The 57,671-nt window shown below is 70.9% G+C and carries 46 protein-coding genes and 1 tRNA gene (1 of these 47 cut by a window edge); 7 read left to right on the forward strand and 40 right to left on the reverse strand.

Going from position 1 to position 57,671, the window contains the following annotated elements; genetic code table 11:
• The 17 genes from ACQPZA_RS32975 to ACQPZA_RS33055 form a co-directional block, all read right to left on the reverse strand.
• Positions 1-465, reverse strand: partial view of a type III PLP-dependent enzyme gene (locus tag ACQPZA_RS32975; protein ID WP_433275992.1) — the 5' portion only. It extends 855 nt beyond the left edge of the window; 465 of the gene's 1,320 nt are visible here — the first part of the coding sequence; the start codon lies at positions 463-465; its stop codon lies off the left edge, out of view.
• Complete coding sequence (locus ACQPZA_RS32980) at positions 462-1,856, reverse strand: ATP-grasp domain-containing protein (protein WP_433275994.1); 1,395 nt, start codon at positions 1,854-1,856, stop codon at positions 462-464. Before ACQPZA_RS32980 ends, ACQPZA_RS32975 begins: the two co-directional genes overlap by 4 nt.
• Before the next feature lie 23 nt (positions 1,857-1,879).
• Positions 1,880-2,815: a 3-oxoacyl-[acyl-carrier-protein] synthase III C-terminal domain-containing protein gene (locus tag ACQPZA_RS32985; RefSeq protein ID WP_433275996.1), complete on the reverse strand. Its 936-nt coding sequence runs from the start codon at positions 2,813-2,815 to the stop codon at positions 1,880-1,882.
• Between the two features lie 81 nt (positions 2,816-2,896).
• The gene (locus ACQPZA_RS32990; RefSeq protein WP_433275998.1) at positions 2,897-3,979 is read right to left on the reverse strand and encodes an alcohol dehydrogenase catalytic domain-containing protein; all 1,083 of its coding nucleotides are present in this window, start codon (positions 3,977-3,979) and stop codon (positions 2,897-2,899) included.
• Positions 3,976-5,808: a beta-galactosidase trimerization domain-containing protein gene (locus tag ACQPZA_RS32995; RefSeq protein WP_433275999.1), complete on the reverse strand. Its 1,833-nt coding sequence runs from the start codon at positions 5,806-5,808 to the stop codon at positions 3,976-3,978. Before ACQPZA_RS32995 ends, ACQPZA_RS32990 begins: the two co-directional genes overlap by 4 nt.
• Entirely contained in the window at positions 5,805-6,986 is a 1,182-nt protein-coding gene (locus tag ACQPZA_RS33000) for a DegT/DnrJ/EryC1/StrS family aminotransferase (RefSeq protein WP_433276001.1), read from the reverse strand. Before ACQPZA_RS33000 ends, ACQPZA_RS32995 begins: the two co-directional genes overlap by 4 nt.
• Before the next feature lie 13 nt (positions 6,987-6,999).
• On the reverse strand, positions 7,000-8,025 hold the full coding sequence (locus tag ACQPZA_RS33005) for a glycosyltransferase family 4 protein (RefSeq protein WP_433276003.1): 1,026 nt from the start codon (positions 8,023-8,025) through the stop codon (positions 7,000-7,002).
• Positions 8,022-9,008 (reverse strand): NAD-dependent epimerase/dehydratase family protein, encoded by a 987-nt coding sequence (locus ACQPZA_RS33010; RefSeq protein WP_433276005.1) that lies wholly within the window; start codon positions 9,006-9,008, stop codon positions 8,022-8,024. Before ACQPZA_RS33010 ends, ACQPZA_RS33005 begins: the two co-directional genes overlap by 4 nt.
• Positions 9,001-10,308, reverse strand: coding sequence for a nucleotide sugar dehydrogenase (locus ACQPZA_RS33015; RefSeq protein ID WP_433276007.1), 1,308 nt, complete (start codon positions 10,306-10,308; stop codon positions 9,001-9,003). The genes ACQPZA_RS33010 and ACQPZA_RS33015 overlap by 8 nt, the downstream gene beginning before the upstream one ends.
• A gap of 1 nt (position 10,309) precedes the next feature.
• Positions 10,310-11,749, reverse strand: coding sequence for a class I adenylate-forming enzyme family protein (locus ACQPZA_RS33020; protein WP_433276009.1), 1,440 nt, complete (start codon positions 11,747-11,749; stop codon positions 10,310-10,312).
• A 1-nt stretch (position 11,750) separates the two neighbouring features.
• Positions 11,751-12,017, reverse strand: a complete 267-nt coding sequence (locus ACQPZA_RS33025; protein ID WP_169394254.1) for an acyl carrier protein — start codon at positions 12,015-12,017, stop codon at positions 11,751-11,753.
• A complete protein-coding gene (locus tag ACQPZA_RS33030; protein ID WP_433276011.1) occupies positions 12,014-12,823 on the reverse strand; it encodes a sugar phosphate nucleotidyltransferase in 810 nt (269 codons plus the stop codon). The genes ACQPZA_RS33025 and ACQPZA_RS33030 overlap by 4 nt, the downstream gene beginning before the upstream one ends.
• A gap of 170 nt (positions 12,824-12,993) precedes the next feature.
• Positions 12,994-15,771 (reverse strand): excinuclease ABC subunit UvrA, encoded by a 2,778-nt coding sequence (uvrA, locus tag ACQPZA_RS33035; protein ID WP_433276013.1) that lies wholly within the window; start codon positions 15,769-15,771, stop codon positions 12,994-12,996.
• Positions 15,768-19,142: a condensation domain-containing protein gene (locus ACQPZA_RS33040; protein WP_433276015.1), complete on the reverse strand. Its 3,375-nt coding sequence runs from the start codon at positions 19,140-19,142 to the stop codon at positions 15,768-15,770. Before ACQPZA_RS33040 ends, uvrA begins: the two co-directional genes overlap by 4 nt.
• Positions 19,143-19,408: 266 nt before the next feature.
• Positions 19,409-20,020 carry a response regulator transcription factor gene (locus ACQPZA_RS33045; protein ID WP_169394257.1) on the reverse strand — a complete coding sequence of 204 codons (612 nt, stop codon included), beginning with the start codon at positions 20,018-20,020 and terminating at the stop codon, positions 19,409-19,411.
• 790 nt (positions 20,021-20,810) lie between these two features.
• Positions 20,811-24,725, reverse strand: coding sequence for a DNA-directed RNA polymerase subunit beta' (locus tag ACQPZA_RS33050; RefSeq protein ID WP_433276017.1), 3,915 nt, complete (start codon positions 24,723-24,725; stop codon positions 20,811-20,813).
• Between the two features lie 37 nt (positions 24,726-24,762).
• Positions 24,763-28,290, reverse strand: a complete 3,528-nt coding sequence (locus tag ACQPZA_RS33055; RefSeq protein WP_211173732.1) for a DNA-directed RNA polymerase subunit beta — start codon at positions 28,288-28,290, stop codon at positions 24,763-24,765.
• A gap of 607 nt (positions 28,291-28,897) precedes the next feature.
• On the opposite strand from ACQPZA_RS33055, the gene ACQPZA_RS33060 reads away from it, so the two are divergent.
• The 3 genes from ACQPZA_RS33060 (at position 28,898) to ACQPZA_RS33070 (ending at position 32,532) form a co-directional block, all read left to right on the forward strand.
• Positions 28,898-29,866, forward strand: coding sequence for a cyclase family protein (locus ACQPZA_RS33060; protein ID WP_433276019.1), 969 nt, complete (start codon positions 28,898-28,900; stop codon positions 29,864-29,866).
• Position 29,867: 1 nt separating this feature from the next.
• Positions 29,868-31,532: a long-chain-fatty-acid--CoA ligase gene (locus tag ACQPZA_RS33065; RefSeq protein WP_433276021.1), complete on the forward strand. Its 1,665-nt coding sequence runs from the start codon at positions 29,868-29,870 to the stop codon at positions 31,530-31,532.
• 340 nt (positions 31,533-31,872) lie between these two features.
• On the forward strand, positions 31,873-32,532 hold the full coding sequence (locus ACQPZA_RS33070; RefSeq protein WP_433276023.1) for a phosphoribosyltransferase: 660 nt from the start codon (positions 31,873-31,875) through the stop codon (positions 32,530-32,532).
• A gap of 72 nt (positions 32,533-32,604) precedes the next feature.
• On the opposite strand, the gene rplL is transcribed toward ACQPZA_RS33070, so the two are convergent.
• From rplL to ACQPZA_RS33155, 17 genes are all read right to left on the reverse strand, one after another.
• Complete coding sequence (gene rplL, locus ACQPZA_RS33075) at positions 32,605-32,991, reverse strand: 50S ribosomal protein L7/L12 (RefSeq protein ID WP_169399981.1); 387 nt, start codon at positions 32,989-32,991, stop codon at positions 32,605-32,607.
• A gap of 47 nt (positions 32,992-33,038) precedes the next feature.
• Positions 33,039-33,635, reverse strand: coding sequence for a 50S ribosomal protein L10 (rplJ, locus tag ACQPZA_RS33080; RefSeq protein ID WP_169399980.1), 597 nt, complete (start codon positions 33,633-33,635; stop codon positions 33,039-33,041).
• Between the two features lie 479 nt (positions 33,636-34,114).
• Positions 34,115-35,137, reverse strand: coding sequence for a hypothetical protein (locus tag ACQPZA_RS33085; protein ID WP_433276026.1), 1,023 nt, complete (start codon positions 35,135-35,137; stop codon positions 34,115-34,117).
• Positions 35,138-35,187: 50 nt separating this feature from the next.
• Positions 35,188-35,742 (reverse strand): hypothetical protein, encoded by a 555-nt coding sequence (locus ACQPZA_RS33090; protein ID WP_433276028.1) that lies wholly within the window; start codon positions 35,740-35,742, stop codon positions 35,188-35,190.
• Between the two features lie 26 nt (positions 35,743-35,768).
• Entirely contained in the window at positions 35,769-36,992 is a 1,224-nt protein-coding gene (locus ACQPZA_RS33095) for an MCE family protein (protein WP_433276029.1), read from the reverse strand.
• A complete protein-coding gene (locus tag ACQPZA_RS33100; protein WP_433276031.1) occupies positions 36,989-38,269 on the reverse strand; it encodes an MCE family protein in 1,281 nt (426 codons plus the stop codon). Before ACQPZA_RS33100 ends, ACQPZA_RS33095 begins: the two co-directional genes overlap by 4 nt.
• The gene (locus tag ACQPZA_RS33105) at positions 38,269-39,468 is read right to left on the reverse strand and encodes an MCE family protein (protein WP_433276033.1); all 1,200 of its coding nucleotides are present in this window, start codon (positions 39,466-39,468) and stop codon (positions 38,269-38,271) included. Before ACQPZA_RS33105 ends, ACQPZA_RS33100 begins: the two co-directional genes overlap by 1 nt.
• Before the next feature lie 2 nt (positions 39,469-39,470).
• Positions 39,471-40,436 carry an MCE family protein gene (locus ACQPZA_RS33110; RefSeq protein ID WP_433276035.1) on the reverse strand — a complete coding sequence of 322 codons (966 nt, stop codon included), beginning with the start codon at positions 40,434-40,436 and terminating at the stop codon, positions 39,471-39,473.
• Entirely contained in the window at positions 40,436-41,584 is a 1,149-nt protein-coding gene (locus tag ACQPZA_RS33115) for an MCE family protein (RefSeq protein ID WP_169399973.1), read from the reverse strand. Before ACQPZA_RS33115 ends, ACQPZA_RS33110 begins: the two co-directional genes overlap by 1 nt.
• Positions 41,581-42,900 carry an MCE family protein gene (locus ACQPZA_RS33120; RefSeq protein WP_433276037.1) on the reverse strand — a complete coding sequence of 440 codons (1,320 nt, stop codon included), beginning with the start codon at positions 42,898-42,900 and terminating at the stop codon, positions 41,581-41,583. The genes ACQPZA_RS33115 and ACQPZA_RS33120 overlap by 4 nt, the downstream gene beginning before the upstream one ends.
• A 16-nt stretch (positions 42,901-42,916) precedes the next feature.
• Positions 42,917-43,756: an MlaE family ABC transporter permease gene (locus tag ACQPZA_RS33125; protein ID WP_169399972.1), complete on the reverse strand. Its 840-nt coding sequence runs from the start codon at positions 43,754-43,756 to the stop codon at positions 42,917-42,919.
• Position 43,757: 1 nt separating this feature from the next.
• A complete protein-coding gene (locus tag ACQPZA_RS33130; RefSeq protein WP_169399971.1) occupies positions 43,758-44,537 on the reverse strand; it encodes an MlaE family ABC transporter permease in 780 nt (259 codons plus the stop codon).
• Between the two features lie 10 nt (positions 44,538-44,547).
• Positions 44,548-45,747, reverse strand: coding sequence for an ABC transporter ATP-binding protein (locus ACQPZA_RS33135; RefSeq protein ID WP_433276039.1), 1,200 nt, complete (start codon positions 45,745-45,747; stop codon positions 44,548-44,550).
• Between the two features lie 243 nt (positions 45,748-45,990).
• Positions 45,991-46,965, reverse strand: a complete 975-nt coding sequence (locus ACQPZA_RS33140; protein WP_433276041.1) for a R2-like ligand-binding oxidase — start codon at positions 46,963-46,965, stop codon at positions 45,991-45,993.
• Between the two features lie 32 nt (positions 46,966-46,997).
• The gene (locus ACQPZA_RS33145; protein ID WP_433276043.1) at positions 46,998-48,107 is read right to left on the reverse strand and encodes an NDMA-dependent alcohol dehydrogenase; all 1,110 of its coding nucleotides are present in this window, start codon (positions 48,105-48,107) and stop codon (positions 46,998-47,000) included.
• Positions 48,108-48,201: 94 nt separating this feature from the next.
• Positions 48,202-49,500 carry an ATP-binding protein gene (locus ACQPZA_RS33150; RefSeq protein WP_433276045.1) on the reverse strand — a complete coding sequence of 433 codons (1,299 nt, stop codon included), beginning with the start codon at positions 49,498-49,500 and terminating at the stop codon, positions 48,202-48,204.
• Between the two features lie 50 nt (positions 49,501-49,550).
• Positions 49,551-50,240 (reverse strand): peroxiredoxin-like family protein, encoded by a 690-nt coding sequence (locus tag ACQPZA_RS33155; RefSeq protein ID WP_433276047.1) that lies wholly within the window; start codon positions 50,238-50,240, stop codon positions 49,551-49,553.
• A 156-nt stretch (positions 50,241-50,396) separates the two neighbouring features.
• On the opposite strand from ACQPZA_RS33155, the gene ACQPZA_RS33160 reads away from it, so the two are divergent.
• Positions 50,397-51,062, forward strand: coding sequence for a response regulator transcription factor (locus tag ACQPZA_RS33160; RefSeq protein WP_169394352.1), 666 nt, complete (start codon positions 50,397-50,399; stop codon positions 51,060-51,062).
• Positions 51,063-51,176: 114 nt separating this feature from the next.
• The gene (locus ACQPZA_RS33165; RefSeq protein ID WP_169394351.1) at positions 51,177-51,587 is read left to right on the forward strand and encodes a sterol carrier protein; all 411 of its coding nucleotides are present in this window, start codon (positions 51,177-51,179) and stop codon (positions 51,585-51,587) included.
• A 16-nt stretch (positions 51,588-51,603) separates the two neighbouring features.
• On the opposite strand, the gene ACQPZA_RS33170 is transcribed toward ACQPZA_RS33165, so the two are convergent.
• Positions 51,604-51,801 carry a hypothetical protein gene (locus tag ACQPZA_RS33170; protein WP_433276050.1) on the reverse strand — a complete coding sequence of 66 codons (198 nt, stop codon included), beginning with the start codon at positions 51,799-51,801 and terminating at the stop codon, positions 51,604-51,606.
• A 61-nt stretch (positions 51,802-51,862) separates the two neighbouring features.
• On the opposite strand from ACQPZA_RS33170, the gene ACQPZA_RS33175 reads away from it, so the two are divergent.
• Both ACQPZA_RS33175 and ACQPZA_RS33180 read left to right on the forward strand, forming a co-directional pair.
• Positions 51,863-53,344, forward strand: coding sequence for a PLP-dependent aminotransferase family protein (locus ACQPZA_RS33175; protein ID WP_433276052.1), 1,482 nt, complete (start codon positions 51,863-51,865; stop codon positions 53,342-53,344).
• A 67-nt stretch (positions 53,345-53,411) separates the two neighbouring features.
• The gene (locus tag ACQPZA_RS33180; protein WP_433276054.1) at positions 53,412-54,536 is read left to right on the forward strand and encodes a CaiB/BaiF CoA transferase family protein; all 1,125 of its coding nucleotides are present in this window, start codon (positions 53,412-53,414) and stop codon (positions 54,534-54,536) included.
• 137 nt (positions 54,537-54,673) lie between these two features.
• Here the strand turns inward: ACQPZA_RS33180 and rplA are convergent, their stop codons facing one another.
• The 5 genes from rplA to ACQPZA_RS33205 form a co-directional block, all read right to left on the reverse strand.
• Entirely contained in the window at positions 54,674-55,396 is a 723-nt protein-coding gene (gene rplA, locus ACQPZA_RS33185) for a 50S ribosomal protein L1 (protein ID WP_169394347.1), read from the reverse strand.
• Between the two features lie 109 nt (positions 55,397-55,505).
• Positions 55,506-55,940: a 50S ribosomal protein L11 gene (gene rplK, locus ACQPZA_RS33190; protein WP_169394346.1), complete on the reverse strand. Its 435-nt coding sequence runs from the start codon at positions 55,938-55,940 to the stop codon at positions 55,506-55,508.
• 57 nt (positions 55,941-55,997) lie between these two features.
• The gene (gene nusG / locus ACQPZA_RS33195) at positions 55,998-56,888 is read right to left on the reverse strand and encodes a transcription termination/antitermination protein NusG (protein ID WP_433276056.1); all 891 of its coding nucleotides are present in this window, start codon (positions 56,886-56,888) and stop codon (positions 55,998-56,000) included.
• A 124-nt stretch (positions 56,889-57,012) separates the two neighbouring features.
• A complete protein-coding gene (gene secE / locus ACQPZA_RS33200; RefSeq protein ID WP_407692182.1) occupies positions 57,013-57,348 on the reverse strand; it encodes a preprotein translocase subunit SecE in 336 nt (111 codons plus the stop codon).
• Between the two features lie 96 nt (positions 57,349-57,444).
• Positions 57,445-57,520, reverse strand: a tRNA-Trp gene (locus tag ACQPZA_RS33205).
• Positions 57,521-57,671: the final 151 nt, after the last annotated feature.

The following is a 57,671-nucleotide window of genomic DNA, read 5'->3' on the forward strand; positions in this document are numbered from 1 at the left end:
CATGGTCAGGCCGGAGCCCTTGACGGCGAACGCAGGGTTGATCCGCAGCGCCACGCGCGCGACCGTGCCGCGCAGGCGCGCGAGCTGGTCGATCAGCTCCAGTTCGCCCGGCGACTCGCAGACGATGGCGAAGATGTCCTCGTCCAGGCAGGCGGCCAGCTCGTCGGCGCTCTTGCCCGGGCCGACGAAGACGATGTCCCGCGGCAGAACTCCGGCGCGGATCGCGGTGACGAGCTCCGCCGCGGACGACACCTCCGCCCGCGCGCCCCTGGACCGCAGCAGCGCACACACGGAGACGTTCGGGTTGGCCTTGAGCGAGAAGAAGATCTCCAGCTTCGGATGCAGGAGCCGGCGCAGCCCGTCGTACTGGCCGGCGAGAACATCGCCGTCGTAGACGAACAGGGGTGTGCCGTAGTCCCGCGCCAGCTCCGAGACGGGTATGCCCTGTATCTCGAGCTCGGTCATCCGCCACCGCCTCCCTGCACGGCCGCGAGGCGGGCCGTGATCTCGTCGTCCAGGGCCGTCAGCTCGGCGGCCGACCGGGCCACGACCATTCCGTACAGCCGCCCGTCGAACGACCGCTCGGTCGCGGCGCCCCGCACCGCACCGGCCGCGTTGACCGTGGCGAAGTTGTTGACCAGCAGGCCGTGTCCGGTGTCGCGGTCGAGCAGCACGCCGTCCAGCAGCCTGCGCAGCTCGTCGAAGGCCAGTTCGGTCCGCAGCCGGAGCACGTAGTGCCTGGCGAGCGCGACCTTTCCGGCGCCGGCGAAGGTCGCCTGGACCAGTGCCTGGTAGGTGGACATGTTGTTGCGCGCGTTGATCTCGACCAGCGGGAACAGGCCGCCGTCCGGATCGACCATCGCGTCCACCCCGACCACGCCGAAGTAGCCGTCGTCCGCGAGCCGCTTCCCGATCCGCTCCGCGGCCTCGTGCAGTTCGTCCAGCTGTGCCGGGGTGAGCGAGACCGGAAACCGGTGCCCCTTGTGCACTCCGCCGTCGGTCAACGCCTGCTTGACGAAGTCGAGGTGGACCGCGCCGTCGCGGCCCACCGTGAACTGGTAGTTGAGGTCGGCGTCCTTGGCGACCCACTCCTCCACCACCAGGCCGACCCGCTGCTGTTCGGCGCCGCCCGCCCTGCGGGCGACCATCCGGTGCAGCCGAGCGAGGCGGTCCTCGGTCTCGATCACGGCGATGCCCTTGCCCGAGACCCCGAACGCGTCCTTGACCACGACCTTCCGCTCCCCGGCGAGCAGGGCGCGGGCACCCGTGACGGCCTCGTCCAGCTCTGCCAGGGTGTCGCAGGCCCATCCCGGTGCCTGGCGCAGACCGAGCTCATCGGCCAGGTGCCTGCTGTAGACCTTGCTGTTGACCGCCTTGCAGATCGCCGCGCCGGGTGCGGCCAGCCGCAGGCCGGATCGCTGCGCGAGCTCCTCCTCCAAGGTCGACACCCCGTGCGGGGACAACCAGCAGCCCTCGTCCGCCAGCTGGGCCAGGCGGGCGACCGTCGCGGGATCGGCCAGGGCGTCCTCGGTGACCACGCGGTGCGGGTCCTGGCCGCCGGGGGTGATGATCCGCGGCAGTTCCAGCCCGAGGTCGGCCAGGTAGGCCAGGTAGCCGGCGTCGGGTTCCTGCTTGAGGACCACGTGGTCGGCCTCGGTGGCGAGCAGCAGGGCGAACTCGTCCATCCGGTTGACCACGGCCCGGCCGGACTCGAAGGCGACGCCGCGCAGCCCGAGCTCGCCGATCGCCCACCGGCCCTCGACCTCGAAGTTCCCCAGAAACACCAGGCTCGCGTCCACCGTACCCACCACGGCCGACTTCAGTCTGGCGTTGAAGTTGTCAGGCAGTACCCGCATGGCCCTCCCTCCCAGAATTCTCGTCAGTGCCGGAAGACCATCGCGGAGAATGTCGCACCGAGGCCGACCGACACCATCATGTAGTAGTCACCGCGGCGCAGGCGGCCGGTTCCGGACACGGTGCGGTAGTTGATGAAAGGATCTGCACAGAAGCAGTGCCCGACTTCCGGGAGGTTTTCGAGGAAGATCCGGCTCATCGGAAATCCGATACGCTTCGACAGCCGCTTCCACGAATTGTGGTTGACGTGATGCGGAAGTACGAACGTGATGTCGTCCAAGGTGAGGTCCGCTTGCTCCACCGCGGCCAGCATCACCTCGGCGAGGGCTTCGGGATACAGCTGGTCGAACTCCCTGGCCTGTTCGTGGGTCAGCCACGGTGCCTGGTTGAACTGCCCGTGCGTGCGGGTCACGTAGGAGATCACCTCGTCGCGGTCACCGCCCTGGCGAACCAGGATCGCGGCCATCCCCTCGCCCATCACGGCGGTGTCGATGATGAACTGCTGCGAGTAGGCGGTGTAGGCCTTCTCCCCGGTGAAGATCAGCGCCAGGGCGTTCGGGTCGCCGTCGGCGGCGAGGAGCTTGCCGCACACGTCGACGGCGAGCAGGCCGGTCGCACAGGCATGCTGGGTCAGGCAGAACGTGACGGCGTGGTCGAGCCCGAGCGCCCTGCGCACGTCGTGCACCGGATTGCTCGGATAGGGCGCGGAGACGGGCAGGGTGAGTGCCTGCACGACATAGCGCACATCCTTTTCCCGCCCACGCAGCGCCGTGAGTCCCGCGGCGGTCGACAGCATCTGGTCGGCCAGCCGGGCGGTCGGCTCCCGCCGGATGCGGGAGAACCCGTAGAAGCGCTGGAAGAGCCGGATCTGCGATTCGCTGATGTCCAGGCCCGCAAGGGCCTTGTCGATGGGCACGCTCTCCGGCGGCAGATACGTTGCCACGGCCTCCAGGTACGTCATCGCGCGCGCCACCTCTCCATTGTTTCCGCTGACTGGAATATCGCCGAACCCGACGCATTCGGTAAGGATCTAACGATCGCGCTATCGGCCCGATCGAACGGCCATACCTGGACGATCCGCGGCACCGTCGGCCGTCAGGACGACCTTGAACGCCTCCCGGCGGTCGAACAGCTCGTAACCTCGCCGCGCGTCGGAGAGCGGCAACCGGTGCGAGATGAGCCGGGCGGGGTCGACGAGGCCGGACCGGACCAACCGCAGGGCCTCGGCGCGATGCCGGATCGGGTCGCCGACGATGAACCGGACGGTGAGCTCGCGGGTGAAGGCGAGGCCGCTCGGAAAGGGCATGGCCTCCGCGCTGTGCGCACCCACCGCGACAACCGTGGCCCGCGGCCCGGCGCTGCGCAGAGCGGACGCCAGCGCGGCGTCGGTGCCGACGGCCTCGAGCACCACGCCGGCGCCCCACCCGTCGGACGCCTTGTCCAAGCTGTCGCGCAGCTCGCCGGGGGGCACCGCATGCATCCCCAGCGACGCTGCCTGGGCCCGTCTGACCGGATCCGGGTCGGACACGATCACCTCGGCAGCCCCGAGCGCCGATGCGCACATGGCTCCGAGCAACCCGACCGGCCCGGCACCGACCACCCCGACCACATCGCCGGAGCCGATGTCCGCGTCGACCACCGCGGCGTACGCGGTGGTGAGAACATCGCCGGCGAACAGCACCTGCTCGTCGGTCAGGTCGTCCGGCGAACGCGCCAGAACGACATCGGCGAACGGGACGCGGACGTACTCCGCCTGGCCACCGGCGACCGGCGGCCCGACCACGGTGGAGTAGCCGAAGATGCTGGCGTACTCACAGTGGTAGTGCCAGCCGCGCGCGCACCTCGCGCACCGCCCGCACGCCACCAGGTACGAGGCGAACACCCGGTCCTCCACGGCGAACGGGACATCCGCGCCGGACTCCACGACGACGCCCGCGAACTCGTGCCCGAGCACGGTCCCCGGCGCGAAGCCGGGCATCTCCCCCCGGTAGGGGTGGAGGTCCGATCCGCAGATCGCCGTCCGGGTGACCCGGACCACGGCGTCGCGGGGATGCAGTACCCGCGGCACCGGGAGCTCCGCCTCGACCGTCACCCGGCGCGGGCCCTGGAAGACGACGCCCTTCATCGGTCCTCCCGATCCGGAGGCACGTGCACGATCGTCCAGTCCTTGGCCGCCAGTTCGACCCGGACGGTCCCGCCGGACCAGCTGATCTCCGTATCGCTCGGCGTCGCGGCGTGGTTGACGACCACGAAGCGCCGGTCGTCGGCACCGTCGGCTGGCAGGATCTCCACGTCCGGATCAGGACAGTCCGCGACCTGCCCGATCCCCGCGACACCGGCGATGCGCCGGTAGAAGCGCTCCCAGGGCGCGGCGGTCAGCCGTTCCGGCCGATCGAGCTGTGCCTCGAACGGCACATTGGTGAACAGGAACCGGCCGTCGCCCACCCGGTTCTGCAGCAGGCACGGCGAACCGTCCGGGTAGCGGCCGATCACCTCCGCGGTGGTGGGTCGCAGCGTGGTGGTCCGCGTCCGCGTCGCCGCCCAGTCGACCGCCCACTCGTCGGAGTCCCAGCGGAATGCCGACTTACCGTCGCTCGGGGGCGAGTGGTCCACGATCTCCGCGCCCACCAGCGGCTCGCCGGGGAACCCGTGGAGATGGTCGCCCAGCGAGAAGTAGACGGTGGCCCCCCGATCGCACACGGCACGCAGCTTCCGCAGATCGGGGAGCGTGACGTGGGCGACCGACGGACAGACCACGAGGTCGTAGCCGGCCAGGTCGTCGGCGACGATGTCGAAGTCGAGGTGCGCGCGCTTGAGAAGCAGGTAGGAGAAGAACGTCGCCACCGTCGCGACGCCGTTGTCCAGGTAGGACCGGCCCGCGGCGCGAACCCGCTGCGGCAGGTACACCGCAACGGACGGCCGCGGCCGCCGCACCGCGAGCTCGGGTGCGGCACCGACGACTCTGCGGTAGTCCCGCATCGCCGGCTTGGCCGAACCGTCGAGCCGATGCAGCCCCGCGAACCGTTCCATCGGGCGATCCGTATAGGGCTCGGCCTCCGAGGCGATGTCCTGCCAGCACCAGACGAGGATCCCGGACGCGCCGTTGCCGATGGCCGAGGCGGCGGACGCCCGCAGGTACGCGGCCGCGGTCGCGTCGTCGACCCCGTAGCTGCCGAGCTCGTCCACGAAGGGGACGCCGTATGCGCAGGCGTACCGCACCAGGAACGCTGTCAGGTTGGTCGCCTTGAACGAGAGCGTCGACTCGATCGACCCCGGCGCCCACACCGGGAACCCGTGGACGCCGATCAGGTCGAGTGCCGCACTGTTGTCGGCGCCGAAGGGGGACGGCCCGAGCACACCCGAGGCGTCGTTCGCCTGCATCACGAGAACATCCGGCGCCTCGAGCCGCAGTACGGCGGCCAGCCGGGTCTGCCAGCCGGCGACCTCCGCCAGGGTCGACGCCGCCGCCTCGCCCGGGTCCACGCAGCCGATCTCGTCGCCCAGATCGAAGGCCAGCAGGTTGTCGCACCCGCCCACCTCGCGGGCCACCGCCGTGGCGAACTCCTCCTCCAGGTCCAGCATGTCGCCGTCGCGCCACAGGCTTCTGCCCTGCCGCCAGGCAGGATCGATCAGCTGCCCGTTCATCCAGATGGTGAACACCGAGACGACGCAGGCGAGATCCGCTGCGGCGGCGGTGTCGACGACGTGGCGCAGGCGCCCGAGCATCTCCTTGTCGATACGTCCGGGCTCGGGCTCGAAGTCGCGCCAGAACACGAAGAACCGCACCGTGTTCAGGCCCGCTCCGGCCATCCCGGCGAAGTCCCGAGCGATCGCTTCGGGGTCCCACTCGGTCCAGATCCGGCAGCCCGCTCCGGACGGGTGGTAGTCGACCCCCTGTGCGAGAAAGGGCTGACCGTCCCGGAACAGCCGGCCGCCACGGACGGTGAAGCTCACGACGGCGACCTCTCCGAGGACCGGCTGATGCTCTCGGAGAGGCCGTCCACGACCAGTGCCACGTCGTCGTCGGTCATCAGGGCGTGCAGGGGAAGCGACAACAGCCGGGGCGCGACCGCTTCGGTGACCGGCAACAGGTGTCGCCCCGGGCCGAACCTCTCGCGGTAGAACGTGAAGTGATGGGTGGGCCGGTAGTGCACCGACGTCTGGATGCCTCGTTCCCGCAGCTCCGACCGCACGTCGGTGCGATCGACCCCGTCCGGGACCAGCACCGCCATGAGATGCCGTGCGGAGTCACCCTCGTAGTGCGCGAAGGGGGCGACGACGCCGGGGACGGCGGCGAGGCGCTCCCGATAAGCGGCAGTGAGCGCCCCGCGACGCTCGCGATCGCGAGCGAGCTTCCCGAGCTGGACCCGGCCGATGGCCGACGCGATCTCGGTGGGCCGGTAGTTGAGACCGATGTCCGAGACGTCGTAGTCGGCGTCGCCGCTGCGCAGCCGGTCCCACGTGGAGGAGGAGAGGCAGTGCGACCGGGCGGAGCGGATCCGGTCCAGCAGCGCCGGGTCGCGCGCCACCACCATGCCGCCCTCCCCGGTGGTGAGGTTCTTGGTGGCGAAGAAGCTGAAGCAGCCGAGGTCCCCGACCGTGCCGAGCACGGCGCCGGCGGCCCGCACGACCGGTGCGTGGGCGGCGTCTTCGATCAACGCGATGCCGTACTCGTCGGCGAGAGCGGCGAGCGCCGCCAGATCGGCCGGATACCCGCCGTAGTGCATGGCGACGATGGCCTTCGTCCGCTCGGTGATCAGGCTGCGCACATCGGCGGGATCGATCGTCGGATCGGTTTCCGACCGGATGTCGGCGAACACCGGCGTACCGCCCTGCAGAGCCACCATCGCGGCCGAGGCCACGAAACTGAGCGACGGCACGATCACCTCGTCGCCGGGCCCGATGCCGAGGGCGAGGACCGCCAGATGCAGGGCTGCGGTCCCGCTGCTCACGGCCACCGCGGCCGGACATCCGAGCGCGTCGGCGAACTCGCTCTCGAACGCGCGGGTCTGCGGTCCCGGCGACAACCACCCCGAGCGCAGAACGTCCGACACCGCCTGGATCTCGTCGTCGTCGATGGTGTTGTCCGCGAGGTTGACCCGCCACTCGGGAACCGTCGTCGTCTGTGACATCGAGGTCTTCATGTCAGTAACCGGCCTCCACGCTCTCGGCCACGCGGTCCCAGGTGAAGTTCTGCCGGACGCGGGCCTGCCCGGCCCGCCCCATCGCGGACCGGACCTCGTCGTCGGACAACAGGCGGACGAGTGCCTCGGCGATCTCCGCGGGCCGGGGCGCGACGATCAGGCCGTCGACGCCGTGCTCGACGACGCTGTCCGCTCCCACGAAGTCCCCGCTCACGACCGGTTTCCCGCACGCCCACGCCTCGAGGAAGACCAGCGGGAACACGTCGGCGCTGCTCGGCAGGCACAACACGTCGGCGGCCGCGATCGCGTCGTGCTTGGTCTGCTCGTCCACCGCGCCGAGGTCGACGATCCGGGGGTCCGCGTGGGCGCGGAACGTCTCCGCCGCCGCCGGGTCGGTGTTCGGCCCGAGGAACACGAGGTGCGTGGCCGGCAGCGTGCGCCAGACCAGCGGCGCGGCCCGGAGCAGCTCGGCGTATCCCTTCGAGGGGATCCGCCGGCCGGCGAACACGACCATGGGCCCGCGCAACCCCAGCCGACGGCGGAGTCCGGCCGGATCCGGGCAGCCGTGCAGGTCGGGAGCGTGCGGAATCGGGCGGATCCGATCCGGGGCCGCGCCGAGTCCGGACAGCACCCGCGCCTCCGCCGAGGTCAGCACGTAGATGACCCGGGCCTGGCGGCACGCGATGCGCCCCAGCTCCGCGTCCGGCCACAGTTCCGGCGCGGTCGCGGGGGTCAGCGCCAACGGGGCGCCGCCGCGCCGGGCGACATCGAGCGCCATCGCCACGTACTCCGGCTTGGCGAGGTCGTAGGCGTGGACGACATCGGGCTGCCAGTCCCGCGCGAGGTCCCGATCGGACCGGAGGGACCGCATCACCTCACCGTCCAGATCGGCCGGTGGCCGCGAGTCGGTGAGCGCGGTGACCGAGTGGCCGCGCCGGGCGAGGGACTCGCCCGTCCGCCACGCCATCCGCTCGGCGCCTGCCGGTGCGGACGGATAGCCGCCGAAGGTGATCAGAACCTCGCTCATCGACCGTCCCGATCGGCATCCGTCCGCCGGTGGCGCGAGTACCAGTCGAAGGTCGCGCGCAGGCCGGTATCCAGATCGACCTTCGGCTCGTACCCGATGCGCCGCCTGAGCTCCGACAGCTCCGGCAGCCGGCGGTCGGGTGAGCCGGCGGGCGGGTCGTACACGGCGATCTCGGGCCGTGCCTTCGCCAGGGCCAGTACCCGGTCGGCGAGGTCCCGGATCTTGATCTCCTCCCGGTCGTTCCCGATGTTCGCGACGACCGGATCGGGGGTGTCCAGGCGAACGAGGCCGATCGTCGCGTCGACCGCATCGTCGATGTAGCAGAACGCCCTGGTCTGCGCGTCGCCGTGGATGGCGAACGGGTCGGCGCCGGACAGCGCGCGCTCGATGAACTCGGGGATCACGTGCGAGTAGCCCATCTGCGGGCCGTAGATGTTGTGGTACCGGCCGATCCGGACCCGGAACCGGGAGTCGCACTGTAGGAAGAGGGTCTCCGACACGATCTTGCCGAGTGCGTAGGAGCCCCGCGGCGCGCGCGGCTCGGCAAGGACGAACGGCAGGTCCTCCGGGGACGGGAACGGAGCCAGGCCCATCCGCATGGCGCCGTCGGCGACCTCGCTCGTGGAACTGAGGAACAACGTCGCGGGCGAGGTGAGCCGGCACCAGTCGAGGAGATTCAGGGTGGCCAGCACGTTCGTGCGCAGCACATGGCTCGGATTCTCGTTCGCCCGGCGTACGCCCACGACGGCCGCCAGGTGGTAGACGGTGTCGAAGTCGCCGTGCAGCAGCCCGGGCGGGATCGGCCTGGTCAGGTCGTGCTCGACCACGTCGGCCCGGCGCTGCCCCTCGTCGGGCCCGGCATCGGCGCGACCGCGGGAGAAGTCGTCCAGGACGACGACCTCGGCACCGTCGTCCAGCAGGCGGCGGGCCAGGTGCCGGCCGACGAACCCGGCGCCGCCGGTGATCAGAACGCGCTCAGCCACGGCCCAACCTCAGGTAGTCGACATCGGGCATGCCGGAGAGCTCGGAGTCGAGCAGGCCCCACATGTCGAAGACGATCGCCGGCTTGCGCATCCGCGCCCGCACGAACTCGGCGTCCAGCTCCCGGTAGCGCGGGTGGTCGACGAGCAGGATCAGCACGTCGGCGTCGGTCAACCCGTCGGCCAGGCTCGTCGGCTCACAACCTGTCCGTGCGATCCGGCTCGGGTCGACCACGAAATCGTGGCCGGCGAGCACGGCCACCCGGTCCCGCAGTGCCGCCGCCACCTCCACCGAAGCCGCGCCGCGCACGTCATCGGTCTCCGGATGCCCCTTGTAGGCGATGCCGCAGAGGAGGACCTTCGCGTCGGCGGGCGCCCGTCCCTGCGCCGCCAGGGCCTTCAGCACCGCGTCGACGACATGTCCCGGCACCCGCTCGTTGACCGCGCGCGCCGCCGCCACCATCGGCGGCCGGTACCCCGCCTCGGCGGCCGAGTACATGAGCAGGTACGGATCCTTGATCAGGCAGCTCCCGCCGACGAAGCCGGGCCGGGACAGGTCGGGCCGCGGATAGCGGAGGTTCGCGCCGGCGATGACCTCGTTCGCGTCGATGCCCAGCGCCGACGACATCAGCGCGACCTCGTTGCCGAACCCGTAGATGAGATCGGTGTGCGCGTTGCACACCAGCTTCACCATCTCCGCGGCCTCCAGCGAGGAGACGATCACCTGGTCCGCCGCGACGGGCTTGAGCAGCCGGCAGGTCCGTTCGAGCGACCGGTCGTCGAGCGCGCCGATGATCTGGGGCAGCGACTCGATCTCCCGGAGCGCCTGCCCCTGGATGATCCGCTCCGGACACATGGCGAGCATCGGAGCGTCGACGTGGGCCTGCAGCAGCGGCAGCAGCGTGCGCCGGCAGGTGCCGACGGGCACGGTGCTCCGGACGACGACCAGCGTCTCCGCCGACATGTGCCCCGCGATGTGTTCGGTGGCCGCGACGAGGTGGCGCAGATCGGGCTGCCCGGTGGCCGGGTCGATCGCGGTACCGACGCAGATGACGACCGCGCGCGGCGCCACGTCGGGCAACCGGTCGGTCACGGTGAAACGTTGCGCCGGCACCGAGTTCAGCAGCTCCGTCAGTCCGGGTTCGACGAACCGGGGCCGGCCCGCCGCGAGGGCGGCGCGCACCTCGGGGTCGACGTCCACGCCGACCACTCGACGGCCGGACCGCGCCAGCGACAGCGCCAGCGGCAGCCCGACGTAGCCGAGGCCGACCACCGCGACGTAGTCGCCCATGGGCTCGGTCATGTCATGCCCTTTCTCGGATGAGCCGCTGGACCGACACCTTCCCGAGCGCGGTCCTCGGCAGTTCGGAAACGACGTGCACGCGGTGCGGCACCTCGTACGGCATCAGCCGCGAGCGGCAGAACCTGAGCAGCTCCGCCACATCGGTCGAGCCGGTGAGCACGACGGCCGCGTGGATCTCCTGCTCGTCACCCTCGGACTCGGCGCCGTAGACGGCGATCTCGGCGACCTCGCGATGTTCGGCGATCACCCGCTCGATGCGTCGCGGGTTGATCTTCCGGCCGCCGACGTTGACGAAGGTGTTCTTGCGGGCGACGACGAACAGATGGCCCCGCTCGTCGACGCGGACCAGGTCGCCGGTGTCGTAGAACCCGTCGCCTGCGTCGGGCGCCCCGGAGTCCAGGTAGCCGTCGAACATGGTCGCGGTACGCACGAGGAGCCGGCCTGCGTCGTCGTGGGCCGTCGCATCGTCGGGGGCCATCCGCCAGTCGACGCCGGGTCCGAACCGGCCGACCGAGCCGTCCGGCCAGGGCTCCGCGCGGTCGTAGGTGCACGCGACCAGGCCTGTCTCGGTGCTGCCGTATATCTGGTGGATGCGGACGCCCAGCCGGTGCGCGGCCTTGGCCGCCACCCGCTCCGAGAGCGGCCCGCCCGACGACAGTGCGAGACGCAGGCTGCTCTCCTGGCGCTCGGCGCTGCTCGCCGAGGCGATGAGCTCGTATCCGAGCGGCGTGCTGAGCATGACGGTCGCGCCGTCGCGCAGGCCCGCCAGCAGGACCCGGAGGTTGAATCGGGTGAGGGTCAGCAGGCGGGCACCGGAGACGAGCGCTGCCGCGAGCCCGCCGATGAGCCCGAACGAATGCGCGAGCGGAACCGTAACGAAGACGGTGTCGGTGCCGGTCAGTCCGTGGACGTCGCGGTAGATGTGGCCGCCCCGCACCACGTTGGCCACGCTGTGGCGGACGATCCGCTGCTCGCCCGTGGATCCCGAGGTGAGCTGATGGATCATCGACGCGCACCCGCCACGCGCCGGAGCCTCCGACGGGCCCGCGGTGAGGTCACCGAAGTCCAGGTAGGTGAGCCGGCCGGATGCGGTTGTCGCGAGCCCCTCCGGCCCGACCACGCACGACGGTGCGGCCCGGAAGACCGCCGACTGTTCGTCGGCCAGGTAGGAGTTGGCCGATTCGACCAGCAGCACCTCGCGCGAGGCGATGGCCAGCCCGAGCAGCACGGTGATGCAGGCGATGCTGTTGTCCACGACGAGTACCACCGGTCCGGCACCGGCCGGGAGCCCGCGGGCCCGCCCGGCCACCGCCGACGCGGCGGCGCGCAGTTCCGCCCAGGTCGCCGACTCCCAGCCAGTCGGCGCGCCGGCGCTCACCGCCACTGCGTCCGGGGACCTCTCGGCATGCCGGTTGAGCAGGTCGAGTAGCGAAGGTTCCATGTCAATACCTCCCGATCACGACCGCCAGCGCCTCCGGCGTACCGTCGTCGAACATCGCCAGCACGAGTTCTTCGTGCAGCCGCTCGGCCAGTGCAGAATCGTCCGGGCCGTAGCGGACGACGAGTTCGGACAGGATCTGCATGGCCCGGCCCGAGTCGCCGCCCGCGCCGAAGAAATCGTCGGTCGGGGCCAGCGGAGGGAGCGCCAGAACGTAACCCATGGACTTTCCTATGATCGTGACGAGAGCACTCGTTTCCGGCTCGGTCATTGGACCAGCGAGATGCTCAGTTGTGGTCGTCCGTTCGTTCCCGTCGCCAGCGGCCGGACCGCGGTGTTCGCCCTGCCGAGCACTGCCGGCTCGACCCCCTCGCGGGGGAACAGGTAGTAGTCCTGGTTCGCCAGGAACTCTCGTTCGGCATTTCGGTAGGTGGCCGGCGTACCGATGTCGTGCCATTCCTCCTGGAACCCGTAGGCATTGACCCGCTCGCTCTTCTTCAGCAGCGCGTCGATGACGTCGGGCATGTCCACCCGGGCGCCCTCCGGTATGTAGTCCCGGACCGAAGGGTCGGCCACGTACATGCCCGAGCACACGTCGATCGCCAGGGACGGCTTCTCCCACATCGCGTGCACCTGCCGGTCACCGACCTGGAGGACCCCCAGCTCGACAGGCACCTCCCGGCGCTGGAACGCGACGGAGAGCACGCTCCCGCTCTGTTCGTGCATCTGCTGGAAATGCGCGAAGTCCAGTGCCGTCAGGACATCGCCGTTCATGACGACGGCCGGCGAGTCCCAGTCCGGGACGAGCAGCAGGGGCGCCGCGGTCCCGGTCGGCGGATCATCGGTGCAGTAGTCGATCGCCAGCCCCAGGGACCGGCCGGCCCCGAACTCCGCGCGGATCATCTCACCGAGATGAGCGGTACACAATGTCACGCGTTCGAAACCGCAGGCCCGTAGTCTGCGGAGGATGATCTCGAGAATCGAGTACCTGCCCAACCGCATCAGCGGCTTCGGACGATACTTCGTGAACGGCAGCAGGCGCGATCCCTTACCTCCGACCAGAATGACGGCATGCACGCTCTCTCCTGACCCGAAACACGGTTCGCGATGGAAATCTCTACGCACTGTCGAGTATCGGCGAAGATCGAGATTCAGGTAATAATCCGACGGGCGCGCAACCGACCTGGAAATACGGCCATAGCCGGGGTGCGGCTACGTCGGACCACCGGAGTAGCCGCAGGTGCGGCTCACCCGCGTACGCGTGATGTGACCGCCAGGGCCTCGGACAGGAAGGGCGCCAACGCGCTCCGCGTATCAGCGGCGATGTCCTCCGGCGTGCCCTGTGCGACGATCAGACCGCCGTCCGCGCCACCGCCGGGACCGAGGTCGATGACCCAGTCCGCCGAGGCGATCACGTCCACGTTGTGCTCGATCACGACCACGGTGTCGCCGCGGTCGACCAACCGGTGCAACAGACCGATGAGCAGGGTCACGTCGGCGGCGTGCAGCCCGCTGGTGGGCTCGTCCACGATGTACAGGGTGCGTGCAGAGTCCAGGTCGCGCAGCAGTTCACGGGACAGTTTGAGCCGCTGGGCCTCTCCCCCGCTCAACGTCGCGCAGTTCTGCCCGAGGCGGAGACCGCCGAGTCCCACCTCGTCGAGCATGCTCAGCGCCCGCGCGATCCGGGCCCGCTCCCCGAAGAACCCGACGGCCTGCGAGACCTCCAGGTCCAGCACGTCGGCAATGGTCAGACCGTCGACCCGGGCGTCGAGCACGTCGGCGTTGTAGCGCCTGCCGCCGCACACCGAGCAGGGCACGACGACATCGGCCATGAAGTGCATCGGCATCGCCTGCTCACCGGAACCACGACAGGTCCAGCATTGGCCGGCCTCGGCGTTGAACGAGAAGTGCGCTGTGGACCAGCGGCGTTCGCTCGACAGCGGAAGCTGCGCGAAGAGCTGGCGGATCTCGTCGAAGATCCCGATGTATGTCGCCGGTATCGAACGGCTCGAGCGTCCCATGGGATCCTGCGCGGCGCCGATCACCCGGCCGAACACGTGGTGCCCGTGCAGCGTGTCCAGAACGTCACGGCGACCGGGTTCGCCGTTGATCGAGGCGGCCACCTCGGGTTCCAGGATCCCCTTCACCAGCGAGCTCTTGCCGCTCCCGCTCGGTCCGGTGACACAGATCAGCAGGTCAACGGGGATGGACACGTCGACCCCGCGCAGATTGTGCAGGCGGGCGCCGGTGAGAACGATGTCCGCGGACGGGTCGGGCTTGCGCCGTTCGACACGGCCACCTCCCGGCACGTGCGCGCCCCTCAGGTACCGGGCGGTCGGCGACGACGGATGCGCCATCACCTCCTCCGGCGATCCGGCCGCCACGAGCCGGCCACCCGCGTTGCCGGCTCCCGGGCCGATGTCGATGAGGTGGTCGGCGCAGCGCATCACGTCGGCGTCGTGCTCGACGACGATCACGGTGTTGCCCGCGTCGCGCAGCCGCCGCAGGCTCTCGATCAACCGCCCGGTGTCGCGGGGGTGCAGGCCGACCGACGGTTCGTCCAGCACGTACACGACACCGATCAGGCCGCACCCGAGCTGTCGCGCGATGCGCAGCCGCTGGCCCTCCCCGGCCGACAGCGCGGGCATCTGCCGGTCCAGCGACAGGTAGTCGAGCCCGACCTCGCAGATGTACGACAGCCGTTTCCGCAGTTCCTGGACGATCTCCTCGACCGCCTCGGCGACGACACCGGAAAGCTCCAGTTTCGACACCTGGTCCAGCCAGTGCGGCAGATCGGCGATCGGCCGCGCCATCACCTCGGTGATGTCCAGCCCGTCGAGGCGGACCGCCCGCGCGTCGGCGTTCAGCCGCGAGCCGCCGCACTCCGCGCAGGCCTCGGTGGTCATGAACCGGTCGTAGTTGTGCCTGCGCCCGTCGGCTGCCGCAGACCGGGCGAGCCTGTCGATCTGCGGCAGCAGGCCCGAATCGGTCCGGTCGGGCAGGAAGGTCTCGACCTCGGCGGACACCGGTCGTGCCGTCTCACCGTGGATCACGATGTCGCGCAACGCCGCCGGCAGGTCGCACCAGGGTGTGTCGAGCGTGGCGCCGAACAGGGTCAGCAGCTCCGGAAGGTCGCGCACCGGCCAGTAGGTCTTCTTGGGTTGACGCCGCCGGTCACCGTAGAACGCCAACGCACCCGCCCGGATCGACAGGTCGGGGTCGGCGACCATCTTCGCCGCGGACACCGCGATCCGGGTGCCGAGTCCCTCGCAGTCGCGGCACATGCCATCGGGCGTGTTCGGGCTGAAGAACCGGGACGAGACCGCGGTCGCCCTGCGGCCGCACCGCGCACAGAGGTGGCCGGGCGCCAGGTACAGCGGGACCCCGCCGTCCGGTTCGAGCACCAGCACGGCATCGTCACGGGCGCGCACGGCCGCGACACCGCGACGGATGTGCTCGGCGTCCCCCGCAGCGCCGTCCAGGCGCACGACATCGAGCGCGTACCGGTGGTCCAGCGGTGACCCACCACCGTCCACCGGCAGCGTCCACCGCGGTACCTGGCCCAGCCGGATGGGCCCGTCCCCCAGCGCGCCGGCTGCCTGGTCGAGCAGTTCGTCGGCGGTGCGGGGCACGACGTCCGCTCCGCAGTGCCGGCAGGTGTGCAGGCCCGCCCGCGCGAAGAGCAGGCGCAGGAAATCGCCCACCTCGGTGATCGTCCCCACCGTGGAGCGCGGGTTGCGGCCCGGGGCATGCTGTTTGACCGCGATGGTCGGACCGAGTCCGGTGACCGCCTCGACCTTGGGTTTGGGGACCTTGTCGAAGCCGCGCCGCATGTACGGCGACAGGCTCTCCTGGTACTGGCGCTGGCCTTCGGCATAGATCGTGCCGAACGCCAGCGAGGACTTGCCGCTCCCGGACACGCCCGTGATCACCGTGATCGCGTTCCGCGGGATCTCGACGGTGATCGACCGCAGGTTGTTCTCCCGGGCACCACTCACCCGGATCGACGGCTGGTCCGTGCTCACGCCACCGCCCCGCGCTCGACGAGCTGGTCGACGATGCCGCGGATCGTCGGCCGCATCAGGAAGCGCACCACTCCCAGTTCGATCCCGAACTCGCGCAGCACCGAGGTCAGCATGGCCGTCACCGCCAGTGAGTCGCCGCCGAGTGCGAAGAAATTGTCGTCGGGACCCGGTGACTCGCCCTGCAGCACCTGCGACCAGATGCTCCGGATGCGCTTCTCCGCCGCGGAGGCCTCGCCGGAGGCTGCCGGGCCGTCGTCGCGGCGGGTGGTGACCGACGCGGCGATCGCGCCGTGGTCGAGCGTCCCGTGCGCGGTGAGCGGCAGCGTGTCGATGACGTTCACGCGGGCGGGCACCATGTAGGACGGCAGCCGGTACTGCAGTCTCATCCGAACCTCGTCCCCGGGCAGCTCCGCCCCGGGTTGCGGCACCACAGCGGCGAGGATGCGGTCACCCGAGAGGGCGTGCTCGGTCCATGCGACCGCCCCGGACACTCCGTCGATCCCCCGCAGCGTCGATTCGACGTGTGCGAGCTCGACCCGGAAGCCACGTACCCGGACCTCCCGGTCCCCGCGTCCCGCGAACATCAGCTGCCCGTCGCGATCACGGTAGCCGAGGTCTCCGGTGTGGCAGCAGGGCAAGTCCCCGTCGGACAGCACTCCCGTCCGGAACGGACCGGTTCGCACCACTTTTCCGTCGGTCAGGTACCCCATGCCGACCGCCGCACCGGCCACCACCAGCTCACCGACCACACCGTCCGGGACCGGTTCGCCCCATTCGTCCACGATGAACACCCGGGTGCCGGCAACCGGTCTCCCGATGGGGACGTCCGCGCCGACCGGCAACGTCGTCACCTCGGCGCAGGTGACGTATCCCGTGGTGTCCGAGCTGCCGTACAAGTTGACCAACCGGCATTCCGGCAGCGCCTCCCGGACCCGGCCCACCAGATCGGCATCGAGCTCCTCGCCGGTGAACACGCACATCCGCAGCGTGGTCAGCGCCTCGGACACCTCCGGGACCGAGTGGAGCATCGTCCACATCAGCGAGGGCGTCACCAGCAGCCTCGTGCCCCGGTACCGGCGCACCCACTCGGCGGTCGTGTGGGCGTCCGATGCCGCCGTGGCGGGCAGGACGGCGAGGGGGACCCCGGCCAGCAGCGGCGCCAGCGTCTCGGCGATCGCGTCGACCGGGCTCGGAAGAGCGTGCACCACGGCCCGGTCCCCCGGCTCGTAGGGGACGGTGTCCCACGCCCAGAGGCAGCGGTCGAGCAGTCCGCGATGGCTGCCCACCACGATCTCGGGCACGCCGGTGGCGCCGAAGTCGACGACCAGCCGTGCCGGCTCGTCGGGCCGGCACCTGACCGGCGCGCCGATGTACGGCGACGCGGCCGCCACCTCGCCTGCAGAGACCACCACGGGTCCTTGCGGATTCGTCTCCCGCCCACCGATGAGGACCGCGGGCCGGCACGCGCGCATCAGCTGGTCGCGCTGCCAGCCGGACCATCCCGCATCGATCATCACCACGACCGCGCCCACCGACCAGGTCGCCAGCATGGCGGCCACGGACAGCGCCGGGTCCGGGACGTCGACGGCGACGACGTCCCCCCGGGTCACGCCGCTCGTGACGAGGCAGCCGGTGACCCGATCGCGCAGGCCGCCCAGCTCGCGGAAGGTCACCTCGGCCGCCGGTCCGTACAGCGCGACATCGTCCGGTCGGCTGCCGACCACCGTCTCGAACCGGCCGCAGAGGTCGACGTCCGGCGAGCCGGGGACGTCAGCGGCGTCGACCTCCACGAGTTCGGCCCGCGCCGGACGCAGCAGGTCGCGCAGGGTGGTGTCGCCGTCCTCCGGGAGGGCCCGCGCGAGGTGCTCGAATGCGGACGCGAGCTCGGCCACCTCGTCGGCAGTGAGCACCTCGGTGGCGTACTCCCAGCTCAGATGCAGAATGCCGGAGACACGGATGGCCTCGAGCATCAGATCGAACTTGGCCGTACCGGTATGCATCCACAACGGCTCCGCGACACAGTCCGCGAGCATCAGCGGCACGTCGTCGTTGTTCTGCAGGACCATGACGACGTCCACCAGCGGGGTGCGTGCCGGGTCCGGGGCCCGGCGGGTGCGGACCGCGAGCTCCTCGAGCGGCACCCCTTGATGGGTGAACACGTATCGCCACTCCTCGCGCAGCGATGCGATCAGCTCGCCGAACGTGGCGTCGGGGGACGTCTTGGCGCGCACCGGGACGGTGTTGGTGAAGTAGCCGACAGTCGCGTGGTCCTGCGGTCGGCTGCGGCCCGCGACGACCGTGCCGATCAACGCATCCCACTGCCGGGTCCGCTGCGCCAGGCACACGTGCAACAGCGCGAGCAGCACGACGAACAGCGAGGTCCGCGACTCCTCGGCCAGCCTGGCCAGCTTGTCCCCGATCTCCGGCGGCAGATCCGTGTACAGGACCTGCCCCTCCAGCGACCGGGTTGGCCGGCGCCTGCGACCGTTACCGAGTTCGATCCGGTCGGGCAGCGGCAGCAGCCGGGCGGCCCACGCTTCCGCCTGTACCTCCACCTCCGTCGAACTCCGTTGCCACTGCGCGAAATCGCGGTAGTCGACGGATTCTCCGGGCCCGGGGTCGTCGCCGGCGTACAGCGCCGCCAGTTCCCGATAGAAGATGTCCATCGACCAGCCGTCGATCGCGATGTGATGCAGGATCACCTGCAACAGCCATTCCCGCTCGCCCGTGCGCCAGGTGCGCACCCGCAGCAGGCGGCCGCTGGTCAGATCGAACGGCTCCTGGATACCGCGCTCGGCCGCGCCTTCGGCCTCCGACCACGGTATGACCTCGCGGTGATGCACGACATCGACCGACGGCCGTCCCGGACCGCCTCGCTCGACCGCCGGATGGTCCGGCGCATAGCGCGTCCGCAGCGCCGGATGCCGATCGACAAGGGCCTCCACGGCCCGGTCGAGCGCGGTCAGATCGAGCGTCCCCATTACCCGGAAGGCGCCGACGGAGTGGTAGGTCGAACGGTCCTGCTGATACTGGTGGGCCGTCCAGAGCCGTTCCTCGCCGAAGGACAGTTCCGTCGCCTGCGGATCCTCGAACTCCTCGGCGGCCTCCTGTTCGATGGAATCCAGCAGGATCCGGGCGAGCGCCTCCCCGGTCGTGCCGTCGAGCAGCGCCTCGAGAATGGTGCCGTCCACCGCGGCCGCTGCTTTGAACTCGAACGCGATCCGCCCGGCCGCCTTCAACGCACGCAACGAGTCGCCCCCCAAACGGTGGAAACTCTGCGTCAGGTCCGCGTTGTCGATCCCGAGCACCTCGCCCAGGATCCGTTGCACGGCCTCGGTGACCTCCGAGTCGGTTACCGTGAAGTCAGTCATGCTCCGGCCCACCGTCGTACGTCGGAACACTGCGTCGAGCAGTGCTTGGCAAAGTCGTTGCACGCCAACTCGGTTTCAGCCGCACAAATCCGAGTATCCGAGCACGGGCATGACCGGATAAGCCCCGGGCGAGCGCACGGTCGACCCTGGATGAACGGCTAGGGCCGGTCCCGATCGCAAAGGCAGGGGGGAGTCAGCAGTGACGACGATCAGGCCGACCGGAGCTATTTCCCGCAGCTTCCGGACAACGTCCTGTCCGCGGCGGCTCAGGCCGTGATCCTGGCCGCGTCGCGCAGGAGAGCGAAGCGGGTCAGCTCAGCCTTGTTGCCGATACCGAGCTTGGCGCGGATGCGCTTCACGTAGGTGTCGACCGTGTGGGGGCTGATGCGCAACCGGCTCGCGATCTGGCTGTGGGTCAGCCCGTGCGCGATGTGCGTCAGGACCTGGGACTCGCGCGCCGACAGCGTCCGACCCACGAGGTCGCCCGGGGAGGTGCGCTGCGGCGGGACGCCGGCCTCGCCGGCATCCGGCGCGGTGTGCATCGTGCCTGCGCCCGCGACGACCGCGCGGACCGCCCCGACGACGCGGTCGCACGACACGCCCTTCTCGACGACCGCGGACGCACCGTCGACGAGCAGCGTCGGCGCGGCGTTGACCACGAGTACGGGGGTGTCCGCCCACCCCGCGGCGACCGAGAACCGGCGGTTCCCCACCTCCAACGTCTCGGCGTCGACGACCATCGCGTCGGCGAAGATCGACGGGTGCCCCCCTTCGGGCCACGTCCCCGCCGCCAGCACGGCGATGCCCGACTGCCGCAGGAGATGGACCAGTCCCATCCGATAGATGGGGCACAGCGCGAACACATCCGCTCGAATCATGCAACGCTCCCTCGAATTGTCTGGACGGCACCGGAAACCTGTCGTGATCGGTACCCCGCGGTCCGAACCCCCATGGGTTGCGACCGGTGCGAGACATCGCCGATCCGTTCGGCCGGATTGCTGATTTCGACGGTCGGAGTGGATGTGGTCCTCCATACGCGGATCAGCGAAAGTGGTGCCTCCCAGATTCTCGAGAGTGTGCTCCAGCAGATCGGGCCAAAAACGATCTTGGGGGCCGAGCCGGCACCGGTGGCCCCGGTCGACCGCACCGACCACCGGCTCAGCCGACAGAACCGGCGCATCGTCCCCAGGACGACGCCCTCCGCGTGATCATCGCCGCCGAAGGGGCTCGTCGCGTGGCGGGCGGGGGCGAGGCCGTGCAAGTCCGGATGGTTCACATCTGTGCCTCGGTCGGCAGAGCGGTCGGCGAATCCGATCACGCACTCACCCTGCTCTACGCAGACCTCGCGGTCGCGGTGGAAGCTACCTAATTTGAGAGATCGGGTGGTGATCTCCCACACAAGTGATTACGCGTGGGTGCTCTTGGTTGCCGTTGTCGCAGGAATCAGGCCGATCGCCCTGGTCGGGATACTTGCCCTTATTATCGCATAATCTCATATTTATGATGATCGTTCGTTCTGCTCGTTTTGCCGCGATTTCGGCAGCACGGAGTACCCGCAAAGGAAACGGGGCCGGACACCGCCACGGGAGAGCGGTGTCCGGCCCCGTTCGGGACCTGCCTTCGGCATCAGGCCCTCCGCCGTCGCGGAGGGCCCGATGCGCCTACCTGTTACCGGTAGTCGCGTCCGAAGTCGTAGTCGTCCAGCGGCACCGCGGCACCGGTGCCCGTGCCGAACACGTCGGGGCTGTAGTAGCCGTCGTCGTAGCTCGGCAGCGCGTAGGCGGCCGCGCGGGCCTCCTCCGTGGGCTGGACCTGGATGTTGCGGTAGCGGTTGATCCCCGTACCTGCCGGGATCAGCTTGCCGATGATCACGTTCTCCTTGAGCCCGACGAGCTTGTCGCGCTTTCCGTTGATCGCGGCATCGGTGAGGATCCGGGTGGTCTCCTGGAACGAGGCCGCGGACAGCCACGACTCCGTGGCCAGCGAGGCCTTCGTGATCCCCATCAGCACCGGGCGGCCGGAAGCCGGCTCGCCGCCCTCGGCCACCACCTGGCGGTTCTGCGTCTCGAAGTCCGACCGCTCGGCCAGTGCGCCGGGCAGGAACTCCGTGGAACCGGAGTCGATGATCGTGACCCGGCGCAGCATCTGCCGGACGATCACCTCGATGTGCTTGTCGTGGATGTCCACGCTCTGCGTGCGGTACACCTTCTGCACCTCACGCACCAGGTGCAGCTGCACCTCGCGCGGACCCATGACCCGCAGCACCTCGTGCGGGTCGGCCGTGCCCTCGAGGAGCAGCTGGCCCACGTGCACGTGGTCGCCGTCGGCCAGCGGACGCTCCTGGCCATCGGCATTGGTCATGGCGAGCCACTGCCGCTTCGACAGCTTCTCGTAGATGATCTCCTCGCCGCCGTCGTCGGGCGTGAGGGTGATCTTCCAGAAGCGCTCGCCGTCCTCGATCGAGATCCGGCCGTCGACGTCGGCGATCGGCGCCTTGCCCTTCGGGACGCGAGCCTCGAAGAGCTCCTGCACACGGGGCAGACCGGTCGTGATGTCGTCGCCCGCCACACCACCGGTGTGGAAGGTACGCATCGTCAGCTGGGTGCCGGGCTCACCGATCGACTGCGCCGCGACGATGCCGACGGCCTCGCCGACGTCCACCAGCTTGCCGGTGGCCATCGAACGGCCGTAGCACATGCCACAGATGCCGGTGGCCGACGTGCAGGTGAGCGGGCTGCGCACCTTGATCGTCTTGACTCCGGCCGCAACCAGCGCGTCGAGCGCGGGGTCGCCGAGGTCGCCACCCTTGGCCACGATGACCTCACCGTCCGGACCGCGCACCTCTTCCGCCGAGCAGCGGGCGTAGATGCTGGTGCGGATGTAACGGTGCGGGATCCGCGTGCCGTCGGCGGTCTCCTCGGTGACCTGCATGGTGACGCTGCGCTCGGTGCCACAGTCGACCTCGCGGACGATGACGTCCTGCGACACGTCCACCAGACGACGGGTCAGGTAACCCGAGTCGGCCGTGCGCAGCGCCGTGTCCGCCAGACCCTTGCGGGTGCCGTGCGTGGAGATGAAGTACTCCAGCACCGACAGGCCCTCACGGAAGTTGGCCTTGATCGGACGGGGGATGTACTCGCCCTTCGGGTTGGCCACCAGACCACGCATACCGGCGAGCTGCCGGACCTGGGTCATGTTGCCCGCCGCGCCCGACTTCACGATCGTCGGGATCGGGTTGTCCTCGGGGAAGTTCTCCTCCATCGCTCTGGCCACCTCTTCGGAGGCCTGGCTCCAGATCTTGACCATCTCGTCGTTGCGCTCCTGGTGGGACAGGGCGCCCCGCTGGTAGCGCTTGTTGACCTGGTCGGCCTTGATCTCGTAGCCGTCGAGGATCTGCTGCTTGTTGGGCGGCACCACGACGTCGGAGATCGCCATCGTGACCCCGGAGCGCGTGGCCCAGTAGAAGCCCGCGTCCTTGAGCCGGTCGAGGACCTGCGCGACCTCGGTCATCGAGTACCGCTCGGCCAGAGCGTTGATGATCGCGGCCTGGCGCTTCTTCGGCAGCGGCTCGTTGACGAAGGGGTAGTCCGGCGGGAGCAGGTCGTTGAACAGCACCCGCCCCAGCGTGGTCTCGGCCAGCCACGGGTCGCCCACGTTCCAGCCGATCGACTCCGCGATGGCGACCGGCGGGGTGACCCCCTGGAGCCGGATCTTGACCGGCGCCTGCAGGTGGAGCACCTTGCGGTCGTAGGCCATGATCGCCTCGGACAACGACGAGTACACGTTGCCCTCGCCCGGTGCGCCCTCGCGCAGCCGGCTGAGGTGGTACAGACCCGTGACCATGTCCAGACGCGGCATCGCCAGCGGCCGCCCGGAGGCGGGCGACAGGATGTTGTTGCTGGACAGCATCAGGACGCGGGCCTCGGACTGCGCCTCGGCCGACAGCGGCAGGTGCACCGCCATCTGGTCACCGTCGAAGTCGGCGTTGAACGCCTCGCAGACCAGCGGGTGCAGCTGGATGGCCTTGCCCTCCACCAGCTGCGGCTCGAAGGCCTGGATACCGAGACGGTGCAGGGTCGGTGCACGGTTGAGCAGCACCGGGTGCTCGGAGATGACCTCTTCGAGCACGTCCCACACCTGCGAGCGGCCACGCTCGACCATGCGCTTCGCGGACTTGATGTTCTGCGCGTGGTTGAGGTCGACCAGCCGCTTCATGACGAACGGCTTGAACAGCTCCAGCGCCATCTGCTTGGGCAGGCCGCACTGGTGCAGCTTCAGCTGCGGGCCGACCACGATGACCGAACGGCCCGAGTAGTCGACACGCTTGCCGAGCAGGTTCTGGCGGAACCGGCCCTGCTTGCCCTTGAGCAGGTCGGACAGCGACTTGAGCGGGCGGTTGCCCGGTCCGGTGACCGGCCGGCCGCGGCGGCCGTTGTCGAACAGCGCGTCGACGGCCTCCTGCAGCATCCGCTTCTCGTTGTTGACGATGATCTCGGGCGCGCCGAGGTCGATCAGTCGCTTGAGGCGGTTGTTGCGGTTGATGACCCGGCGGTACAGGTCGTTCAGGTCGGACGTGGCGAAGCGGCCACCGTCGAGCTGCACCATCGGGCGCAGGTCCGGCGGGATGACCGGGACGCAGTCGAGCACCATGCCCATCGGGCTGTTGCCCGTGGTCTGGAACGCCGCGACGACCTTGAGGCGCTTGAGGGCGCGGAGCTTCTTCTGCCCCTTGCCGCTGCGGATGGTCTCCCGCAGGTTCTCGGCCTCGGCCGGGATGTCGAAGTTCTGCAGCAGGGTCTGGATCGCCTCGGCGCCCATCGCCCCGGTGAAGTAGTCGCCGTAGCGGTCGTAGAGCTCGCGGTAGAGCCCCTCGTCCGCGATCAGCTGCTGCACGTCGAGCTTCGAGAAGGTGGTCCAGATCTCGTCGAGCCGGTCCAGCTCACGCTGTGCGCGGTCCCGGAGCTGGCGCATCTCGCGCTCGCCACCCTCCTTGACCTTGCGGCGGACGTCGCTCTTGGCGCCCTCCGCCTCCAGCTCGGCCAGGTCGGCCTCGAGCTTCTGGGCCCGCGCCTCCAGGTCGGCGTCGCGGCGCTGCTCGACCCGCTTGCGCTCCACGCTCATCTCGGTCTCGAGCGTGGACAGGTCGGTGTGGCGCAGCTCCTTGTTCACCGAGGTGATGACGTAGGCCGCGAAGTAGATGATCTTCTCGAGGTCCTTGGGCGCCAGGTCGAGCAGGTAGCCCAGGCGGCTCGGCACACCCTTGAAGTACCAGATGTGCGTGACCGGGGCGGCCAGCTCGATGTGGCCCATCCGCTCACGACGCACCTTGGCGCGCGTGACCTCCACGCCGCAGCGCTCGCAGATGATGCCCTTGAAGCGGACGCGCTTGTACTTGCCGCAGTAGCACTCCCAGTCCCGGGTGGGGCCGAAGATCTTCTCGCAGAAGAGCCCGTCCTTCTCCGGCTTCAGGGTGCGGTAGTTGATGGTCTCGGGCTTCTTGACCTCGCCGTGCGACCACTGGCGGATGTCCTCAGCGGTGGCCAGGCCGATGCGCAACTCGTCGAAGAAGTTGACGTCGAGCAAATTCGTGTCCTTCGTTCGTTATTCGGCTCTGGGCGGGTCAGTTGACGACGTCGTCGACGGTCATCGAGTCGGATCCGGGGCGGCTGGACAGGTTGATGCCCAGGTTCGCCGCGGCCCGCTCGAGGTCCTCGTCGTCGGTGTCGCGCATCTCGATCGCCGCACCGTCGCTCGAGAGCACCTCGACGTTCAGGCAGAGCGACTGGAGCTCCTTCAGCAACACCTTGAAGGACTCCGGGATACCCGGCTCCGGGATGTTCTCGCCCTTGACGATCGCCTCGTAGACCTTGACCCGGCCCACCACGTCGTCGGACTTGATGGTGAGCAGTTCCTGCAGCGTGTATGCCGCGCCGTAGGCCTGCATCGCCCAGCACTCCATCTCGCCGAACCGCTGGCCACCGAACTGGGCCTTACCGCCCAGGGGCTGCTGCGTGATCATCGAGTACGGACCGGTGGAACGGGCGTGGATCTTGTCGTCCACGAGGTGCGCCAGCTTCAGGATGTACATGTAGCCGACGGCGACCGGGAACGGGTACGGCTCCCCGGAACGCCCGTCGAGCAGCTTGGCCTTGCCGTCGGACTTGACCATCCGCTCACCGTCGCGGTTGGGCAATGTGGAACCGAGCAGACCCGTGATCTCGTTCTCCTTGGCGCCGTCGAAGACCGGTGTGGCGGTCTTCGTGCCGGCGGGCACGGAGTAGAGCTCCTCGGGCATCTTGGACGCCCAGTCGGGCGTGCCCTCGATGTCCCAGCCCGACTTGGCGATCCACCCGAGGTGGGTCTCCAGCACCTGGCCGATGTTCATCCGTCGCGGCACACCGTGGGTGTTCAGGATGATGTCGACGGGGGTGCCGTCCTCCATGAACGGCATGTCCTCGGCAGGCAGGATCTTGCCGATGACGCCCTTGTTGCCGTGGCGGCCGGCGAGCTTGTCGCCGTCCTGGATCTTGCGCTTCTGGGCCACGTAGACGCGGACCAGCTCGTTGACCCCGGGGGCCAGCTCGTCCTCGTCGTCGCGGGAGAAGACCCGGATGCCGATGACCTTGCCGTTCTCGCCGTGCGGGACCTTCAGCGACGTGTCGCGCACCTCGCGCGCCTTCTCGCCGAAGATCGCGCGCAGCAGGCGCTCCTCCGGGGTCAGCTCGGTCTCGCCCTTCGGCGTGACCTTGCCGACCAGGATGTCGCCCGGCTGCACCTCGGCACCGATGCGGATGATGCCGCGCTCGTCGAGGTCGGCGAGGACCTCCTCGGAGACGTTCGGGATGTCCCGGGTGATCTCCTCGGCGCCCAGCTTGGTGTCGCGGGCGTCGATCTCGTGCTCCTCGATGTGGATCGACGTGAGCACGTCGTCCTGCACCAGGCGCTGCGAGAGGATGATCGCGTCCTCGTAGTTGTGGCCCTCCCACGGCATGATCGCCACGAGCAGGTTCTTGCCCAGGGCCATCTCACCGTTCTCGGTGCACGGCCCGTCGGCGATGACCTGGCCGGCCTCGACGCGGTCGCCCTCGTCGATGATCGGCTTCTGGTTGTTGCACGTGCCCTGGTTGGACCGGCGGAACTTGTTGAGCCGGTACGTGGTGCGCGTGCCGTCGTCGGCCATGACGGTGATGTAGTCGGCGCAGAGCTCCTCGACCACACCGGCCTTGTCGGCGACGAGGACGTCACCGGCGTCGACCGCGGCGCGCAGCTCCATGCCCGTGCCCACCAGCGGCGACTCGCTGCGCAGCAGCGGCACCGCCTGACGCTGCATGTTGGCGCCCATCAGCGCGCGGTTGGCGTCGTCGTGCTCGAGGAACGGGATCAGCGCCGTGGCGACCGACACCATCTGCCGCGGCGAGACGTCGATGTAGTCGACGCCCACCGGGGAGATGTAGTCGACCTCGCCGCCCTTGCGGCGGACGAGGACGCGCTCCTCCTGGAAGTTGCCGTCGTCGTCGAGCGGCGCGTTGGCCTGCGCGATGACGAAGCGGTCCTCCTCATCGGCGGTGAGGTAGTCGATCTGCTCGGTGACCCGGCCCTCGCTGACCTTGCGGTACGGGGTCTGGATGAAACCGAACGGGTTGACCTGCGCGAACGTGGACAGCGACCCGATCAGGCCGATGTTCGGGCCCTCAGGCGTCTCGATCGGGCACATCCGGCCGTAGTGGCTGGGGTGCACGTCGCGGACCTCGAAGCCCGCGCGCTCACGGGACAGACCACCCGGGCCCAGCGCCGACAGGCGGCGCTTGTGCGTGAGGCCGGCCAGCGGGTTGTGCTGGTCCATGAACTGCGACAGCTGCGACGTGCCGAAGAACTCCTTGATCGCCGCCACGACGGGACGGATGTTGATCAGGGTCTGCGGCGTGATCGCCTCGACGTCCTGCGTGGTCATCCGCTCGCGGACGACGCGCTCCATCCGGGACAGGCCGACGCGGACCTGGTTCTGGATCAGCTCGCCGACCGTGCGCAGGCGCCGGTTGCCGAAGTGGTCGATGTCGTCGGTCTCGACGGGGACCTCGATGCCGCCGTTGCCCTCGGCGTCGGCGCCGACCGTCATCGTGGTCTCGCCCGCGTGGAGCCGGACGAGGTACTCGATGGTGGTGGCGATGTCCTCCTCGGTCAGCGTGCCGACCGAGTTGTCGAGGGTGAGGCCGAGCTTCTTGTTGGCCTTGTACCGGCCGACCTTGGCGAGGTCGTAGCGCTTGTCCTTGAAGAACAGGTTCTCCAGCAGGGTCTGCGCGCTCTCGCGGGTGGGCGGCTCGCCCGGCCGCAGCTTGCGGTAGATGTCGAGCAGCGCCTCGTCCTGCCCGGCGGTGTGGTCCTTCTCGAGCGTGGCCATGATCGTCTCGGAGAACCCGAAGCGGGCCTGGATCTGCTCGGCCGTCCAGCCCAGCGCCTTCAGCAGCACGGTGACCGGCTGGCGACGCTTGCGGTCGATGCGGACACCGACGGTGTCGCGCTTGTCGACGTCGAACTCCAGCCAGGCACCCCGGCTCGGGATGATCTTGACGGAGTAGACGTCCTTCTCCGTCGTCTTGTCGATGCTGTGATCGAAGTAGACGCCGGGCGACCGGACGAGCTGGGAGACGACGACACGCTCGGTGCCGTTGATGATGAACGTGCCCTTGTCGGTCATCACGGGGAAGTCACCCATGAACACCGTCTGGCTCTTGATCTCGCCGGTGGTGTTGTTGGTGAACTCCGCGGTGACGAACAGCGGCGCACCGTAGGTCATGTCCTTGTCCCGGCACTCCTCGACCGAGGCCTTGACCTCGTCGAAGCGCGGGTCGGAGAAGGACAGCGACATCGAGCCGGAGAAGTCCTCGATCGGGGAGATCTCGGTGAGGATCTCCTCCAGGCCGCCCATCGGGTTCTCGTCGCCGGCATCGATCCGTCGCTGGAACCACGCCTCGTTGCCGACCAGCCACTCGAAGGACTGGATCTGCAGATCGAGGAGGTCGGGCACCTCGAGGGGCTCGCGGATCTTCGCGAAGGTGACCCGGGTGGGCGCCCCGGGGAAACTCGGGTTGGCCGAGACGGCCGCGGGCACGTGGGTCGCGAGGGGGCTGGTGGCGCGGGACGAAGCCAAGATGCGTCCTTCCGAGAACTGCGCTCTCGTCTGGCGGGCACCGGCTCCATCGCGCTACCGTCTGCTCGTCCGGCCCGGGCGGGAGGTCCGGGTCGAACGTGCTCGCGGATGCAGGATCCGGCGCACGCCGTCTGTTGTCATGGCGCAGCCGCCGACCCAGACGCGCGAGGGCACCGAAGGGATCTCCCGATGGGGGACTCCGCCTGAGCGCACGCGTGGCTGGACGAGGGCAGCGCAAAGAGGCAGTCTAGCTGCAAATGCAGCGGCTGTCGAGACAGGTCACCGAGACAACCATCGAGACCTAAGAGTGACTTGACCGGCGCACCGCGTCAAGACTCTACGCGGCGGTAAATGGTCCTTTTCGCGGGATGACCGGCAGGAACGTCCCGTGGTAGACGCCACGGCCGCGCGACAGGCCGTTGAGCCAACCGCCCATCGACCGATACTGCCACGTCCGTCGCCCGCACCCGTTCGTGGCCCCGTCCACCCGGCCGGGTGGTCCTTGACACACCGACGTGGCCGCCGAAGGCTCGACGGCGATCAGGTTCGCGTCCTCGACGGCGGCAACGGGTCTCGGCGTCGGCGGCCGCCCGACGAGGAGACAACGATGTCCCACATTCCCTCCATGGCCGACCTGCTCGGCGCCGACACCCCCTCCAACTGGGGCCGCTGGGGCCCGGACGACGAGCTCGGTGCGCTCAACTACCTCGACGCGGCCGAGGTGCTGCGCGGCGTGCGGCACATCCGCACGGGCGAGGTCTTCACCCTGCAGATCCAGATGGGCCGCACCGACGGTCCGGGCGATCCGCTGTGGCCCGGACGGGAAGGCATCAAGCGGCAGAACATCCTCGACGAGAGCACGTGGGACGGCGAGGGCGCCCCGCAGTTCCCCGGCGGCCTGCACTACGCGGACGACACGGCTCTGATCTTCCTGCAGGGCTCCACGCAGTACGACGCGCTGGGCCACGTCTGGTACGACGGCAAGCTCTGGAACGGCTACGACGCCCGGTCGACCGTCGGCGGGATGGACAAGGCCTCGGTGCTGCCGATCGCGGAGAAGGGCGTGGTGGGGCGCGGGGTGCTGGTCGACATGGCCCGGCACCGTGGCAAGGGCTGGCTGGACAAGGGCGAGACGTTCGACCACGAGGACCTGGAGGCCGCGGCGAAGGCCCAGGGCGTCGACATCGAGCCGCACGACGTGCTCTGCGTGCGCACCGGCTTCATGAAGTACTGGTACGAGCTCAACGACAAGAAGGAGTTCTACGACGGCTTCAACGAGCCGGGGCTGACCTACTCGCGTGAGCTCGTGGAGTGGTTCAAGGGCCGGGAGATCCCCAACCTCGTCACCGACACGATCGCCAACGAGGTGACCTACGAGCCGGGCACCGGGGTCGCCCTGCCCCTGCACTGCGCGCTGATGCGCAACCTGGGCGTGGCGCTCACCGAGATCGCCTGGCTCGACGACCTGGCCGACGCGTGCGCCGCCGACGGCCGGTGGAGCTTCCTCTACGTCGCCGCCCCGCTGAAGGTCGTCAACGGCACCGGCGCGCCGGTCAACCCGGTGGTGATCCGCTGACATGGGCGGCTACGACGAGCGGCCGTGGCTCGCCCGGTACGACGAGGGCCAGCCGTCCGACATCGAGCCCGAGTTCACCGACGCGCTGGCGATGTTCCGCGCCTCGGCGGAGCGCAACCCCGACGGCGACATCCTCCGCTACTTCGACGGCCGGATCACCCTGCGCGAGCTCGACGAGCTCTCCGACGCGTTCGCGGCCGGCCTGCTCGACGCCGGTTTCTCCGCGGGCGAGCGGGTGGCGCTGTACCTGCAGAACGTGCCCCAGTTCGTCATCGCGCTGGTGGGCACCTGGAAGGCGGGCGGGATCGCCGTCAACATCAACCCGATGAACCGGGCGCGCGAGCTCGACCTGCTGCTGCGCGACTCGGGCGCCACGGTGCTGGTGTGCCTGCAGGGCCTGTACCGCGACGTCGCGGAGTCGGTGGCCGGCGACGCCGGCGTCACCACGGTGATCACCACGTCGGAGCTGGAGTACCAGACGCGGGACGACCCGCGGGTCTTCTCCGGGACGGAGCGCATCGACCTGCCCGGCACCGTCGACATGGCCGGGCTCATCGACCGGTTCCGCGGGCACCGCCCACCGCCGGTGTCCTTCTCCCCCGGCGACACCGCCGTCCTGACCTACACCTCCGGCACCACCGGGCCCCCGAAGGGCGCGATGAACACCCACGGCAACGTGGTGTTCAACAGCCAGGCCTACCGGCAGTGGTGCGGCCTCGGCCAGGACGACGTGGTGCTCGGGGTCGCCCCCCTGTTCCACATCACGGGCCTGATCTCGCACGTCACGCTCTCGCTGTTGCTCGGGGCACCGCTGGTGCTGTTCTGCCGCTTCGAGCCCTCGCTCGCGATCGAGACGATCCGCGACGAGCGTCCGACGTTCACCGTCGGGTCGATCACGGTCTTCATCGCACTGATGAACGCGCCCGACGCGGAGCGGGACGCCCTCGCGTCCCTGACGAAGATCTGGTCGGGAGGGGCGCCAATCCCGCCGTCCACCGTCACGGCGTTCTCCGCGACGTTCGGGCAGTACATCCACAACATCTACGGGCTGACCGAGACCACCTCCCCGTCGCACGGCGTGCCGCCGGGGGCCGAGGCGCCGGTCGACAAGGCCTCCGGCGCCCTCTCGGTCGGCGTCCCCATCTACAACACCGTGGTGCGCATCGTGGGCGACGACGGCGAGGACGTCCCGCCCGGCGAGATCGGCGAGATCGTCACGACCGGCCCGCAGGTCGTCCCCGGCTACTGGAACAAGCCAGAGGAGACGGCGGCCGCGATCCCGGGGGGTGCGCTCCACACCGGCGACGTCGGGTACATGGACGACAACGGCTGGTTCTACATCGTCGACCGCAAGAAGGACCAGATCAACGCGGGCGGCTACAAGGTGTGGCCCCGCGAGGTGGAGGACGTGCTGTACGAGCACGAGGCCGTGCGGGAGGCCGCGGTCGTGGGCGTCCCGGACGAGTACCGGGGCGAGACGGTCAAGGCGTTCGTCAGCCTCCGCCCCGGCCGGACCGTGAGCGCGGAGGAGCTCATCGCCTTCGCCAGGGAACGGATGGCGGCCTACAAGTACCCCCGGCAGGTGGAGTTCCTCGACGAGATCCCGAAGACCGTGACGGGCAAGCTGCTGCGCCGGGAGCTGCGCACCCGCGAGCAGGAGTCCTGACACCGACACCCCGCCCCCGCCCGCGAGTCGCCCGACCCGTGCCCGCGAGTCGCCCGATCCCGGCGCGCGAGTCGCCCGGTTCGGCTGCGCGAGTCGCCCGACCCGCGCCCGCGAGTCGCCCGGTTCGGGTGCGCGAGTCGCCCGTTCCCCGGGCCCCGGTGATCGCTGCGAGACCCGAGGATCCGCCCCGCAAAGGGCCAAAGACCGAGTCGCGAACCGATCACCGGCCGGCAGCGACCCCGAGCTGCGCGACATGGACACATATCGCGGTGCGGGGGCCCGTCCGAACAGCCACATGTGTCCATGTCGCTGCCGCCGGGGTGGCGGGTACCCGGGACGCATGGCTGTGGGGAGGCGTCGGCGGGTGTTCGCCGACCGCGCCGAGGCCGGGGAGCGGCTCGGCGCGCAGTTGGGCGGACGGACGTGGACCGACCTCGTCGTGCTCGGCCTGGCCCGGGGCGGGGTGCCGGTGGCCGCCATGGTGGCCGCGACGCTCGGCGCTCCGCTCGACGTGGCCGTGGCGCGCAAGATCGGGGCGCCGGGCCGGCCGGAGTGGGGCGTCGGTGCCGTGACCGCGGAGGGGCCCGTCGGATGGGACGTGGCGGCGCTGCGCCGAGCCCGGTCGAGCACGGCGGAGCTGGCCGGGGAGGCCGCCCACCAGCAGGCGGAGGCGGGCCGGCAGCTGCGGCGCTACCGGGCGGTGGCCGAGGCGGTGCCCGTCGCTGGTCGTGACGTGGTGCTCGTCGACGACGGCCTGGCCACGGGCGTGACCGCGCGGGCGGCGCTCGCCCGGCTGCGCGGTGCCGGGCCGCGGCTCGTGGTGCTGGCCGTGCCGGTGGGCCGGGCGGGGACCGCGGCCGCGCTACGGGCGGACGGCGCGGCCGACGAGGTGGTGCTGGTCACCGCGCCGTCGGTGCTCGGCGCGGTGAGCTGCTGGTACCGCGACTTCGACCAGACCTCCGACGCCGAGGTGCTCGCCGCGCTGGCCGCCTCGCGATGACCCGGACATGCGCGAGGGGCGGCACCCGGATCGGGTGCCGCCCCTCGGCGTGGTGCTACCGGTGCGCGGTGATCAGCTCAGGCTGACCTTGGCGCCGGCCTCCTCGAGCTTGGTCTTCGCGGCGTCGGCCGCGTCCTTGGCCACGCCCTCGAGGATCGGCTTCGGGGCCGACTCGACGAGGTCCTTGGCCTCCTTGAGGCCAAGGCCCGAGACGAGCTCGCGGACGACCTTGATGACCTGGATCTTCTTGTCGCCTGCGGCCTCGAGGACGACGTTGAACTCGTCCTTCTCCTCGGGGGCCTCAGCGGCGGCGGCGGGGCCTGCGGCGGCCGCAACGGCGACCGGGGCGGCCGCGGTGACGTCGAAGGTCTCCTCGAACTTCTTCACGAACTCCGAGAGCTCGATCAGGGTGAGGTCCTTGAAGGCGTCGAGCAGCTCGTCGGTGGACAGCTTCGCCATGATGGCGCTTCCTCTCTTGGGGTGGAACTACGCAGGTGGGGTGGTGCTCAGCTCTCGGCGGGAGCCGGAGCCTCGGTGGCGTCGGTGGTGTCGGCGTCGGTGTCGGCGCCTGCCGGAGCCGCACCGCCCTCGTCCGCGCGCTTGTCGGCCAGGGCCTGCGCCAGGCGGGCCACCTGCGACGCCGGAGCGGCGAACAGGCCTGCGGCCTTGGCCATGGTGCCCTTCATCGCGCCGGCCAGCTTGGACAGCAGGACCTCACGCGACTCGAGGTCGGCCAGCTGGTTGACCTCGGCGACGGTCAGCGTGCGACCGTCCATGAAGCCGCCCTTGATCACCAGGGCCTGGTTGGCCTTGGCGAAGTCGCGCAGCGCCTTGGCCGCGTCGACGGGTTCACCGGTGATGAAGGTGATCGCCGTGGGGCCGACGAGCAGCTCCTCGAGGCCTTCGACGCCGGCGTTCTCAGCCGCTCGCTTCACCAAGGTGTTCTTGGCGACGCGGTAGGTGGCGCCCTCGCCCAGCGAGCGGCGCAGCGTCGTCAGCTGGGACATGGTGAGGCCGCGGTACTCGGTGACCACCGAGGCGGACGAGCCGCGGAACCTCTCGGCGATCTCGTCGACCGCCGTGACCTTGTCAGATCGGGCCATCCCTTGCCTCCTCTCGGTTGTCGGGGTGGTCGTGCACGTGACTGACCCACCGTCGACGGACCCGGGAGAAGACGAACGCCCCGGCGCAGGAGCGCACGGGGCGTGGCGGACGGCGCGCAGCAGCGCACCTCGCGGTGACCTCGTCCTCCTGCGCGGGCCGGCCGCTGTCGCGGAACCTTCGTACGCCGACGCCGATCGCTCGTCGGCGGCGTAGACCTGCGGTCTTCGGTGGAACCGTCATCCAGGGTACGCGACGGACGGCGCCGGCCGACACCGGGCCGCGACCCCGCTCCGAGAAATGTCGGACCCGCCCGTTACGGTCGAACACATGTTCGATACAACGGTGAAAGCTCAGGCCGGAACGGCGGCGACCCCGCCCGCCGGTGCGGTCGTGCGAGTGCAGCGGATCGGGGCCCCGGAGAGGTTCGTTGCCCGGGCCCCGGGCCACCCACGATCCCGGGGGTCCCCGGAGCCCGGGATCACTTGCTCTCCACTGCGGCGATCTTCCAGCGGCCGTCGATCTTCTCCCCGGTGACGGTGAGCCGTCCGGCCGCGGCGAGCTGCGTGGCCTTGCCGTCGTCGCCCGGGGCGGCCCGGGTGGCCTGCTGGTCCATGAACGCCACCAGCACCGCTCGGTCGCCGGTGATCTCCTTGACGGCGGCCACGGTGACCGTGGCCGACACCACGGCCTGTTGCTGCGGCGCGAGCTCACGGACCTGGGCGAACAGCTTGTCGAACTGGTCGGCGAACTCCGGCGTGATCACGGCGCGGGCGGCGCGCTCGTTCTCGTCGAGCCGGGCGAAGTCGTAGGAGTAGATGGTCTGCAGCGCGTCGGTGAGCTGCCCCGCGGCCTCGGCCGTGGCGCCGACGTCCACCAGCGCGGTGTTGGCCGCGGAGGGGGTGTGGCGCAGCCGCGCGTCGGCGAGTCCGAAGAACACCGCGAGGCCGGTGAGCACCACGAGCGCCACGGCGAGCAGCGGCACCCGGAGGGAGCGCCTGCCGGGCTCGCCCGGGCCGGCGGCGGGGGCGTCGGGCTCCGGCGCCTCCTCCGCGACGCTGTCCGCGGCCCGGTCCCGGCGGCGCTTCGGGCGGAGGATGATCACCGCCGTGCGGCCCGGTGCCTTGTCCGCCGCCTTGTGGTCGACGGCGGCCGGATCCACAGCGCGGGAGTCCGGGCCGACCGTGTCCAGGGCGACCGTGTCCAGGCCGACGGTGTCCTGGGAGGCGGTGTCCTGGGAGGCGGTGTCCTGGGAGGCGGTGTCGTGGGCGGCGGCGTTCGCGCCAGGAGCCGGGGCACCCGCAGCCCGGTCACCAGCAGCCCGGTCACCGCCGGCCGGGGCCTGCCCGGCCGGTGGCCGGCTCCCCGGGCCGAGCGCGACGCGCCCGGTGCGCGGCGCCTGGTCTGCTGCGGCGGTGTCCGTGCCAGGGCGGTCGGCGCCGGTGGTGGCGCGGTTCCCGGCGGGGGCCACGCCGGCCACCCGGGGGCGGCGGATCGAGCCCACGGGGGGCCTGGGTACTCGGGGACGGGGGGGCATGGTGGCGCCTCCTGCTCTCAGCTCGCCGGGGCACGGACCGGGGCGAGCCTGCTCGCCTTCCAGCCCGCATCGGTGCGGGTCATCTCCAGCTGCAGGCGCTGGCGGGTGACCACGGGGTCCTGGCCCTGCGGGACGACCTTGACGTCCACCCCGACGAGCACGCGGGCCGTCCCGGCGCGGACGTCGAGCTCCGCCACCGCGGCGTCGGCGACCGTGGCCGTGGTGACGCGCTTCGAGTCGGTGACGACCTTGTTGTACTCGGCGCGGTTGGCGCGGAACTCGTCGAGCAACGGGCCGGTGGAGGTCTGCTCCCACAGGTCGAGGCCGGCGTCGACGTGGGTGAAGTCGAGGCTGTTGAGGTTGATGGCGGCCTGCTGCGCGTCGATGAGCACGACGTCGCGCTCCCGGGCCAGCTCGAGTCCGTCGTCGCCCAGCGCGAGTGCCCAGCGCACCCCGAAGAACGCCGCGGCCAGCGCCGCCACCGCCACCAGCAGCGCGAGCGCCCGCGCCGGGGTCACGAGCCGCGGCGCGGGCGGCGGCGGGGTCGCGGGCGGGGCGTCGAGAACGGTCACGGGAACCTCCAGCCGTCGGGGACGGGTCAGCCGAGCAGGATCTGGGCCGGGGAGCTCAGTGGCGGGGTGGAGTCGACGGGCGCCGATCCAGCCGGCAGCGGCCCCGTCGGCCCGACCTGGGCGTCGGCGGGTGCTTGCGGGGTGGCCGCGCGCGGCACGTTCTGTGCGCCACGGACGTTGATGGGGCTCCCGGGGGGTTCCGCGCAGTAGGCGTCCTCGTTCAGCGGGAGCGGCGTGACGTCGCCCCCGGCGCGGTGTGGGGTGCCCTCGTAGCCCTGGGCGCACGGGTACGGGTCGAAGACGTTCACCACGAGACCGAGGTGGCCGGTGCCGTCACCGGGCAGGGCGCTGTAGCCGTTCGACGCCACCCCGGGATAGGTGACCAGCAGCTGGCGCAGCGCGTCCTGGCGCGGTTCGGCCACCCGCGAGACCGTGAGCAGGTCGGCGACCAGCTGCGAGAGTCCCGGGCCGCTCTCCTGCAGCAGGCCGACCACCTCGTTCGACACGTCCGGGCCGGTGACGAGCAACCGGCGCAGGTCCGGGTCCGAGGTCTTCAGCTGGTCGGCGAGCAGTGCGAGGTCACGGCTGAAGCTCTGGAACGAGCCGGCGACGTCGTTCTGGGTGGTGAGGACGGTGCGTCCGTCGCGGATCAGCGCCAGCGTCTGCGGCAGGGCGTCGACGGCGTCGGAGGTGAACGCGTTGGTGGTGTCGAGGATCTTCTGCAGGGGCTGCGCGGTGCCGTCGAAGGCCGTGCCGAGCTGGTCGACCACGGTGCGCAGGGAGTCCAGCGGCACCGAGCGGACGAAGTCGTCGAGGCTCACGACGAGATCCTCGATGGGTACCGGGGTGCTGGTTCGGGACACCGGGATGACCGATCCGGCGCCGAGCACCGGGCCCCCGTCCGTGGTGGGCTGCAGGTCGACGTACTGCTCGCCGATCGCGGAGAGGTTGTGCACCGCGGCGTCGAGGTCGGCCGGGATGGGCGGGGCGCTGCGGTCGATGTCGAGGCGCGCCTCGACGCCGTCCGGGGTCAGGGTCAGCGGGCCGACGCGGCCGACGGAGACGCCGCGGTAGGTGACGTCGGCGCCGGTGAAGATGCCCCCGGACTGGGCCAGCTGCAGCCGCACGGGGTAGGTCGTGGTGCCGAACAGGTCGCCGAACCCGGCGTAGCGGAACCCGGCGTATCCCACGCCGAGTGCTGTGACCAGGAAGAACGCGATCAGCTGGAGCCGTACCGTCCGGGTGATCATCCGTCGCCTCCGAGCAGTCCGCCGAGGACCCCGCCCCTGGTCGGCTCCGGCGTCTCGGTCGGAGGGGTGGTCGGCCCGGTCGACGGCGCCCGGCCGGTCTGGCCGGGGAGCGGCAACGGCAGTGGCAGCGGACTGTCGTCGCCGAGCAGGGGGAACTGCGGGAGCGCGGGACCGGTGGGGCCCAGCAGGGGGCCGAGCAGCTCGGACGTGGGCGGCAGCCCGGGGATCGGGCCGTCCGGGCCGGGGAAGGGCTGGTTGGACCGCGCGAGGTTGGCCAGGATGTGGCCGAGGTCGAGGTCGGCGCGGATGTAGAGGTTGACGTAGTCCCCCGCGAAGCCCTCCACCGACCCGTCGGTGAACGGGAAGCTCGGCAGGATCTCCAGCGAGTTGACCAGATCGGGACCGGACTCGGCCAGCTTGCCCAGGGTGGGCTGCAGCAGCTTCAGGTCGGCGAGCACGTCGTCCCGGCTGCGGTTGATCACGTCGGTGGCCACGCCGGAGAGCCGGTCGAGGGCCTGCAGCATGTCGACGAGCTGCCCGCGCTGGGCCTCCAACTCCTTGAGGCCGGGCGCGAGGTCGTCCAACGCGGTCTCGATCTGGCCCCGGCGGTCGCTCAGCGTGGACGAGAGCCGGTTGATCTCGTCGAGCGCACGGGTGATCTCGGTCTTGCGGTCGTCCAGTGCGCCGACGAGGTTGTCCAGGTCGTCGAGCAGCGCGCGGATCTCCGGCTCGTTGCCGGTGAGCGCCTTGTTGAGCTCGCTGGAGATCGTGCGGATCTGCGCGATGCCACCGCCGTTGAGCAGCAGCGACAGTGCACCGAGCACCTCCTCCACCTCCGCGGCCCGGCTGGTGCGCGCGAGCGGGATGGTGGCGCCGTCGGCGATCCTCGGCGGTGTGGGCGAACCGGGCGCCTCCTGCGGCGCGGCGAGCTCCACGAACTTCTCCCCGAGAAGGCTCGTGGTCCGGATCCGGGCCTGCGCATCGGCGGGCAGCGCGACGTCCCGGTTGACAAGCACGCTCACCATGGCCGTCCAGGCGGGGCCGACGGTGATGTCGGTGACGGTGCCGACCGGGACGTCGTCGACCTTCACCAGCGACTGCGGTACCAGGTCGACGACGTCGGAGAACTCGATGGTGAGCCGGTACGGGTCGGAGCCGAGCGCTGCGCCTCCCGGCAGGTCGACGCCGCGCAGGCCGCCGGAGAGCACCCCGCAGCCACTGGTGAGCAGCGCGACCGCGGTGGCGAGCGCGGCGAGCCGGAGGCCGGTGCGGCGCATCACCCGCCACCTCCCGACGACCGGGGCGCCGGGTCGGTGGGCAGCGCCAGCCCGGGGACCGGTGGGGCCTGGCCGGACTGCAGCGCGGTGATCACCTGCGCGGCGCTGGGCAGCGGCACCGCCCCGGACAGCACGGGCTCCAGCTGGGAGCACGTGTCGGCGAGGTCCTGCGGCAGGTCGGCAGGCGTGCCGCGCTTGAGTGCCTGGCAGATCAGCACGATCGGCGGCAGCGACAGCTCGTTGACGTCGGCCCGGGTGTCGAGGGTGCCGGACGAGCCGTTGTAGGTGTTGGCGAGGTTGGACAGGCCCGCCGGGGCGATGTCGAGGATCTCGGCGAGCGCCTTCTGCTGCTTCACCAGCACCGCCGTCACGTCGGTGAGCCTGTCGACGTTGGACTGCAGGGAAGCCCGGTTGTCGCGCACGAAGTCGGCCACCTCGCCGAGGGCGATCGACAGCTCCGAGACGGCGGTGCCGAGGTCGCCGCGCTCGTCGGCCAGGAAGCCCGAGACGTCCGCGAGCCTGCCGTTGAACTCCCGCACCTGGTCGTCGTTGTCCGCGAGCATGGAGGTGAACTTCTGCAGCTCGGTGACGGTGCCGAAGAGGTCGTCGCGCGAGTTCGCCAGGGTGCCGGACAGCTCGCCGAGGTTGCGGATCGTGTCGTTGACCTTCTGGCCGTTGCCGTCCAGGTTCTCCGCCCCGACGTCGAGCACGTCGGACAGCGCCCCCTTCGCGTTCACGCCGTTGGGCCCCAGCGCGTTCGCGAGGTCGGTGGCCGCACGGGTGAGGTCGTCCACCCCGAGCGGGACGGCGGTGCGCTCGCGCGGGATGACGGCCCCGTCGGCCAGCTCGGGTCCGCTCGACCAGGTGGGGGTGAGCTGGACGTAGCGGCCGGTGACCAGGCTGGGCGAGACCACCACGGCGCGTACGTCGGCCGGCAGCTTGAGCGCGCTGTCGGTGATCCGCATCTCCACCCGCACCTGGGTGCCCTGCGGCTCGACCTCGGTGATCGTGCCGACCGGCACGCCGAGGACCCGCACGGAGTTGTCCTCGAACAGGGCCGCCGCCGAGGTGAAGTAGGCCGTGACCAGCCGGCCGGGCGGCTGGAGCACGAGGTAGAGGCCGCCGGCGAACAGGACGGCCACGACGGCGGCCAGCGCGGTGAACTGCAGCTGGCGGCGGTCGGTCTCGGTGGGCCCCATCCTCAGCACCCCCCCGGGTTGATCGGGCCGACGGTCGGGGGCACCAGCCCGCAGACGTAGTTGTCGAACCAGCGGCCGTTGCCCACGGCGTTGGTGAAGAGCCGCACGAACACCGCCTCGAGCCGCAGCCCGTTGTCGAGGGAGTCCCGGTTGCGCTGCAGCAGGGCCGCCACCCGGTCGAGCTGCTCCAGCGTGGGCCGCAGCTGGTCGCGGTTGTCGGCCACCAGGCCCCGCAGCTGTTCCGACAGCTCGCGCGTGCCGTCCAGCAGCGCGCTGATCGCCTGCTTGCGCTTCTGGATCTCGGCGAGCAGGAGGTTGCCGTCGGAGAGCAGCTTCTCGAACTCGTCGTTCCGGTCGGCCAGCACGCCGGAGAGGTTGTGGGTGCCTGCGAGCAGCTTGTGGATCTCGTCGTCGCGGCTGGCGATCGTGGTGGAGAGGCGCGACAGGCCGTCCAGTGCGCCGCGGACCTCGGGGGCGGTGTCCCGGAAAGTGTCCGCGAGCGTGTCCAGGCTCTGCGCCAGCTGCTTGGTGTCGAGCTGGTCGATCGTGCCGGAGAGCCCGTCGAAGGCCTCCACCACGTCGAACGGGGACGCGGTGCGAGCCAGCGGGATCACCGCGTCGGGGGCGAGCGCGCTGTCTCCCTGCGGGTCCAGTGCCAGGTACTTCGCGCCGAGCAGCGTCTTGATCTCGATGGAGGCGGACGTGCGGTCGCCCACCCAGGCGTCGGAGACCGTGAAGGTGACGAGAACCCGGTCGCCCGCCAGCTCGACCGAGCCGACGCGCCCGGCCTCGACACCCGCGATGGTCACGAGGTCGCCCGAGGTGAGGCCGGCGGCCTCGCTGAACTCGGCCCGGTAGGTGGTGCCGCCGCCGAAGAGCTGGGGCGCGTTGAAGGCGGCCACGACGATGAGCACGATCACCACCAGACCGATCACCGCGGTGCGCACCGGGTTGCGCTGCTCGGGCATCAGCGGTCTCCCGGCAACGACAGCGCGGGGGGCAGTGCGGGAGGAGCGGCCGGACCGGCGGCGGCCGGTGGGATGCCCCCGAGCAGCGCGGGCTGCTGGCCCTGCACGCCGTCGGGGTCCGGGCCGCAGCGTGGCGAGGCGCTGCTGAAGGCCGGGATCTCGGCCGTCGGGAGGTAGGGCTCCAGCCCGACCGAGCCGGTGAGCCCGCACAGGTAGAACTGGAACCAGCTGCCGTAGCTGCCGGCCCGGGAGACCGTCTCCAGCTTCCCGGGCAGGTTCAGCAGGGTCTGCTCCAGCTTCGGCGCCTGGTCGTTCAGGTTGCCCGCCAGGTCGCCGAGCGCGGCGATGTCCTGGCGCAGCGCGGGGCGCCCCTCCTCGACGAAGCCGGACGTGACCGTCGTGAGCTTGCCGATCGACACGATCGCGTCCCCGATCGGCTTGCGGTCCTCCGCGAGGCCCGAGACGAGCGCCTGCAGGGAGCTGATCAGGTCCGACAGCTCCTGGTCGCGCGAGTTGACCGTGTCGAGCACCGCGTTGAGGTTGTCGATGACCTGCCCGATCACCTCGTCGCGGTCGGCGAGGGTGTTGGTCAGCGACGACGTGCTCGCCAGCAGGCTCGTCACGGTGCCGCCCTGCCCCTGCAGGACCTGGATGATCTCGAAGGACAGCTGGTTGACCTGCTGCGGGTCGAGTGCCGCGAACAACGGCTTGAACCCGTTGAACAGGGTGGTGAGGTTCAGCGGCGGCCGGGTGCGGTCCAGCGGGATCGTGCCCCCCGGCGGCAGCGTCGCCCCGGTGGGGCCGGCACCCAGTGCCAGTGACAGGAAGCGCTGACCGATCAGGTTCCGGTAGAGGATCGCCGCGGTCACCGACGCGGGGAGCCGCTGGTCACGCAGGACGCTGAAGGCCACCTCCGCGACCCGCCGGTCGACGATCCGGACGTCGTCGACGGTGCCGACCACCACCCCCGCGATCCGGACGTCGTCGCCGGGCAGGAGGCCCGACGCGTCGGTGAAGCGCGCCGTGTAGGACGTGTGCTCGCCCGGCGAGGCGTTCGCGATGGTCAGCGCGAGCACGGTGGTGGCCAGCGCGACCACGACCGTCAGGACGGTGAACTTGATCAGCGGCCCGAACGGGATCCGGTTCACGTCAGCGTCACCTCTGCCCCGCGGTAGAGCGGGCCGACCAGCATGCTGCTCCAGCTCGGCACCGCTGCGGGCGACGAGCCGTCACGGGCGGCGGTGAGCTCGGCGACGACCTGCTGCTCGCCCGGGGAGTTGGGCAGGCCCATGCCGGTGTAGCCGGCCGGACCGTCCGAGAACGAGGTGGGGATCGCGCCGAAGTCCGCCGCGCTGCCCGTGGGCGAGCCTGCCGGCGGGGGCGGCGGCTTCGACCCGTCCTTGAACGGTCCACCCGGCGGCTGCTGCGGGCCGAGCGGCAGTATCGGGTAGCAGCGCGGGCCCCGGTCGTCGAGGTAGCGAGGTTCGTCCCGGTCGGGCACGTACTTGCCGTTGTTGTTGACGATCTCGAGCGTGACGTGGAGCCCCGGTTCGTCGGTGCCCACCCCGAACGCCTCGTCGACGCGCGGCACGAGCCCGGCGAGCTGCCCGAACAGGCACGGGAACTCCGGCGCGTACCGCGCCAGGCTCTCCAGGGTGGGCCGGCTCGACGCGGCCAGCCCGATCAGGTTCTCGCGGTTGGCCACGAGGAACCCGCGCAGGTCGTCCGACGCGTGGGTGACGCCCGTGAGCAGATCATTGAGCTGCTGGCGCTGCTCCACGATCGTGCGGCTGGTGACGCTGAAGTCGTCGAGCGCGTCGAGCAGGTCGGGGGCGGCCTGGTTCAGGTTGCCGGCGAAGTCGGCGAGCTGGGTGATGTCCTCCTGCAGGTCGGGGACCGCGGGACGCAGACCACCGGTGAGCTTCTGCAGCTGCACCAGCGTCTTGCCGAGATCCTCCCCGCGACCGGACAGTGCCTGCGACAGCGCACCGAGGGTGGTCGCGAGGTCCTGCGGTTGCACGGCCTGCAGGAGCGGGAGCAGCCCGTCGAGCACCCGCTCGATCTCGCGGGCAGCCTCGCTGCGGTCCTCGGGGATGACGTCGCCCGCGGCCAGCGGCGGACCCGCCGCCCCGCTCGGCGGCACCAGCGACACGTACCGCTCCCCGAACAGGGTCTTGGGGATCAGCCGCGCCGAGACGCCGCGCGGGATCTGCGCGATCTTGTCCCGGTCGAGGGCCAGCTGCACCGTCGCACCCGACCCGTCCGTGCTCACCGACCGCACCGTGCCGACGTTCAGCCCGCGCACCTTCACGTCCGCCCGCGGGACGAGCTGGGTGCCCACCCGGTCCACCTTCAGCGTCACCGGCACGTCGTCGGAGAAGGCGCCGGCGTAGCTGCCGACCGCGAGCCCGGCCATCGCGAGCAGCACCACGACGAACGCGAGCCCCTGCAGCCTGCGCTTCACGACCTGCCCCCTGCGGTCATCCGGCCACGCTCACCGACGTCGAGGTGCCATAGATGACCAGGGTGAGGAAGAAGTCGAGGATCGCGGTGCTGACGATCGACAGGCGCACCGCCCGCCCGACCGCGATGCCGACGCCGGCGGGACCGCCCTTGGCGTTGTAGCCGTAGTGGCAGTGGATCAGGATGATCACCACGGCGAAGACGATCACCTTGAGATAGGAGTACAGCACGTCGCTGACCGGCAGGAACAGGTCGAAGTAGTGGTCGTAGGTGCCGCCGGGCAGGTCGTTGATCAGGGTGACGTTGAGCCGGGAGGCGCCGAAGCTCGCCAGCAGCCCGATGGTGTACATCGGGATGATCGCGAGCACGCCGGCGATCACGCGGGTGGTGATGAGGAACGGCACGCTGGGCACCGCCATCACCTCCAGCGCGTCGACCTCCTCCGAGATCCGCATCGCGCCCAACTGGGCGGTGAACCCGGCACCGAGGGTGGCGGTGAGCGCCGCCGACGCGACGAGCGGGGCGATGTCGCGGGTGTTGAAGTAGGCCGTGATGAAGCCGGTGAGCGCCTCGACGCCGAGCGAGTCCAGCGCGCGGAAGCCCTGCAGGCCCACCAGGCTGCCGACGAACAGCGACAGCGACAGCATGACGCCCGCCGTGCCGAGAATGACGATCAGCGCGCCGGAGCCGAAGCTCACCTCGGCCAGCAGCCGGGCGATCTCCGCGCGGTAGCGGCGCAGCGTGCGCGGGATCCACACGATCGCGCGGGCGTAGAGCGAGAGCTGCTCGCCCAGCTCGTCGAGCACGTGCAGCGGTGCGTCGAGCACGCGGCGCGCCCGGCCGTTCAGCAACGCCACGTCACGACCCCTTCGGCGGCACGAGCTCGAGGTACAGCGACGTCAGCACCAGGTTGATCAGGAACACCAGCACGAACGAGATGACGACGGACTGGTTCACGGCGTCCCCGACGCCCTTCGGCCCTGGCGGCGGGTTGAGCCCCCGGAACGCGGCGACGACGCCCGCGGTGAAGCCGAACAGCGCCGCCTTGATCTCGCTCACCACGATGTCGGAGACCTGCGCGATCGCGGAGAAGCTCGCGATGTACGCGCCCGGGGTGCCGCCCTGCACCACGACGTTGAAGAAGTAGCCACCGCCGACACCCACCACCGTGGCCAGCCCGTTGAGCACCACCGCCGTGGTCGCCATCGCGAGCACCCGGGGCACGACGAGCCGCTGGATCGGCGAGATGCCCAGCACCTCCATCGCGGCGATCTCCTCGCGGATCGTCCGCGCCCCGAGGTCGGCACACACGGCGCTGCCGCCCGCCCCGGAGATCAGCAGCGCCGTGACGATCGGGGCGGCCTGCTGGACGATCGCGAGCACGCTGCCGGCGCCTGTCTGGCTCTGCGCGCCGAACTGGCGGGTGAGGTCGGCCAGCAGGAGCGCGATCGTCGCGCCGAAGGGGATGGTGAACAGGGCGGTGGGGAGCGCGGAGACCTTGGTGACGAACCAGGTCTGCTCGATGTACTCCCGCAGCTGGAACGGCGGCCGGAAGATGTTGCGCACCACGTCGACGCCGAGGCCGAAGAGCCGGCCGACCGGGGTGAGAGCGCGCGTGATCGGGGCAGGTGAGGTCATCGTCGCCGTCTCAGTGCCGGTGCCGGCCGGGGCCGGCGGAGGGGGGCGGGCCGTCCGGGCGGGACGGGGACGCGCCGCCCGGGTCGCCGCCGCCGTAGCCGGGGTCGAACGCGTCGAAGCTGTCGGACTCGGGGCCGTACCCCGGCGCCCGTGGCGGGTAGCCCGGCACGGGGGCGCTCCGGCGCCGCCATCTGCTCGGCGGGGGCGGCGGGGCGGGCGGCTCGGCCGGGCGGGGTACGGGCAGCGGGTCGTCGGCGTAGCTCTCGCGGATCGCCTGCTGGGCGGCGGGGGGCAGCGTATGGAGCATCTGCAGCACCCGCTCGCGGCGCCTGCCGACGGCCTTGCGCTCCGCCACGCCCGGGCTCGGCTGCAGCTGTGGCTTCAGCGGCGGCAGGCCTGCGAGCTCCCCCGCCTCCTCCATCTCCCTGGCGGCCTGGGCGGTGTCCTTCTCCTCCGACATGCCGATCGGCCCCTGCCTGCGCCCGTTCAGGAACTGGGAGACCACCGGCTCCTCGGACGTGAGCAGCACCTCTCGGGGCCCGAACATCGCCAGGTGCTTGCGGTAGAGCATCCCGATGTTGTCCGGCACCGTCTGCGCGGTGTTGATGTCGTGGGTGACGATCAGGAACGTCGAGTCAGTCTGGGCGTTGAGGTCGATGATCAGCTGGTTCAGGTAGGCGGTGCGCACCGGGTCGAGCCCGGAGTCCGGCTCGTCGAACAGGATGATCTCCGGGTCCAGCACGAGCGCCCGCGCCAGCCCGGCCCGCTTGCGCATGCCGCCGGAGATCTCGCCGGGCAGCTTCCGCTCGTCTCCGGTGAGGCCGACCATCTCCATCTTCTCCGCGACGATGTCGCGGATCTGCGCCTCGGACTTCTTGGTGTGCTCGCGGAGCGGGAACGCGATGTTGTCGTACAGGTTCATCGAGCCGAACAGCGCGCCGTCCTGGAACAGCACCCCGAACAGCTTGCGCAGCTCGTAGAGCCGCGACTCGGAGCAGCGCACGAGGTCGGTGTCGTGGATGACGATCGAGCCCCGCTCGGGCTTCAGCAGACCGATGAGGGTCTTGAGGAACACCGACTTGCCGGTGCCGGACGGGCCGAGTAGCACCGACACCTCACCGGGCGGCAGCGTCAGGGTCACGTCGGACCAGATGTTGGCGCGGCCGAAGGACTTCGACAGCCCTTCCACCTTGACCTCGACGCCGGTCATCGGTGCCTCCTGACCCTTCTCATCGGGAGCGGGCCGACCCGGCGGAACGGGCCGGCCGGCTGCCCACGATGGGTCAACGAGACCTCGTGACGTCGGTTACTCGCTGGTCATATCCTGTGAACGGGTTGCTCCGTACGGACGTATCAGGGCCGACCATCCGCCGCAATTTCGGGCACGGTACGCCATGGTCACCGGCAGGAGTCACCCGGCCGGACGATCCCGAACGGGTGGCGGCGGGCCCGGTCAGACGGCCGCGAGGGGATGGTTCGCGAGATCCTCGGCGTGGAACCGTTCCTCGAGCTGTTCGGGCGCGACGTCGACGTCGATGGCCCGCACGTCCGCCCCCCGCGCCGACTCGATGGCGCCGAGCCTGCGTCCGAGCTTGTCCATCGCGTACTCGGCCAGCTCGTTCAGGTCCACCGCGAACGGCGGCTCCTCGCCCTCGAACTCCTCGAAGGTGTGGGTGACCACGCCCATCGCGGGGACGAGCAGCTCCTGCATCCGCTCGTCCACCGCGTCCCACAGGTTGTCGTCGGCGGCGACGTGCCTCCGGCAGGTGAACGTGCCCCAGGCCATGTGCCGCCGCTCGTCGTCGCCGATGAGCTTGATGACCTGCTGCATGCCGGGCAGGATCCCGCGGCTGGAGCACACCTTCGCCCACGCGAAGTAGCCGGTGAGCGCGAGCGTGCCCTCGACGATGTGGTTGTAGGTGACCGAGGCCCGGATCTGGTTCCGTGGCGACGGGTCGGCCGCGAGCGCGTGCAGGCTCTCCGGGAGCTGCCGCGCGAAGATCTCCATGTAGTGGGGGTTCGAGTCGACGTGGGAGTGCAGGTCGTCGGTGATCCCGACGGCGTCGAACCACCGGCGGAACGCCTCGGTGTGCTTGGCCTCCTCGAACACGAACTGGGTCAGGTACATCTCGTCGGCGAGGCGGCCCTCGGCCGCCATCGCCGCCACGAAGGGCTGCAGGTCCACGGTGACCGACTCCTCGCCCGCCAGGAACTGCGCGGCGAGCGTGCAGGTCCACCAACGCTCGTGTTCGGTCATCTCGGCGACGTCGCGCGCGTCCTGGCTGAAGTCGATGTCGGCCGGGTTCCAGTGCCGCGCGTTGCCCTTCGTGAACAGCCGCATCGGCAACGAGTCGAAGTTGAGCCCGCCACGCTGCAGCGTGGCGAACCCGGTACGCCTGCCGTGCCCCGTCGATCGACCGTCGGTCACCGTCAGCTCCTCTGCTGTGGTCCCTGCCTGGATCAGTACCGGATGACGCCGCGGATGTTGCGACCCTCGCGCATGTCCTGGTAGCCCGTGTTGATCTCGTCGAGCGCGTAGGTCCTGGTCACCAGCTCCTCCAGCTTCAGCTGGCCGAGCCGGTGCAGCTCCAGCAGGCGGGGCACGTCGTGCTGCGCGTTGGAGCTCCCGTACAGCGCGCCGCGGATCTGCTTCTCGTAGAGGGTGAGCTCCAGCAGCGAGAGCGACGCCGTGTCCTCGTCGGGGTGGCCGAGCGCCGTGACGACCACCCGGCCGCGCTTGCCGACGAGCTGCAGCGCGGGCTGCAGGTAGCTGCCCTCGGCCACGCCCGTCGTGAGGATGGCGGCGTCCGCGAGCCGGCCCCGCGTCAGCTCGGAGACCGTCGCCCAGGCCTCGTCCATGTCGGCGGCCACGTGGGTGGCCCCCAGCTCCAGTGCCTTCTCGCGCTTGAACGCCACGGGGTCGACGGCCACCACGTACCGGCAGCCCGCCAGCTTCGCGCCCTGCACGGCGTTGGCCCCGATCCCGCCGATGCCGATGACGACCGCCGTGTCACCGACCCGGAGGTCGGCCGTCCGGACCGCCGAGCCGACCCCCGTGGTGACCCCGCAGCCGACGAGCGCGGCGAGCTCCAGCGGGATGCCCTCGTCGATCTTCACGACGGACTTGACCGGCACCACGGTGTGCCGCGCGAACGTGCCCAGCAGGCACATCTGCCCGAGGTCCTCGCCGCTCCCACTGTGGAAGCGATAGGTGCCGTCGAGCTGCGGGCCGAGCATCGCACCCGCACCGTCGTTGCACAGGGAGGTGAAACCCTGCGCGCAGTAGCTGCACCGGCCACAGGAGGGGAGGAAGGTCATCACGACGGGGTCGCCGACCGCCACCTCCGTGACGCCGGCACCGGCCTCGAGCACCCGCCCGGAGCCCTCGTGCCCCCCGACCATCGGCAACGCCGCGGGCAGGTCGCCCGTGACGAGGTGCTCATCGGAGTGGCACAGCCCGCTCGCGACCAGCTCCACCAGCACCTCGCCCGGGCCTGGTGGGTCGAGCTCGACCTCCTCGACCTCCCACTTGCCGCCCAGCTCCCGGAGTACCGCCGCCGTGGTCTTCATGGGGGCAGCATGGCGTGGATCACTGCACGCCGCACCGGGCCACGGGTTCCTGCCGTGGCCCCTGGGTGCCAGCGTGCTCCCGGCGTCGCGCCGGTCAGGTCGCGGGGAGAGGGAGCTCCAGGTGGGCCACCAGGCCTCCGCCGTCCCGGGGCAGCAGGCGCAGCTCGCCGTCCATCGCCGCCACCAGTGCCTCGACGATCCACAGCCCGATCCCCGCCGTGCCCCGGCGGTCGCCGAGCGCGACCCCCTTCGCCGTCACCACACCCTCCTGGCCGGGTGGGAGACCGGGCCCGCGGTCGCGCACCTCGGCCACCAGCCGCCCGTCGGCGTGCCACAGCTCCAGCTCGACGACGGCGTCCCCGCTGTGCCGGGCGGCGTTCTCCACCAGGTTGGTGAGCACCCGGCGCAGCCGTTGCGGGTCGCAGCGGACCACCGTGTCCGGCGGGGTCACCCGGGCCGACCGCCGCGCCGGCTCCACCCCGGCCGCGTCGAGGACGGCCTCGGCGAGCTCGACGAGCCGCACCGGCCGCTCCCGCACCCCGCCGAGCGGGGAACCCTCCCGCACCGCGACATCGGCGAGCCCGTCGAGCATGTCGCGCAGGTGCACGGCGTGCTCGGCCAGCAGCCGGGTGGCCGTGCGCCGCGCGTCCCCGGAGAGCCGGTCGGCGGCCAGGTCCGCGGTCAGTGCGGTGAGGGACGCGACGGGTGTGCGGAACTCGTGGAGCACGACCCGGACCCCGTCCATCCGGGCCTCCTGGGCGGCGAGCAGCCGGGCCCGCAGGTCACGCTCCTCCAGGAAGGCCTCATGCTCGGCGAGCGCCATGGCCCGGGACACCGCGGCCGCGTCGAGCTGGCTCTCCAGCATCCGCAGCAGCACCCCCACCAGCACCGCGGCCGCAACCAGGTAGCCCGTCCACCACGCACCGGCGAGCCACCGCTCGACGGGTGGCACAGCCGCGTCCGACCCCAGGACGGCGGCCACCGTGAACCCCGCGCCCACCCCGAGCGCGGCGAGCCTGCCGATCACCGCCCCGCCGCGCACGGCCGCGGCGATCACCACCAGCGGCAGGATCGCGACCATGATGCTGGCCGCCCCACCCGTCAGCCCGCAGGCGGCCAGCGCAAGCACGGCGTCGATCGACGTCGACAGCCACGGCGGGAGCAGCCGCCGCCCGCGCCATTCGCCCACCGCGAGCACGACGGCGTAGCCGAGTGTCGCCAGCACGAGCCAGCCGAGCACCGCTCCTCGCCCGCGTGCCAGCTCGGGGCCGAGCACCAGCGCGAGCCCCACCGAGCAGACGACGAACAGGCGGATGAGGACGGCGGTGCGCTCCTCGAGGGACGACAGGGCGCGGACGGCGCCGTCCATGTGCACGGCGCCAGCATCTCCCACCGGCGGCGCCACCCGGGCCGCCCCGCCGAGCGGCGGTCGGCCCGGCGGCGTCAGGAGATCGAGCGCAGCGCCGCGAGGATGTCGGCGGGGTCGGCCCGGTACATGTAGTCCGGGTTGACGTACGCGAACCGGATGATCGAGTCGCGGTCGACCACGAAGGTGGCCGGGACCGGCAGGGTGTGCTGGTCGGTGCCGTTGAACTTCGGCACTGGGTGCCCCAGCAGCTCGTAGGACTCCTGCAGGTACTCCGGGAGGCGGAACTCCAGCCCGTAGGACCGCGTCACCTTCCCGCCGACGTCGCTGAGCACCTCGAAGTCGAGACCGTGCCTCTCCACCATGGTCAGCGAGTTGTCCGGGGTCTGCAGGGAGATCGCGACGAGCGCGGCCCCGAGCTTCCTGATCTGCGGCAGGGTCTGCTGCAGCGCGCGCAGTTCGAGGTTGCAGAAGGGGCACCAGGCCCCCCGGTAGAACGAGACGACGACCGGTCCGTCGGCGAGCAGCCGGTCGAGCGAGACCTCGGCGCCCGTGGCGTTCGGCAGGCGGAACGAGGGCGCGGCCTCCCCCACGGCGGGCACCTGGTCGGCGAGCGCCGACGCCACCAGCTCGGCGGTGGCCCGGTCCATCCTGGTCACGACATCCTCGGGAACGACGGAGTCCCGCAGGGTGCGGAACCGCTCCAGCTCGGTGACCAGGTCGAACGGTCCGACCGGGAACTCGACGTCGTGCCCACCGTCGCTCATGTCGTTCTCCTCCGGCAATCCGCGGACGAGGACCCCCTGCACAGCGCGGGCGTGCTGTCCTCTCGCCTTCCGAGCATACGATTTCTCGATCACGCTGATTGATGGCGCGCAACGACCCGGTGGACGGTTCTGCCCGCCGCACTACAGTGCGGTCCCGTGCGCGACGGCCGGTACGTCGTGGTCATCGTCGACGACCACGCCCTCTTCTCGCAGGGGTTGGCGCTGCTCCTGGAGTCGCGCGCGGGCGACAGGTTCGTCGTGGCCGGATCGACGACGGCGGGCGAGGAGGCCGTCGCCCTCGTCGGCCGGGAGGCCGCCGACATCGCGATCGTCGATCTCGCGCTGCCCCCGCTCGGAGGCGTGGCGACGATCCGCAGGCTGACCGCGGCATATCCCGCGACCAGGGTGCTCGCGCTCTCGGGCACCGAGGACCTGGGGCTGGCGACGGCCGCGCTGCGGGCCGGCGCGACCGGCTTCCTCGGCAAGTCGGCCGATCCGGAGGTGCTCGTCGCCCCGCTGCTCACGGTCGCCGCCGGGGTGCGCGTGGTTCCGGCCGACCTGCTCGACGCCCTTCTCGAGGCGGGCGACCGCACCGGGGACGGCATCCTCGAGCGCCTGGACGGGCGGGACCTGCAGCTGTGGGCACTGCTCGCCCGCGGCCTGGAGACCAGCGAGATCGCCAAGCCGATGCTGGTGAGCGAGCGCACCGCCAAGCGGATGATCGCCGCCCTGCTGCACAAGCTGGGCGTGGCCAACCGGATCGAGGCGGCGGCGCTCGCCGGTCGCTACGGCCTGCTGGACAACGACGGCCGGGCCCGCTGAGGTCGCCTGCGCGTTGGCCCGCACGGGCCGCGGGTGGCCCGGTCGCAGGGTCGCGCTCCACGTCCCCGTCCATGAGACTGCGGCTGATCGACGACGAGCGAGAGGACCTGCACCGTGGCGGCGTTCCGGAACGAGGCCGAGGTCTACGAGTTCCTCGGGGGGATCTTCCGCCGAGGGATGGAGGACCCGGAGCTGGTGGAGAAACTGCGCCCGTCGGGGGTGGTCCTGCGGATCACCTACACGGATCCGGACGCGGTGATCACCGTCGACATGCCGAACTCCGAGATCCACGAAGGCGCGGGCACGGGGCCCACACCGAACATCGAGCTGTTCATGACGGCCGACACCGGAAACCGGTTCTGGCTCGGCAAGGTGATCCTCCCGGTGGCACTGGCGAAGGGCGACGTCCGGGCCAAGGGGCCGGTCGCGAAGCTGCTGAAGGTGCTGCCGATGGCCAAGGGGATGTTCGGCCCGTACCGCGCCCAGCTGCAGGAGGCCGGCCGCGCCGACCTCCTGGATGCGTGAGCCGTCGTCGTCGCGGCTACCCCCGAGCCCGGTGGGACGGGAACGCCTGACGGGCGGCGTGCGCGATCGAGGTGAGGTCGTCGCGCACCCGATGCCGGGGCCGCGGCGCCGGTAGGTCGCCCGGCGCGGGCCACCTGCTGTCCACGCCGTAGCGCGGGGCTGCGACGGCGATCACGGTGAGAACGGTGAGCAGTAGCCACGGGGTCATCTCCATACGTCCAGCCTGCGTAGGATTGGCCTGCTTGCACATGGCCAATTCTGCGAAGGTGGCATGGGTGGACCCGGACGACGTCGGACGCCGCATCGGAGCGCGCAGCTTTGCCCGGCTGCTGGGCGACTGGCGACCGCCCGACGGCCGACGGCTCGCCGGGGCGCTGACCGACCGGATCCGGCTCCTCGTGCTCGACGGGCGGCTGCCGCTCCACACCCGGGTGCCCGCCGAGCGGGAGCTGGCCACGGCCCTCGCGGTCAGCCGCACCACCGTGGCCACCTCCTACGACGCGCTGCGCGACGCCGGAGTGCTGCGCAGCAGGCGCGGCGCCGGCAGCTGGACCCGGCTCCCCGCCGACGTCCCCGGCACCGAGACGCTGTCCCCGTTCTCGCCGCAGAGTGACCGGTCGTTGTTCGACCTCGCACACGCCGCCCTCCCCGCGCCGTCGGAGCACCTGCGCACCGCGGCCGCCGCGGCCGTGCACGATCTCGACGCGTACCTCGGCGGCCACGGTTACGACCTCGTCGGCCTGCCCGCACTGCGCTCCGCCATCGCCGAGCGGTTCACCACGCGCGGCCTGCCCACGAGCCCCGACCAGATACTGGTCACCGCCGGCGGCCAGCACGCGATCTCACTCGCGATCACCGCGCTGGCCGCGCCGGGTGACCGCGTGCTCGTGGAGCACCCCACCTACCCGAACGCCCTCGATGCGGTCGCGACGCGGGGGGCCCGCGCCGTGCCCGTCCCGATGGGTCCGCACCCGGACGGCACCGGCACCTGGGACCTCGACCTGCTCACCTCCGTGGTGCGCGACGTCGCGCCCCGCCTGGCCTACATCGTCCCGGACTTCCAGAACCCCACCGGCGCGCTGCTCGACCCCTCTGGCCGCGAGCGGCTCGTCGACCTCGCCCGGCGCACCGGCACCCCACTGCTCATCGACGAGACGCTGGCCGAGCTGACACTCGACGGCCCCTCCGTCGCACCCGTGGCGTCCTTCGGCGCCGCCGACTCGCCGCTCGTGCTCACGATCGGGTCCGCGAGCAAGGTGTTCTGGGGCGGGCTGCGGGTAGGCTGGATCCGCGCGTCGGCGCCGATGGTGCGCAGGCTCGCCGCGCTGCGGGCCTCGGTCGACCTCGGCGGCCCGATCCTCGAACAGCTCGTCGTCGCGCGGCTGCTGGCCGACGTCGAGGCCATCGCCGGAGCACGGCGCCCCGCGCTCGCCGCCGGGCGTGACCACCTGATCGAGAAGCTCACCGGGGCCTTCCCCCGATGGCGGCCGTCGCATCCCCGTGGCGGACTCTGCCTCTGGGTCGAGCTCGACGAGGCGGCCTCCAGCCGGCTGACGGTGGCGGCCCGCCGGTCCGACGTGCTGCTCGCGGCCGGCCCGCGGTTCGGCCTCGACGGCGCGTTCGAACGGCACCTCCGGCTGCCCTACACACTGCGGCGCGACCGGATGGACACCGCGCTGGACCTGCTCGCCTCGGCATGGCGTGGCCTCGACCATGCCGCGCCCGCCGTGGACGCCGAGCCGATCGCGGTGGCATGACGACCACGACCGAACAGTCAAGTCTGACCGTTACAGTGGACGGGCCGTACCGAACGGGAGGTGCCGGATGACGCACGGCGACGAGGCGGGCCCCGCGGCACGCACGGGGCCGCTCGCCGGGCTCAAGGTCGTGGAACTGGCCGGGATCGGCCCCGGCCCGCACGCCGCGATGATCCTCGCCGACCTGGGCGCCGACGTCGTGCGCATCGACCGGCCGTCCGGCGGCCTGCAACTGGGCTCCCCCGACACCCCGGACCCGACGCTGCGCGGCCGCCGCCTCGTGGCCGCCGACCTGAAGGACGACGCCGGACGCGAGACGGTGCTGCGGCTCGTCGAACGCGCCGACGTGCTGGTGGAGGGCTACCGGCCGGGCGTCACCGAGCGGCTCGGAGTCGGGCCCGCCGACTGCCACGCCCGCAACCCGAGACTCGTCTACGCGCGGATGACCGGGTGGGGGCAGGACGGCCCGCTGGCCCGCCACGCAGGCCACGACATCAACTACATCTCGCTGACCGGCGCGCTGCACGCCATCGGCCGCCCCGGAGAGCGGCCCGTGCCACCACTCAACCTGGTGGGCGACTTCGGCGGTGGCTCGATGCTGCTGGTCATCGGCGTGCTCGCGGCCCTCTGGGAGGCCGAGCGCTCGGGCCGGGGGCAGGTCGTCGACGCCGCGATGGTGGACGGGGCGTCGCTGCTGAGCCAGATGGTCTGGGGTTTCCTCGCGCAGAAGACGTGGCTCGACGAGCCCGGCGTCAACCTGCTCGACGGAGGAGCCCCCTTCTACGACACGTACACCTGCTCCGACGGCAGGCACGTCGCCGTGGGCGCCATCGAGCCCCAGTTCTACGCGGCGCTGCTGGCCGGCCTCGGGCTCACCGACGCCGGGCTGCCGCATCAGTTCGACCGGGAGCGGTGGCCGGAGACGGCGGAGCGGTTCGCCGGGATCTTCGCGACGCGCACCCGCGACGAGTGGGCGGCGGCGTTCGCCGGCACCGACGCGTGCGTCACCCCCGTGCTCGCCTTCGGCGAGGTGGCCGGGCACCCCCACATCGCCGCGCGCCGCACGATCGTCGAGAACGACGGAGTGGCCCAGGCGGCTCCGGCCCCCCGCTTCTCCCGCACACCCCCCGGCCTCCGAGGCGCGGCCGGGACCCCGGAGACGGCGGACGAGATCCTGGCGGACTGGGCGTAGGGCCTCCGGCCAAGTTCAGGAAAGCCACTTTCCTGCCCGCACAGGGCCTGAAAGTGGCTTTCCTGAACTTCGGCGGTGGGCCTAGACGACGGCACCCCGCCGCCCTGGGGGCGGCGGGGTGCGTCGGGTACGTGCGCTCAGGCGGACGGGGTCTCGTCCACCAGCAGGTTGCGCGTGCGGTTCGGGTCCACCGGGATGCCGGGACCTGTGGTCGTGGAGACCGTGACCTTCTTGATGTAGCGGCCCTTGGCGGCCGAGGGCTTGGCCCGCAGGATCTCGTCGAGCGCGGCGCCGTAGTTCTCCACCAGCTTCTCGGTGTCGAACGAGGCCTTGCCGATGACGAGGTGCAGGTTGGCCTGCTTGTCGACCCGGAAGTTGATCTTGCCGCCCTTGATGTCCTGGATCGCCTTGGTGACGTCCGGGGTGACCGTGCCGGTCTTCGGGTTCGGCATCAGGCCACGCGGGCCCAGGATGCGGGCGATCCGGCCGACCTTGGCCATCTGGTCGGGCGTGGCGATCGCCGCGTCGAAGTCCAGCCAGCCGCCCTGGATGCGCTCGATCAGGTCCTCGGCGCCCACCGCGTCGGCACCGGCGGCCTCGGCCTCGGCGGCCTTGTCGCCGGTGGCGAACACGATGACGCGCGCCGTCTTGCCGGTGCCGTGAGGCAGGTTCACGGTGCCGCGGACCATCTGGTCGGCCTTGCGGGGGTCGACGCCGAGACGCATCGCGACCTCGACGGTGGCGTCCATCTTCGTGCTGCCCGTCTGCTTCGCCAGACCGGCGGCCTCGAGCGGGGTGTAGAGCCGCTCGGCGTCGATCTGCTCGGCCGCCTTGCGGTAGATCTTGCTGCGCTGTGCCATTGCTCTGTCCTCGTTCTGCGGTCAACCGGACCGCGAGTCAGGTCGTGGTACGAGCCGCGCCCGGCTCTCCCACACGTGCGGGGGGTGGAACGTCCCGGAAGGGAACGCCTCAGCCCTGGACGGTGATTCCCATCGACCGCGCGGTGCCGGCGATGATCTTCGCCGCCTGGTCGATGTCGGAGGCGTTCAGATCCTGCATCTTGGTCTGCGCGATCTGCCGCACCTGGTCCATCGTGACCGTGGCGACCTTCTTGATGTGCGGCTCGCCGCTGCCCTTCTCCACACCGGCGGCCTTGAGCAGCAGCCGAGCGGCGGGCGGGGTCTTGAGCTCGAAGGTGAACGAGCGGTCCTCGAACACCGAGATCTCGACCGGGACGATGTCGCCGCGCTGGGACTCCGTGGCGGCGTTGTAGGCCTTGCAGAACTCCATGATGTTGACGCCGTGCTGACCCAGCGCGGGGCCGACCGGCGGCGCCGGCGTGGCCGCTCCGGCCTTGATCTGGAGCTTGATGATCGCGGAGAGCTTCCGCTTCTTGGGGGGCATCTCGTTTCCCTGTTGTCGATTGTGTGCGCGCCGCGGACCTGCCGACCGCGGCGGAGGTCAGATCTTCGAGACCTGGCTGAAGGCCAGCTCGACCGGGGTCTCGCGCCCGAAGATGGAGACGAGGACCTTGAGCTTCTGGGCGTCGACGTTGACCTCGTTGATCGTGGCCGGCAGCGTGGCGAACGGGCCGTCCATGACCGTGACGGACTCGCCGACCTCGAAGTCGACCTCCACCGCGGACTTGCCCGCTCCGCTGGAGACGTCGGACTTGCCACCGGCGGACGCGGCCTGCTTCGGCTCGGTCTTCGGCAGCAGGAACTTGATGACGTCGTCGTGGGTCAGCGGGGACGGCCGCGAGGTGGCACCGACGAAGCCCGTGACACCCGGCGTGTTGCGCACGGCGCCCCACGACTGGTCGTTGAGCTCCATGCGCACCAGGATGTAGCCGGGCAGCACCTTGCGCTGCACCTGCTTGCGCTGCCCGTTCTTGATCTCGGTGACCTCTTCGGTGGGCACCTCGACCTGGAAGATGTAGTCCTCGACGTCGAGGGTCTGCACCCGCGTCTCGAGGTTGGTCTTCACCTTGTTCTCGTAGCCGGCGTAGGAGTGCACGACGTACCAGTCACCGGGGGCGCGCCGCAGGGCGGCCCGCATCTCCTCGACCGGGTCGGCATCCGGGTCCGGCTCCGCCTCGGCCACGACCTCGGGGGTGCCGGAGTCGTCGTCGCTCACGGCGGAGTCCGTGTCGTCGTCCGCGTCGTCGTCGTCGTCGTCCGCGGCATCGGCGGCGTCGGTGGTGGTGGCGTCGTCGTCGTCGGCCGTGGAGGGCACCTCGGCGTCGTTCACGTCGTCGTCATCGTCGGCGGTGTCGACATCGGTTGCGGTGTCGACCTGGTCGGCCTCGGGCTCGACGTCGGTCGGCCAGTGGCCGCCGTCATGGGAGGTCACTTCTGCTCCTCGCTAGCGCTCGACGCCGAACGGACCGGCGCTGATGCGTTGAATGGTGACCTCGCAAGCTCGGTCACGTGCGTCTCGCTTCCTTCGTCGCTGTCGTGCGTGTGCCGGCTGCGTGTCACGTGCCGAACAGGAGCATGACGCCCTGTGCGAACACCAGGTCCAGCACCCAGACAAGCGCGACCATGAACGACACGAAGACCAGCACGACGATCGTGTAGGTGACCAGCTGCTTGCGGGACGGCCAGATGACCTTCCGCAGCTCCGCGACCACCTCGCGCAGGAACCGGACGAGCTTCTTCGGCAGCGAGACCTTGTCCGGGCGACCGTCGCGCACCGCGGTGGCACGGCCCTTGTCACCCGTGGGCGCCGGACCGGAACGCCGACCCCGACGGTCGGCGGCGGTGCTCGGGCGCTCCTGCCCGCTCCCGCTCGCCTCGCGCTCCTCAGCCACGCCCGTATCCTCCAGCTCGCCGGCGGCCCGTTCCGGGCCTGCCGCCATCAGTTCTCGTCGCTGTCCCGTCCCGTACCCGATCCAGCATTCCTACAGTGGCAGGGGTGACAGGACTTGAACCTGCAACCTGCGGTTTTGGAGACCGCTGCTCTGCCAGTTGAGCTACACCCCTTGACCAGCTCCGCAGTGGACCTCGGGGACCCACGTGCGGAGGGGTGCATCGCATGACGACGCACCCAGCAGAACGAGTGTACGGCACCCCCTCGGCGAGGCTGAAACCGCACACCCCGGGCCACCCTGGCGACCGCGGAAGGCGTGCGGGA

This window comes from Pseudonocardia xinjiangensis, from assembly GCF_050948425.1.
Classification (GTDB): domain Bacteria; phylum Actinomycetota; class Actinomycetes; order Mycobacteriales; family Pseudonocardiaceae; genus Pseudonocardia; species Pseudonocardia xinjiangensis.

Coding starts and splice junctions, on each gene's coding strand:
- ACQPZA_RS33170 (WP_433276050.1), bottom strand. CDS start 51,801: ATGGAGATGACCCCGTGGCTACTGCTCACCGTTCTCACCGTGATCGCC.
- ACQPZA_RS32980 (WP_433275994.1), bottom strand. CDS start 1,856: ATGCGGGTACTGCCTGACAACTTCAACGCCAGACTGAAGTCGGCCGTG.
- ACQPZA_RS33130 (WP_169399971.1), bottom strand. CDS start 44,537: ATGACCTCACCTGCCCCGATCACGCGCGCTCTCACCCCGGTCGGCCGG.
- ACQPZA_RS33105 (WP_433276033.1), bottom strand. CDS start 39,468: ATGGGGCCCACCGAGACCGACCGCCGCCAGCTGCAGTTCACCGCGCTG.
- ACQPZA_RS33155 (WP_433276047.1), bottom strand. CDS start 50,240: ATGAGCGACGGTGGGCACGACGTCGAGTTCCCGGTCGGACCGTTCGAC.
- ACQPZA_RS33095 (WP_433276029.1), bottom strand. CDS start 36,992: ATGATCACCCGGACGGTACGGCTCCAGCTGATCGCGTTCTTCCTGGTC.
- ACQPZA_RS33045 (WP_169394257.1), bottom strand. CDS start 20,020: ATGATTCGAGCGGATGTGTTCGCGCTGTGCCCCATCTATCGGATGGGA.
- ACQPZA_RS33070 (WP_433276023.1), top strand. CDS start 31,873: ATGGCTGTGGGGAGGCGTCGGCGGGTGTTCGCCGACCGCGCCGAGGCC.
- ACQPZA_RS33110 (WP_433276035.1), bottom strand. CDS start 40,436: ATGCCCGAGCAGCGCAACCCGGTGCGCACCGCGGTGATCGGTCTGGTG.
- ACQPZA_RS33040 (WP_433276015.1), bottom strand. CDS start 19,142: ATGACTGACTTCACGGTAACCGACTCGGAGGTCACCGAGGCCGTGCAA.
- ACQPZA_RS33025 (WP_169394254.1), bottom strand. CDS start 12,017: ATGACCGAGCCGGAAACGAGTGCTCTCGTCACGATCATAGGAAAGTCC.
- ACQPZA_RS33000 (WP_433276001.1), bottom strand. CDS start 6,986: ATGTCACAGACGACGACGGTTCCCGAGTGGCGGGTCAACCTCGCGGAC.
- ACQPZA_RS32990 (WP_433275998.1), bottom strand. CDS start 3,979: ATGAAGGGCGTCGTCTTCCAGGGCCCGCGCCGGGTGACGGTCGAGGCG.
- ACQPZA_RS33100 (WP_433276031.1), bottom strand. CDS start 38,269: ATGCGCCGCACCGGCCTCCGGCTCGCCGCGCTCGCCACCGCGGTCGCG.
- ACQPZA_RS33015 (WP_433276007.1), bottom strand. CDS start 10,308: ATGACCGAGCCCATGGGCGACTACGTCGCGGTGGTCGGCCTCGGCTAC.
- ACQPZA_RS33005 (WP_433276003.1), bottom strand. CDS start 8,025: ATGAGCGAGGTTCTGATCACCTTCGGCGGCTATCCGTCCGCACCGGCA.
- ACQPZA_RS33145 (WP_433276043.1), bottom strand. CDS start 48,107: ATGAAGACCACGGCGGCGGTACTCCGGGAGCTGGGCGGCAAGTGGGAG.
- ACQPZA_RS33135 (WP_433276039.1), bottom strand. CDS start 45,747: ATGACCGGCGTCGAGGTCAAGGTGGAAGGGCTGTCGAAGTCCTTCGGC.
- ACQPZA_RS33060 (WP_433276019.1), top strand. CDS start 28,898: ATGTCCCACATTCCCTCCATGGCCGACCTGCTCGGCGCCGACACCCCC.
- ACQPZA_RS32985 (WP_433275996.1), bottom strand. CDS start 2,815: ATGACGTACCTGGAGGCCGTGGCAACGTATCTGCCGCCGGAGAGCGTG.
- rplK (WP_169394346.1), bottom strand. CDS start 55,940: ATGCCCCCCAAGAAGCGGAAGCTCTCCGCGATCATCAAGCTCCAGATC.
- rplL (WP_169399981.1), bottom strand. CDS start 32,991: ATGGCGAAGCTGTCCACCGACGAGCTGCTCGACGCCTTCAAGGACCTC.
- rplJ (WP_169399980.1), bottom strand. CDS start 33,635: ATGGCCCGATCTGACAAGGTCACGGCGGTCGACGAGATCGCCGAGAGG.
- ACQPZA_RS33065 (WP_433276021.1), top strand. CDS start 29,868: ATGGGCGGCTACGACGAGCGGCCGTGGCTCGCCCGGTACGACGAGGGC.
- ACQPZA_RS33020 (WP_433276009.1), bottom strand. CDS start 11,749: ATGGAACCTTCGCTACTCGACCTGCTCAACCGGCATGCCGAGAGGTCC.
- rplA (WP_169394347.1), bottom strand. CDS start 55,396: ATGGCACAGCGCAGCAAGATCTACCGCAAGGCGGCCGAGCAGATCGAC.
- ACQPZA_RS33180 (WP_433276054.1), top strand. CDS start 53,412: ATGACGCACGGCGACGAGGCGGGCCCCGCGGCACGCACGGGGCCGCTC.